Genomic DNA, 57,671 nt, shown 5'->3' on the forward strand with positions numbered 1-57,671 from the left:
CGGAAACCACAGAACATCCATGATAGCCACGCTCGCGCGAGATGATCTTCTTCTTTTGCGCTTTCCCGCGAAGATTGTTGTAATACCAGACGATCTTCGCTTGCGTCTCGTTTGCGTCCGAACCGGACAGCCCGTAGAAGACCTTGGACATCTTGCCTGGCGCCATTCGCACCAGTCGATCCGAAAGTCGTGCGAGCTCCTCGGTCGTGTGTGCGGCGTAGGAATGGTAATAGGCGAGCTTGTAGGCCTGCCGGGCGATCGCTTCGGCGACTTCGGTGCGGCCGTAGCCGACATTCACGCAATAGAGGCCGGCAAAGCCGTCCAGATATTCCCGGCCGGATGCGTCGCGGATACGAACGCCTTTTCCAGTCTCTACGATGGTAGGATCAGTCTCCCCGGCGGCGTAATTCTTAAGGTAAGTGAACGGATGCAGAACGGTCCTGCGGTCCATCTCAGCAATTTCAACAATGTTGGTCATTTCTCAATTCCTCATGCAGCGAGGTCATCGTCGGGCTGAACGTTCCTGCCACCTCCGTCTTGCCCATCAAGCGTAGGAGTATTGCGACGACGAATTCCGGCATAGGTGTTGCCGTGACGAGGAAATCCTGCTTTTATAGCTTTCCAAACGATGAAATCCTGCGGATGTTCAGAAATGCAGCTCGATCGCCTAGATGCTCGTCTTCTCAGCATTGTGCAGAATCATAACAGGCACAGCAGCGAGGAGCTCGGTGCGATGGTCGGTCTTTCGGCCACAGCGGTGCAGCGCCGCCTCAAGCGGCTGCGTGAGGCCGGAGTGATAGAGGCGGAGGTTGCGGTTGTGAAACCCAAATCTGTCGGCCGGCCGATCGCGATGCTGGTATTGGTCACGCTTGAGCGCGAGAGAGCCGACATCGTCGACCGGTTCAAGCAATCGATCCGGCAGACGCCGGAAGTGATGAACGGCTACTACGTAACGGGAGATGCGGATTTCGTCCTGATTGTCACTGCTGAGAGCATGGAGGACTACGAGGTCTTCACCCGCAAGTTCTTCTATGAAAATCCCGACATCAAGGGCTTCAAGACAATGGTGGTCATGGACCGCGTCAAGACAGGCTTTTCAGTTCCGATCGACTTTGATCACTTTTCCTGAGGTTTCCGCCTAGGGATCCGACGTCCAAGTCCGTTCGGAGGCCGGAACGACCACCGACGACGGACGGAAAGCCGACCAGCTGCTCCAGTATTTCCTTGGCATTCATCGCAGGTTCTCCATCATGTCCAGGGCACAGCGCTACCGGCGACCACTGCCCGCATTCCAGCTCCGTTCGGAGCAGCGGTCGCGCAGTCATCGTTCGGGGATCCCTTGCCCGGGTCCGGGGGCCGCCAAATCGGCCCGCGCATTCCCGCTACCCAGTTTTCAACCCGCACCCGCTGAATAGTGCCAAGAGCAGGCCATCGGGCTGATAAGCCAATGTCGCCAGCTCCCTGATCCGATATTCAACCCAATCTCACCTTGTCGCCAAACCCTAAAGATGCCAATTAATCCCCGATGAATAACCGCTTCAGGTAGAGGTTAATGCTCACGTCCGACGATCTTGCCTTCTTTTCGGTCCTCACAGCCTGCAAATCCCTTGCCGAAAGCGCGAGAAAGCTTAACGTTACCCCTCCGGCGGTGACCCAGCGTCTGCGCGCGCTTGAAGAGAAAGTCGGGGTAAGGCTGATCGACCGCTCGGGGCGCCACCTGCGTCTTACCGAAGAGGGTTCACTGGTCGCTTCCCACAGTGTCATCGTCAGCGATGCCATCGAATCGCTTACCGAAGCCCTGGCTGATCGCAAGGGTGCGGTCCGCGGGCACCTCAGGGTCGCAGCACCTCACGGTTTTGGTAGGATCTACGTGGCCCCGGTGGTGGAGGCTTTTGCTCGAGAGCATCGTGATGCCACCGCCACCTTGCAACTGTCCGACCATCCCACGGCATTGATCGTTGACAGCTATGAGGTGGTTGTTCACATCGGGGCGTCCGCGCATCTGGATCAAGTCGTGACGACGCTGGCACGGAACAACCGGATTCTCTGCGCAAGTCCCGAATACCTAACTTCGGCTGCGCCCGTTACTACGCCCGCCGATCTGGCGCGACATCGCTGCCTTGTCGTTCGCGAGAATGAGGAGGACGTAACGCTCTGGCGGTTTAAGGGATCACGGCAGGAAAGTGCGACCGTGCGCGTCAACCCCGTCATGTCGAGTAATGATGGCGCCGTTATTCGGGATTGGGCGCTGGCGGGTCAGGGTATCATGATGCGCTCCGAATGGGCCGTTGCAAAAGACCTCGCCGACGGACGGCTCAGGCAAGTACTTCCCAACTGGAAGCTGCCGTCGGCCGATATCGTCGCCATCCTCGGATCGCGGCACGGACGAAGTGCGCGCACGGCCGCTTTCCTGACAATGCTGCGTCAGTCGCTGAAACCACCGCCCTGGAGAGCCGATCCTGCGGAGAAGCCTGGTCAATAACCGACGATCGACTTCGTTTCGAGATACTCTTCGAGCCCGTATACGCCATACTCGCGGCCGTTGCCCGACCGCTTGTAGCCACCGAAGGCGGCCGCTCCGTCCCAAGCCGGATAGTTGATATGAACCTGACCGGCACGAATGCGACTGGCGACCCGGCGTGCGCGCTCCGGGTCTGAAGACTGAACATGGGCGCCCAATCCATAGACGGTGTCGTTAGCAATCGCGATTGCCTCTTCCTCGTCCCTGTAGGGCATGATGGAAAGGACGGGACCGAAGATTTCTTCGCGAGCAATCCGCATGTGGGGCGTCACTTCGGAAAAGATCGTGGGTTGCGTGAAAAAGCCGCTGTCAAGGCCCCCCGGCCGACCGAGCCCGCCGCACAGCAGCTTGGCGCCGTCATCGATGCCGGCCTGGATCATGACCTGTACCCGCTCGAACTGAGCACGGTTGGCGATAGGGCCCATGTCCGTTGCCGGATCGAGCGGCGCCCCGACGCGGATGGCACGCGCAGTGGCGCCAGCCAATTCCTCGACTTCACCGAGCCGATGTGCGGGCACAAGCATGCGCGTCGGGGCGCTGCACGACTGGCCGACATTGCGCATTCCGGCGAGCACGCCCTTCGCTACCGCTTCGCCGAAGTCGGCATCGTCGAGAAAAATGTTCGGTGATTTGCCGCCCAGTTCCTGCACCACCCGCTTCACCGTCGGTGCGGCCGCCTGCGCGACAAGCACCCCAGCGCGGGTGGAACCGGTAATCGAAATCATGTCGACTTCTGGATGGCTGGCAAGCGCTGCGCCTACGCTCTCGCCAGTGCCGTTGACCAGATTGAATACGCCCGGCAGAACGCCGGCGTCATGCATCAGTTGGGCAAAGAGCAGAGCGCTATAAGGTGACAGCTCACTGGGCTTGAGGACAATGGTGCAGCCTGCTGCGATGGCGGGAGCGACCTTCGCCGTGATCTGGTAAAGTGGCCAGTTCCAAGGTGTGATCAGCGCACAAACCCCGATCGGTTCCTTGGCGGTTGCGGTGCCCCCATCAACCTTTGTAAATTGGTACTTCTCGAGAACCTCCATCTGGACACGGATGTGCTCGGCAGCAAAAGGAACCTGGGATTCCTGCGCGAAGCTGATCGCCGCTCCCATTTCCACGACGAGCGCTTCCGCGAACGTATCCGCTCTTTCTTTCAGGAGAGAATGCATCCTGCCGAGCAGACCAAGCCTCTCTGAAACAGATGCTTGAGAGAAAACCGGGAATGCGTTGCGCGCAGCTGCAACCGCGAGGTCGACGTGGTTAGCACCGCCCGCAGCAATTTGCCCAACAACCTGCTCGGTGGCTGGATTAACGACAGGCAAACGGGTTACATCCCCAGCTTCCTGCCACTTCCCACCAATGTAGAACTGGCTCTCGCGTCCCGTCAGCATCATTTCACCTCGCTTCACGACATTGCGGCCATTGGACCTGCCCTGCATAAGGATGCCCGCAAAGACCGGAAGATGACATTTAGGAAGTCTGAATGTTTGCTTAAGACAGGTGTTAACCACAAAGTCGCTCACACCGACTGAACAGCATGGTAGCGGGCTCGAATATGTCGTTGCTGTTGCCGGCGCCGTCACCCTCCCTACCTGGAATGCCGTGACCCGTACCTCTATGGGCTCTCAGCGCGAGGCGCGCTTGAGCGATTCCGGCAATCAAAGATGAGTAGTTTCGCTTGTTTCATTGAAGATCAGGGATTGAAGACATCTGTGCTTTGCCGTTGAGATCCCTCAACGAGACAATAATCTATGAAACGAATGTTTGCGTTTGCAGTCATGCGCGCTGATTGGCCTGGCTGCTGCCCCGTCGCAAGCGGCCTCTACCGCGTAACACCTAGCCTTCTGGAAGGTAACCATCGCGCCGCAATTTATCCAGAGTTCCGTCCGCACTAGCAGGTTGCGAAACAGCTGAAAGCGCTTCCGCTCAAGTGACTGTCGCCGGCGACATAGGCCGATCTTATCATGCGGCCATCGTACGGACGTTCAGTCGGCGTTCAGCGACCTCGGCGATATCGGCATCGACTAATATTTCGTTACGTCGTGCTGAAATCGCCGATCGTCAAATCGCGTCTGCCGCTGACCAGCCTCTTTCCCTTTTGAGCCGGCAAAGGCCAGCAAAGGCGGAGAGGCTCCTCCTAAGCGGCCATTCCGAGAGCTGCTGGAAATGACCAACTCGCCCCCGGGTCAAGCCATGAGGGCCCTGACATCCCCGTCCTCAATTGTCTGGTCGAGCGTCTTCCGTGTGCGATCGACAATCGCATCGATATCGCTGTCGGTGCAGCAAAGCGGCGGCGCGTAGCCCAGCACGCCATTTCCAAAGGCGCGAATGATAAGGCCGTTGTCCCAAGCCCGGTCGAAAATCCGGCGAGAAGGATCGGCCACGGCGGGAAGCGGCGTCTTTTTCGTTTTATCGGTGACGAGTTCGATCGCCGCCAGCATGCCTCGGCCTCTGACGTCGCCGACGAGCGGATGGTCGGCAAGACCCTGCAGCCCCTCCATAAGGCGAGCGCCTGCCCGCCGACCATTTTCCAGGAGCCCGCCCTCATAGAGCCGCAAAGCCTCGAGCCCCACCGCGGCGCTCACCGGATGGGCGGAGTAGGTATAGCCATGGCCCACGGCGGAACCGCCGGCACCGTCGGCAATGGTGTTATAGACGTGGTCCGTCATGAAGACCGCGCCCATCGGCGCATAGCCGGAGGTCAGGCCCTTGGCGACGGTGAGAAAATCGGGAACCACATCGTCTTCGCTACAGGCGAAAAGCGGGCCGGTGCGGCCAAATCCGGTGATCACCTCGTCGGCGATGAACAGGATGTCGAGTTCGCGGCAGAGATCGCGCATCGCCTTCATCCAGCCCCTCGGCGGCACCAACACCCCACCGGAACCTTGGATCGGTTCGGCATAGAAAGCCGCCACCCGTTCGGCGCCGATTTCCTCCACCTTCCGTCGCAGGGCCTGCCGTGAGGCATTGATGATCGCTTGTGGATCGGTACCCACAGGATTGCGATAGACATAATGCGAGGGGATCTTGTGCTGCCACTCGAACGGTATGCCGAAGCCGGCATGGAAGGCGGGAAGAGCTGTGAGCCCGGCGCCCACGGTCGAGGAGCCGTGATAGCCCTGTTCGAGCGAGATAAACTGGTCTTTCTGCGGGGTTCCCTTGGCGTGATAATAAAAACGGATAAAGCGAACCGTGCTGTCGATCGCATCCGATCCGCCAAGGGTGAAATAAACATGGTTGAGATTGCCCGGCGCCCGCTCGGCAAGCGCCGCGGCAAGGCGGATCGCCGGCTCCGAACCGAGACCGAAATAGGCAGTGGCGTAAGGCAGTTCCCGCATCTGCCGCGCGGCAGCCTCAACGATGCTTTCATGTCCGTACCCCGCATTCACGCACCAGAGACCGGCAAAGCCGTCGATAAGCTGGCGGCCGGTCATGTCGGTCACGGTCGCGCCGGACGCAGAGGACAGAACGCGCACGCCAAGCTTTTCGTGGGTGCGATAGGCGGCGACCGGATGAACGAGATGGGCGCGGTCGAGTTCGATAAGGGAGTTGCTGTGCATCGTTGTCTCCGTTCAGCCGAAAGCCTGATTGGCAAGGGCAAAGGTTGTGACATGGGGAGATGGATTGGTCTCGCCGCCGCGCCGCATCGCCGTCGCTCCACCGACATGGACGAGTCCAAACTCGGCCAGCCACTGCGACAAGCCTAGGTCCTTGGGTGTGTCGATGCGAAGAAATCTGTCGCTTCGAGCCGCTATTTGGAACAGGATGAGCTTGCGGGCATCCTCCGCATTCTCCGCCACCACGGGACCGATGACCTCACCGCGACCAAAGGACCGCGTTACTGAAAAACCTACGACATGCCCATCGCGCCGGATCACCGCAAACCGTCCGATATCCTTCATATAGAAAATCAGCTTACTGCGATCAGCGCCGAAGGCGACATTGTCCAGGGCGGCTATTTCCGGGAGATCACTGGGTTGCATCCACTCGACATCCATCGGCGCCTCAACGGCCGCGCAGATGCCCTGACATTGCAGGATGTCGCCAACTTGGCGGAAGCCCACCTTTTCATAGAGCGGCAGGCCTTCCTGGGTCGCGATCAGTCTGCACGGCACATCGCGAGCACCATTAAGGCCCGCTTCCATCAAGCGGCGGCCGAGCCCACGTCCGCGCATGGCTTCGGCGACGATGACCATATTTATGGTGGCGCAGCCTCCAAAGCGTGTCGTGAGTGTAGTACCCACGACCTTTTCGTTATCCAGCACGACCACGCCTGTGCTCATTGCAAGTGCCGTTTCCCAATCCGCCAGCCTGTGTGGCCATCCGGCCTGTCGTGAAAGCGCCAGCGCGCCTTCAAGATGTTCAGTGCCAAACGGAACCATGTGGAGTTGGGTCATATGCATTGTCTGGATCCCTGCTTCTCTAAAGGGAAGAATAACGTCAGCTGAAAAGAAGATCGTCCCGACAAATGGAGACGGGCGACATCTTTGACCGTGTTGGAGTGCGGTCACCGCATCTTATGCTGACAGCAAATCCACGAATGGCTCGGTGCCTCAGCGGTTCGCGGGCGCAACTCTCTGCCAAATACCGACGAAATTCGGAAGAATCTGCTTCGCAGAGTGGCAATTGCGGCCAGTTGCTCTGCATAGCCTTCGTAGAATTGCTCATACGAAAGCGCCTCGGGCATAACCAAGGACCAACTCGATGATCCGACACCGATCGAAATCCACGAGCTTAGGTTACTGGAGTGTAGTCCCAATGTTCATGTATTCCGGCGTTGGCCTCTAGCGGAGCAAGGCGATGAAGTTCGAATCCTACTGGCACGACACCGCATCGAAATTCGCGGGCGCCTGCGTTGACCCCGTCGATGGCCGCTATGATGTTGTCGTTATCGGCGGGGGCTTCACGGGACTCGCCGCGGCGCGGCAGCTCGCAAAGTCGGGTGCGCGCGTTGCCGTGCTGGAGGCGAACCACGTCGGCTGGGGTGCATCTGGCCGCAACGGTGGACATCTCAACAACGGGCTTGCCCACAGCTTCATCGCCGCCAAGGCAGAGCTTGGAAAAGAACGCGCAGTGGCGCTTTATCGCGCGCTCGACGACTCGATCGATACGATCGAAAAAATCGTTGCTGAAGAAAAGATCGACTGCGACTTCCGTCGAGCGGGGAAACTGAAGCTGGCGTCAAAGCCGCAGCATTTCGACGCCATCGCCCGCAATTTCGAAGCGGTTCATCGGGAGGTCGATCCGGATACCGCGCTGCTGAGGGCGGATGAACTCAAGACCGAGGTCGGCTCTCCCTTCCACGGCGCAATGCTGTCCAAGAAGAGCGCCATGATGCATATGGGCCGGTATGTCGTTGGACTGGCCGATGCTGCGGTCAGGCATGGCGCCACGATATTCGAAAGGGCTTCGGTAACACGCCACACAGTTTCAAGCGCTAAGCACCGGCTGGAGACCTCTCGAGGCGAGGTGACCGCCGACCATGTCCTGGTCGCGACCGGTGCCTACACGTCCGGAGCCTCCTTCAACTATTTCCGGCGCCGCATCATTGCCGTCGGCAGTTTCCTGATAGCGACCCGGCCTTTGACCGCAGCTGAGGTGGCGGCCACCATGCCGGGCAACCGCACCTGCACCACCTCCATGAATATCGGCAACTATTTCCGCCTGTCGCCTGACAACCGGCTGATCTTCGGCGGCCGCGCCCGCTTCGCCGCGACATCGGATCAACGTTCGGACGCCAAGAGTGGCGCCATCCTGCGCGCTAGCCTCGCCCAGATATTTCCGCAGCTCGCCAATGTCGAGATCGATTATTGCTGGGGCGGCCTGGTCGATATGACCAAGGACCGGTTTCCCCGGGCGGGCTATGTGGATGGCGTCTGGTATGCAATGGGCTATTCGGGCCATGGTGCGCAGCTCTCGACCCATCTGGGAATGATTATGGCAGACGCCATACTCGGCAAGGCGGATCGCAATCCGCTCAAGGGTCTCGAATGGCCCGCCGTTCCCGGCCATTTCGGCAAGCCCTGGTTTCTGCCACTGGTCGGGCTCTACTACAAGACCCTCGACAGATTTCAATAGGCGGCCCCTCCTCCTCCCCCTGCCGCCAACTAGGGCGCGGATCTCACGATCCGCGCCTCCTTTTTTAACCGATGGAATAGCTCAACGCCGAGTTTGCCGCGCTTGCTGCCGCAGCCGGAGCCAGTGGAATAGGTCCGCGGATGCCGACGAAAGAACTCACGCGGCCCCTCAGAGAAGACGCTCGAGCACTGCCCTCGCGATCGTCTCGGTCTTGTCTCTTCCGGGAATGATGCCGATCCCGGCCTTCGTCGTCGCTTCGATGGCGGACACCATGCGGGCGGCAGCCGGCGTCTCTCCGAGGTGCTCCAGCATCATCGCGCCCGACCAGATCGCGGCGATTGGATTGGCGATTCCAAGATGGGCGATGTCGGGCGCGGATCCGTGGACCGGTTCGAACATGGACGGCGCTGAGCGATCAGGATTGATGTTGGCGGACGCCGCAAAGCCCAGCCCACCCTGGATGGCGGCACCGAGATCGGTGAGGATATCGCCGAACAGGTTGGAAGCGACAACGACGTCGAGCGATTCCGGCGCCATGACCATGCGCGCCGCCATCGCGTCGATGTGATAGCTCGTCACCTCGACATCTGGATATTCGGCCGCCAGCCTTCGCGTGATCTCGTCCCAAAACACCATGGAATATTTCTGGGCGTTGGATTTGGTGACCGAGGCCAATTTACCGCGCCGCATGCGAGCCTGCTCGAAAGCGAAGCGCAGGATGCGTTCGACGCCTTTTCGGGTGAAAATGGAGGTCTCCACCGCCACCTCGTCAGCTGTCCCCTGATGGATTCGGCCGCCAGCGCCGGAATATTCGCCCTCTGTGTTTTCGCGGATGCAGAGAATGTCGAACGCACCGCTTTTCAGCGGACCCGAGACCCCTGGCAGCAGCCGGTGAGGGCGAATATTGGCATATTGTGTGAAAGCCTTGCGGATCGGCAGCAGCAGCCCGTGCAGCGAAACTGAGTCCGGCACTTCGGCCGGCCAACCCACGGCGCCGAGCAGGATCGCATCGAAGCGACTGAGTGTTTCGATCCCATCCGTCGGCATCATGGCGCCGGTCTGTTTGTAGAAGTCGCAGGACCAAGGAAAGGCCGTCCCTTCAAGCGAAAAGCCTGACGTCTTCGCCGTGGCCTGCAGCACGTCCCAGGCGGCCTCGGTGACCGGGTTGCCGATGCCGTCCCCCGGCAGTAGCGCGATGGAATAGGTCTTCATGTCTGATCCTGGAGGTTGATGAGCACACTCTTGCTCTTGCGGTTGGCATGATAGGCTTCGCGGCCGAGATCCTTGCCGATACCCGAACGCTTGTAGCCGCCCGTCGGCAGGATATGGTCGCGGGAGCGGCTGTAGCGATTGACCCAGACGGTGCCGGCCTGCAGCCGGCGCGTCATGCGGATGGAGCGGTTGAGATCGCGGGTGAAGAGACCCGCCGCCAGCCCGTATGAGGGGTGATCGGCCAGTGCGAGCGCCTCTTCCTCATCGGCGAAGCTCTGCACCGTCAGCACCGGCCCGAAGATTTCCTCTTTGACCGCAGGGGAGGCCTGGTCGACATTCGACAGCAGCGTCGGAGCATAGAAATAGCCTTCCCGCTCGAGGCGTTTGCCGCCGGCAAGGCATTCGGCGCCGGCGTCGCGCGCCGCACGCACGATCGCGTGGATGCGATCGATCTGACGCTCGGAAATGATTGGCGAGTAGTTGGAGCGCTCGTCCCAGGTTGGGCCGGGCTCGATCGTTGCCATTCGAGCGAGCAGGGCGGCGACCAGCGGCTCCATCGCAGCTTCCTCAACGAGGACCCGAGAGCCCGCGACGCACGCCTGTCCGGCGTTGGAGAGGATGCTGTTTGCGATCGCATCGGCGGCAAGCATCAGATCGGTGTCGGAAAAGACGATTTGCGGACTCTTGCCGCCGAGTTCCAGTGTCATCGGCTTGACGCCTGTCCTGGCAATATTCGCCATGATCGCGGAACCGGCCCCCGTCGAGCCGGTGAAGCTGATCTTGCCGATATCGGGATGGCCGGTCATCGCCTGGCCCGTGGTCTGCCCGTCGCCAAGCACGATGTTGATGAGACCTTCCGGAATGCCGGCGCGGACGGCAAGTTGAGCGAGATAGAGCGTCGAAAAGGGCGTCATCTCCGAGGGCTTCAAGACAATGGCATTTCCTGCAGCAAGTGCCGGACCCAGTTTCCAGCCCGCCATGGAGAGTGGGAAATTCCATGGCGTGATCGCCCCGACGACGCCATAGGGCTCGGTCATGATCATGCCGAGGCTTAAGTCGTCCGTCGGCACGAGGTCGCTGCCTTCCTTGTCGGCGAATTCGGCGAAGAAGCGTATCTGCTCGGCAGTGACCACGACGTCGCCCTGCATCAGCTGGGCGATCGGGCGCGTGGAGGAGACGGCTTCTAGGCGGGCAAGGGTTTCGCCTTCAGCCTCGATCAGGTCCGCCCAGCGATGCATTGCATTCGTGCGCTCGCGAGGGCGCCGGGTGGACCAGCCGCTTTCGCGAAGCGCCGTCTTCGCAACCGATACGGCCTGATCGACGAGGTCAGCGTCGGCCACGGGGCAATCGGCGTAGGCGATGGCATCGGACGGGCGATGCATGGGCAGCACGCCGTTGGCACCGATATAGCGACCGCCGATGAAATGACCTTTCGGCAACTCGATTGTGTCGGGATTGAAGCTCAGAGCCATGGCCGTGTCCTTGCTGATGATAGGGCCGAGACCACACGAGGCCTTATGCGACTATTTCTGTCCATAGGGCTCGTGTGTTACTCGTGGGACTGGTCGGTGGTGCGGTTACATCACCGCCACATAGATCTTCCTGACGGTTTCGATGGTGCGCCATGTGCCGGTGAAGCCCGGCTTCATAACAAAACTGTCGCCTGCCTTGTAGGTAACCGGTTCGCCGTCATCCGGTGTGAGCTCAACGACGCCTTGGAGGATATGGCAGAACTCGAAGGTCTCGCCCTTGATCGAGCGGGTGAGGCCTGGCGTTGCTTCCCAGACACCGGTATGGACGAGTCCATCGCGTGCCACATCCTGAGCCCAGGTCTTGAACGAGGGGTCGCCGGAGATTAGCCGCTCCGGAACCGGTTTGGATTCGCGCGGGGCCTCTGTGCTGTTCGGTTCGATGGTCTTGAGTAGGGACATGGTTTCTCCTTTGTGTCCTGCTGTGGTTCAGTAGCCGCGGTTCGGGTCGACCAGTCCGATCGGGTCGAGGCCGTCGCGATGACGCCGGATGTTTTCGATGACCGAGCGGGCTGCGGTTTCAGGCTGGGTCACGCTGGCGATGTGGGGCGTGAGCATGATCTTGGGGTGGCACCAGAACGGATGCTCAGGTGGCAAAGGCTCCGGTTCGGTGACGTCGATCACCGCGCCCGACAATTGATTCATATCGAGCGCACCAATAAGCGCCTCGTGATCGAGCTGCGCGCCGCGGCCGACATGGACGAGTGATGCGCCGGGCGGCAGTGCCGAGAAGAGCCGCGTATCGAGAATGCCGCGGGTCTCCTCCGTGAGCGGGAGGAGGCATACCAGAATGTCGGTCTCGCCGAGAAAGGACGCCAGCGACTCGGCGCCGTGATAGCAGCGCACGCCTTCGATCTGGCGCGCAGAGCGGCTCCAGCCCGAGAGCGGAAAGCCGAATGGCATCAGCCGTTCGATGACCGCTTGGCCGAGCATGCCGAGGCCGAGCACGCCGATCCGGCGGTCTGCGGCCTGTCGGGCGGGCAGGGCCTGCCATTTGCCTTCCGATTGCTGCGCCAGATAGGCCTTGAGATTGCGGTGAAGCGCCAGCACGGCAAGCGTCACATATTCCTGCATCATGCGCACGATGCCGTCCTCGACCATTCGGACGAGTTTGACTTGGGGCGGAAGGTTCGCGATCCGGAACTGATCGACGCCGGCGCCGATGGAGAAGACGATTTCCAGGTTTTTGAAGCGGTCGAGATCTCGCGGTGCGGTCCATGTCAGGACGTAACGGATATCATCGGGATCGGCGTGCTCCGCATCCATGACGAAGGGTAGATCGGGCAGATCGCGCGCGAAGGCTTCGGCGAAGATGCGCCCTCGCTCTCGATCGGAATTGAACCAGAACGCCATTGAGATGCCTCAGCTTCGGAGTGTTTCAGCGAGCCGCTCGATCATCGCCTGACACGCGGCCAGTTCGTCGACGCGGATGAATTCGTCGGCGCGATGGGCCCGAGCGATGTCGCCGGGCCCGCAGATGATCGCGTCGATGCCGGCAGCCTGGTAAAGCCCCGCTTCCGTGCCGTAGCTCACCGCCGCCAGTGTTTCGGCCCCGGTCAGTTCTTCCAGCAGCCTAGCAAGCGGCGCATCGGCGGCTAGCGACAACGCCGGGTAGCTGCTCTGAAGTTCCCACTTTGTCTGAAAGCCTTGCTGCTCCAGCGCGAGTGCGGCAAGCCTAACCGGCTCGAGGAGATCGACGGGTGCGTCGCCCGTTATCGCCCGAGCCTCGATTTCCGCCGTAAGGCAATCCGGAATGATGTTCACGGCTTGCCCACCAGACACAGTTCCGACCTGCAGCGAGGAATAGGGTGGCTCGAAGCTCGGGTCCAATCTGCTGCTCTGCAGAGCCTCTCCGGTACGAACGGCGGCGAGCAGGACGCAGGCGAAGGCATGGATCGCATTCAGGCCTTGATCGGGCCGCGACGAATGGCCGGAGCGTCCGCAGATCTCAACTCTCGCAGCGGCCTTGCCCTTGTGGGCACGGACAGCGCGCAAGCCACTGGGCTCGCCGATGATCGCGCCGATCGGCTTGGCGCAAAGGTCGGGCAACCGGCGGATCAGGTGAGGAACCCCCTGGCAACCGGCTTCCTCATCATAGGAGAATGCAAAATGGACTGGGCGTGCGAGCGGCATGTCGGCGATTGCGGGCAGTGCCGCCAATGCGGCAGCAAGGAAGCCCTTCATGTCGCTCGTGCCCCGGCCGAAGAGCAGATCGCCGTTCGCCCGCAGGCGGAAGGGATCGGACGTCCATGTCGGCTCCAGCGCTGGAACGACGTCCATATGTCCGGAGAGAATGTAGCCGGGCACATGATTGGGACCGACCGTTATGAAGAGATTGGCGCGATCGCCTTCCGGTCCCGGCAACACAGTCACCATGGCACTACAGCGCTCGGCATAGTCCCGGATCCATGCAACGATCCCGTCATTTGCCGTGCCGACAACGGAGGGAAACCCGACCAGCCGGTCGAGTATTTCCGTGGCGTTCATCGCAGGTCTCCTTGAAGTAACTTTCGAGGCGGCGCTCTGATCTCCACATTACGTCCTGGGTGGAACTTTTTCTGCCGAACGCTCTATCTCAAGCAGCAAATTCTATTGAATCCGCCCGCCTCAAAGCAGAAAGTTTCGTGCACATGCCCCGGAACGAGGGACCTGTTGTGTTTCGGGAGCGTGCTACCTGCATCATGCCGGTGAGATCCAGCTCTTGCAGGCGCCATGCGCATCCAACGAGTACGACAAGCAGGTCATTCCGAGCCGACCTTGTATATCTCGGCAAGATCCGCCAGGTTCCAATTGCCACCGCTCAGCACCGCGCAGACCTTTTCATCCGACCGGACTTTTATGGAGCCCGCGAGCAGGGCCCCGATGCCGATCGAAGCCGCCGGCTCCGCAACCAGCTTGGCATCCTTTGCAAGTGCGCGCATGCCCGCGATGATGTGCTCGTCTCCGACGAGAATGATTTCATCGACGTATTTTTCAATTATTGGATACGGGTTCTGACCTGGAACACTAATTCTCAGGCCGTCCGCGATCGTATTTTTCAGTGGCAACGAGGTGCGCTGCCCGTTGATCCGGCTCTGATGGTATTTCGGCGTCAAAGCAGGCTCAGCACCGATGACTCGAACCGACGGTTTGGTTTCTTTGATGGCGGTCGCAATTCCCGAGATCAGGCCTCCACCGCCCAAGGGAACAATGACCGTCTCGACGTCATTCAAATCCTCCAGAATTTCACAGCCGATTGTGCCCTGACCGGCCATGACCAGCGGGTCTTCAAAGCCGTGGACGGTCGCGTAGTTGTTCTCTTCGGCGATTTCATAGGCCCGCTTCCATCTCGCGGCGGTGTCGCCATCAAAGACAATGACCTCAGCGCCCAATGCTTCGGTATTGGCAATCTTGATCTTGGGCGTAGTGGCCGGAACAATTATGACGACCTTCACACCGAGCATTCGAGCCGCATATGAGAGCCCTTGGGCATGATTGCCTGAGGAACTGGCAATGACGCCGTTTGCGATGACTTCTCGCGGCAGCGAAAGCATCTTGTTGAGAGCGCCGCGAATTTTGAATGCGCCGGTAATCTGCAGCGTTTCGGGTTTGAGATAGAGCTGACAACCCGCGGCCTTTTCGATCTTGTCAGCGCGCAGCAACGGCGTGTGTCTGATATGCGGTGCCAATCGTTCGCGGGCTTCACGAATGTCCTGAATGGTCGGATGGTCTAGCATGGTGCTCGCCTCAGTGTGTTAGAGCTCGGGTTTTCCTGACGGAAAGGAAAGGATCGCCCGGAAGATTGATTTGTCTTTCGGCGTCGGACTGCGAGTTAACGGCGTGCCCGCCCGTGCTGGAACCTTCCCTTCCAGCCGTTTTGCCAATAGCCGTCCGGGTCAGGACTCGAAGAATTCGAATAAAGCCCCCACACCTCTTTTTACGGCATTGCTGTAGATCTTCGACGCGGTTGTGTTGTCCTGGATCGCCATTCCAGTAGAGTCGAAAATCGTCACTTCTTGATCGTTTTCTCTTCCCGGCTTATTGCCGAGTAGTAGCTCACCGATTTCGCCGTGGATGCCATCCTTGGTCATGATTTGCCGGTCCAACGGATGCCATGTCTCCCCCTTCTCGCTGCATTGCGCGATCGAGTCGACGACGACTTTGGCATTTCTGAATATCTCTGGATCCAGTTCCTGTTTGCCCCGCTGATCAGTGCCGATCGCGACGATATGCGTGCCGGGCCTTACCCAATCGGCTTCCACCAGCGAGCCTTTGCCCCGCGTCGTCGTAATCAGGATATCGGCCTGCTCGACTGCATCCCTCTTGGAAGACGCAATGACGACGGGAATGCCGAACTCGCTCTCAATATCGGATTTGTAACGGGAAAGCGTATCCGCGCTGTTGTCCCACGCATGGATCTCTTCGATATTCATGACCTCGCGGATCGCGCGGATCTGCATTCTGGCCTGATTTCCGGTTCCGATGAACGTGATCCTTCGAGCGTCTTTCCTCGCGAGCACTTTTACGGAAACGGCGCCAGCCGCGCCCGTTCGCAAGCCCGTGATCAGGCTTCCGTCCATAACGCAAATTAGCGCCCCGCTTCTGGCGTCGAACAACAGAATGGTCCCCATCCCGCTCGGTAGGCCGAATGCAGTCGGATTGTCGGCAAACCCTCCCGACGACGTTTTCATTGAAATGAGTTGATTGGCTTTGTAGTGGCTGAGCTTGAAGTCGATTTCGCTACCGGGCGACGGGAGATGCATTCCGATATAATCGGGTTGCTCGACCTGACCGCTGTTGAAGGCCTTATAGGCCTCCTCCACGGCGCCGATCACATCCTTCATACTGATCAACTCGCGGACTTCTTCTTTCTTGAGAAGCAGAGTTTTCACGAACTTTCTCCCATCATTGGTACGAAGGCAAAAACGTTATACTGGCCCGCAAACTTAAGCCCGGCCATCGATATGGACGCTCTTCATCTGCGGGTATTGATCAATGCCTGCCTGAGCGCCTTCGCGCCCAGACCAGATTGCTTGTGCCGGCGAAGGGGCCACTTCGGTCGAGATCGCGCCAGTGTTGAAGCCGATCGTGCCGAATTTGGGCGCCTCGGCCGCGCGACAGGAGCGTTTCACGTTCTCGGTGTAGAGATAGGCTGCGAGGCCAAACAGGGTTCCGTTGACAATCGCGACCGCCTCCAAAACGCACTGACACAAACTGCCGAGCTCCTACCGATACATGCAGAGTGCTTTAAGATTGAAAGGAGATGCCCTTCGGCGGGCTCCTCCTGATAGCGCACGGACATGCCACGACCGAGTATCGGCTTCTCCTGCCGAACGAGTCACCGAATTACGCTGCAGCAACAGCATGAAATTCCAAAAGGCTAGGTGCGTTCAGCATTTCTTGACGCGCTGCAGAGCTGATTTATGCTGCAGTTTATGTGCGGCCACCGGGCAGTCTGTCGAACGTTGCTTTATCTAAGTTGAGCAAAGTTGCGTTGTCATCACCCGACGCTGAAGCAAATCGTGGCACACGGATTTCGTCCAGCCCAGCGCCGCAAATTTCAGGGGAAGATTTCGACTCCCGAGAGCAAATCAGTGAAAGATGCCGAGGCTGATGTGCAATCATGAGCTGATTGACGCTGGGCAGTAGCGTTGCCAAGGGCGTTCCACTGTCGACCAGGCGAAGGAGCTCAAATTCAATGCCGAAGTCAGTTCGACTTAAATCATTCGAGTTGGTGGCTCGGGAGATCAATGAGGTTGATGTCGGCTCGCTCCATGCCTTATCCGTGGCGGTCGGATGGCCACACCGTCCCAAGGACTGGGATTGGCTTCGCCAGTTCGGCCGGGGTATTGCGGTAGTAGACAGCATCGGGCGGGTTTTCGGGAGCGCCATGTGGTTCCCCTACGGCCAAGACGTTGCGATGATCGGCCTGGTGATTACCACCCCGCGCTCGCAAGCTCAGGGTAATGCGCGTTGGCTCATGGAGCAGGTGTTCGAAGAATGTCGCGGCAGAAATCTGTATCTCAATTCAACTCGTGCGGCCCACAATCTGTATGTCTCATTGGGTTTTGCAAACGAGGCGACGGTATGGATGCACCAGGGGACAGTTGCTTCCTCTCTGCCGAACTTGCCCGCTCCGAACGGTGATTTGATTGAAGCGGGGATCGATGCACTGGGGCAGATCATCGAACTTGATACCCAGGCGTTCGGTTGGAAGCGCGAGGAGCTGATCTCGGCACTAGTCCCGATTTCCAGCATCCAAACCCTCCGCCGCGATGGCAGGATCGTTGGCTATTCGATGTGCAGGGAGTTCGGCCGCGGCCATGTGATCGGCCCTGTGGTAGCAAGCAATGACGATGACGCGCTTCAGCTTATCGCGGTCCATCTACGGAATCTGAAAGGCCAGTTCGCGCGCGTCGACACGCGGGAAACAGGACCGTTGGTGAAGTTTCTACGCGCGAGCGACTTTCAAGTGGCCGAACGAGTTACGACTATGTCGCGGGGCCAACTCCTTTTGAACCGTAAGGCCGGCGAACCTTGGGTTTATGGCTTGGCTGGTCACGCACTCGGGTGAACCGCAGCCCATCCCCTGATGAGGGCATTGGTAGCTTATTCGGCTCATACACGCAGGAAGCCTGTGCAGAGGAGCCACGGAACGCCAGCTCTTGGATCGCTCTCGCTTCGACTGCCGACGCTCGAAATCGTCGGTATTCCCCGCTAGTCCCGTCTCGTCAGTTGCCGTTAGAGGCAGACCCCAATGGTTCCAACACGATGCGGTCAATTCCGACCTCGCGAACGGCTGCATTCGCTCGAGCAACTCAACTCAGGACAGGCGCAAATGCGAGACGCGGCGCCAGCGAAAGGTTGTGCGGGATTTGCGGCGACCGAAGAGACTTCTGCTGAAAGATAAAGCATTCCGGCACATTCTGCCAAACGACTGCAACTATGCTTCGTCCATGCCGTACAGTTCACAGGAGCCAAGGACATGGACCGCTTCAGGCCTAAATACGTAACATTCGACTGCCATGGTACGTTGATCAACTTTCAGATGGCGGAAGCCGCTCGGGATCTGTTCGGTCATCTTCTGGATGGGCCGCGCATGAACGAATTCATCAAGAACTTCCAGGCGTACCGAATCGATGAGGTTATGCAGGACTGGAAGCCCTACGCCGACGTTGTCCACAACGCCTTGGAGCGCACGTGCCGCCGCAACAAGGTGCAATTCCGGCCCGAGGACGCCGAAGCCATCTACAACCGCGTACCGACATGGGGACCGCATCCGGATGTGCCCGAAGGCCTGGCTAAGCTCGCCAAGGAAATCCCCCTTGTCATTCTGACAAATTCCATGGTGGCCCAGATCCAGTCGAACGTGGCAAAGCTCGGCGCGCCGTTTCATGCTGTCTACACTGCCGAGGAGGCAGGAGCCTACAAGCCGCACCTCAAGGCGTTTGAATATATGTTTGACATGCTCGGATGCGGACCGGAGGACATAACGCACGTGTCGTCGTCTTTCCGTCACGACCTCATGTCCGCCTATGATCTGGGCATAAAGAGCAAGGTGTGGGTCAATCGTGGCCATGAGCCGGCCAACCCCTATTATGAATACACCGAGATTCGCGATATTTCCCAGCTGCCCGGCGTTTTTGGACTCTGATTGAGTTAAGAGCGGTTCAGGGATGGCAAGCCCGCGCGAACCATTGAGCTATGCTGGAGTGCCTGCTCTGAGCTGGTCAGACTGGATCAGAGCACCCGACTTCGTAGCCCGAAAAACACCAGTGAACGGACGAGGATCATCAAATTGGGCGACCTTGGTGGACTTGCTGCCGATCAGGAGCTAGGCCGGCACAACACCTCTGCTGGTACGAGCTCCTGTCATCGGACGTGTGTAGCGGCGTCGACAGAAGCCTACTTTCGCGCCGCATCGGCGATTCTCTCTACGCCCCCGGACGAGCCGGAACCCGATATTTCGGCGACACTGCTCAAGCGACACTACGGACTGGAAGGATCGATCGCGGTCTTATCGTCTGAGGTCGAACGCACTTCTGAGGTCTCCCTGCAGGACGGCAGCAAACTGATCCTGAAGACGTCAACACGAAGAGAGGCGATCGACAGCTTCCGTTTCCAAAGCGCCGCCTTGGCGGCACTACAGAACAGCGCCGGATTTGCTGCACCCACACTTATCCCCACCAGTGACGGCGCATTGATGTTTGAGGAAGAGGGTATTAGTGGTTACCTGCAGACTCGAATTGAGGGCTTGTCTCTGCACAAGGAAACGCCCACACCTGACCTGCTCTCCCGTACTGGCAGCGCTCTCGGCCGGCTGGACCTAACGCTCGGGCAAGTCAACCTACCCGCAGCCGACCGCCCCGTTCTATGGCATGTCGGGTGCTGGCCACGGTTGATGGAACTTGAGGAATACTTACCATCCGGAAGCGTAGCCGCAAGCGTTCGCAGGGCAATGGCGGAATACATTCAAGTCATCGAGCCGCAGATCCCGAACTTGGAGTGGCAGGTTACTCATAACGATCCTAGTCCATTCAACACAATCGTTACCAGCGATGGTTTGGGCTTCATCGATTTCGGCGATGGCTGCTGGAGCCCAAAGATCCAGGATTTAGCGATCGCGGCAAGTCACGTCGTGACGGATCCGACTCTTCCTTTAGGCGGAGCCGAGCATCTCATTGCCGGCTATGCCGCGGTCCTTCCACTTTCCGCCTTGGAAGCAAGACTGCTGGTCGGACTCATGCGCGCACGTCAAAGCGCGCTGATACTGATAAATTACTGGCGCTCCCACCTCTTTCCGGCCGACGCGCAATACATCAAAAAGAATGTTGCTCGTGCCGAGCGCGGGCTAACCATCCTGGCGCCTCTTTCTGCTGCATCAGGCGAGGCGGCAGTCCTTGCGGCAATGTCACGGCCTTCGCCGTAACTCTCAGAGAGGTAGCAAACATGTCCACAGACCTTATGCCCAATCGCTACAGACCAGGTGAGTTTGACCTGCCAGCGCGCGAGGCCAAGCTGATTGCCCGTCGTGATGCAGTTCTGGGAGCATCTTATCGACTTCAATATCGACGGCCCGTGCATTTCGTTCGCGGCGAAGGCATGTGGCTTTATGATCCGGACGGGCGAGCCTATCTGGATTTCTATAACAACGTTCCCTCCCTCGGCCACTGCCACCCAGAGGTGAACGCGGCGATGGCCGACCAGGCTGCGCGAATTAGCGCCAACACGCGCTATCTCGAGCCAAGACTTGTCGACTATGCCGAGCGGTTGGTTGATACATTTCCAGAGGAGCTCAGCCGAGTAGTATTTACTTGCACCGGCAGTGAATCCAACGATCTGGCCCTGCGCATCGCACGCCTCGCGAGCGGCGGCGAAGGCGTGATTGTCTCCTCGTATGCTTATCACGGCACGAGTGCGGCTGCGGCTGCCGTTTCGCCGAATTTGGGCGACGCGGTAAAGCTTAGCCCGTTCGTGCGCATGGTTTCTCTGCCCGGTCCGGCAGGTATACCAGAATCGCAAGCCGCCGACTTTTTCGAGGCACAGGTTCGTTCAGCGATACGGGATCTGAACCGTCGGGGCATTGACGTTGCCGCCCTGCTCATCGACAGCATCTTTTCAAGCGACGGCGTGTGGGTGGATCCCCCCGGCTTCATTGCCGGCGGAGTTGCGGCGGTGCAGGATGCAGGCGGTCTCGTCATCGCCGACGAAGTTCAGCCGGGCTTCGGGCGAACTGGCACACATATGTGGGGCTTTGAGCGGCACGGGATCGTTCCCGATCTTGTAACTCTCGGCAAGCCGATGGGTAACGGGTTTCCGATTGGCGCCGTTGTTGGCCGCAAAGCTCCCATGGAGCGGTTTGGTGCCATCGCGCGGTATTCGAATACATTTGCCGGAAATACAGTGGGAATTGCAACGGCGGACGCCGTGTTGACAATCATACAACGCGACAGAATCCTTGAAAATGCGCTCGCGATGGGCCGGCGTCTCCGTGCAGGGCTGGAGGAAATGGCGAAGCAGCATCCGGCAATCCGTGCAACACGAAACGCCGGCCTCTTCATTGGCGTGGACATCGGGTCCGCAGAGACACCGAGCTCGGATCGGCGTGCGATGGCTTTGGACGTGGTGAATGCAATGCGGGACGACGGCGTGCTCATCAGTACCACCGGCGCGAATGAGGATGCGCTCAAGGTGCGCCCTCCACTGGTATGCCAGGCCGAGCATGTTGACCTCTTCCTGGCAACCATGGGCCGCGCACTCACCACGATCGGGGGGGAGGCCTCCAGCCAGGAACATGTGTAGGCGCAAGACCAACGCCGGCAAATAAGCAGCAACATGCCGCATGTAGACACATATACTGAGGTAGCGGTGACAGCTCGGCGATCACAACGGGAATAGGCTGGTCAGCGGCATGTGCGGCTTGACGATTGGCGACTTCAGCACCACGAAGCTGAAATACTTGTCGATGCCGATGTCCAGGTCTGTTAGCCGTTCCATGATGGTCTGGTACTCGCCGATCCCGGCGGTGACGAACTTCACAAGATAATCGTAGCCGCCGGAAACCAGATGGCACTCGATAACCTGTTCGACTTTCTCGATTGCAGCGAGGAAGCGGGCGAAATCGATCTGCCGGTGGTTCTTCAACGTGATCTCGGTGAAGACAGTCAGGGTCTGGCCGAGCTTGCCGACGTTCACCTGCGCCGAATAGCCGACGATAAAGCCTTCGGACTGCAGCTTCTTGACGCGCATCAGGCAGGGGCTGGGCGACAGATTGACCAGTTCGGCCAGCTCGACATTGGTAATGCGGCCGTTCTTCTGCAACTCGTAGAGAATCTTGATGTCGATCCGGTCAAGCTTCATGCAACGCCCCTGGCATTCACTTCCATATGCACAGCAGAAAATGCTGCATGGCCTGTCGTGAATATAGACGCATAAACACTGCCTGTCATCGTCCATGCCGGCTCCGCGGCCGGCATAAACTATGGCCGGCTCAGGAACGAACGAAATAAAATGCTACACTTGGTCGACCTCCGCCCTTATCACCCGGAACGCTTCAAAGGCACCGCCCGGGGCAAGTGGCGGATTTCTGAACAGGAGCAAAGTTTGGCGCGATTGCCCAAGTGGGCACCCGAAATGGTACCGCCTAATGCCTGATGATAAATTCTGACGGCAACTCGCCTGCGGGTGCTGGTTCGGTGTCGACCCGGGAAACGGCCGCGCCGAGCGGCCCGTCCCAGAATTGCTTCAACATGGTAGCGACCGCGCCAGCAGGCCCGGCGATCAAAGCGGTGACGGAACCGTCATTCTCGTTTCGAACCCAACCGGTCAAGCCGAGCCTTTGGGCCTGCTTGCGTGTCCAGACGCGGAAGCTGACGCCCTGTACTCTTCCCGATATGTGCACAAGTGTTGCCTTGCGACCATCCGTCATCGCCGTCTCCCATCAACACCGCCCTCGTGAATCTGGAACATTCGGAAGCGAATGCAAGCGTGTTTTCGTGTCGGGCGACAAGAATGGAAAAAGCAGTAGCAGCCCGTGCGTTTCGGATTCAGCCTTGTCGCGCCAGCTCTTTTTCGACTGCGGCAACGAGGCGCCGGTCGTCAGCGGTGACGTCCGGTGAAAACCGGGCGGCAACATTGCCGTCGCGGCCGATCAGAAACTTTTCGAAATTCCAGAGAACATCAATAGGATTGTCGGCTTCGACGCCATAACCCTTGAGCCGGTCGCGCATCGGCCCCTCGCCGATCGCTTCGGGTGCAAGGGCGGTCAGGCGGCGGTAGAGAGGATGGGTCCCCTCGCCCTTGACCGATATCTTCGCGAAGATCGGGAACTGCACGTCATAGGTGCTGGTGCAGAATTCGACGATTTCCGCTTCGGTTCCCGGCTCCTGCCCCATGAAATCGTTGGCCGGAAAGGCAAGAACGACTAGTCCTTCGTCGCGCTTTGCCTCGAAAAGCTTTTCAAGCTCCGCATACTGGACTGTCAGGCCGCATTTGGAGGCAACGTTGACGACAAGCATCACCTGTCCTCGAAAGTCCTCAAGTGTCGTCTGGCGTCCGTCAGCGGAATTGATGGGAATGTCCAGTAAGGATGATGTCACCTGTATTGCCCCCTCTCGTCGTGAACCAAAAAGCGGTTCACCGTCCGTTCAATCGTTTCCATGGAATATCTCATGGATAATGGCAACTCCACGCTGGCCATCCGTATTGCCGATCGCGGCCAGGGCTTCGAAGACCCGACGGGCGTCGCCATATCGCTTCAATTTCAGATAGGCATAGCCGCGCAGGGCCATCAGGTCCGTCCTTTCCGGCGTGATCTGTTTCAGCTGGTCGAGTGCAAGCAAGGTTTCCCGCGGGCGGCCCGCATCGAAGGCGGCGACGGCCTTGTCGGCCAGGATGGCTGTCTGCAGTTCAAGAACGCGTTGGCGGTTCTGCGGCGCCCTGACTGCCGCGACGGCAGCCTTGCTCGCCAATCCGGAACGCAGATAGGCCAGGCTCTGCCCATAAGCCGCGTCCTGGCGCGTTTTCGCCGACGCGCCGAGCAGGCCGACCTCGAAAGCAGCGGCTGCCTCCATCGGCCTGTTCAGCTCCATCAGGCACCAGCCGCGCGCCAACGCTGCATCCGGAGAAAGCGTTTGCGGGTTGATCGTCGTCCTGCAGCCCCGCACGGTTACAGCGCTTCTGCGCTCGCGGGGTCGAACGGCGGTCTCCGGACGGACATGGCCCCGGGGCCCCTTGGAAACTGCATCTATTCGCGCGGCGGGGCGGGTCCCGAATTGGGTCGTTGCCGTTTCCTCCGCATGCGGCAGCCCTTTCCGGGAGGTTTCGGGTTCTCTTTCCTCTTCGCCAAGTTTGGCGATGCGCTCCGAGCGTCCCGCCCAGAGACGCTGGATCTCGGAAACGCCCTTCATGTCGTTTAGCTGCAGGTAAGTGATCGCCAGCCCGTAGGCGGAAGGCTCGTCATCCAGCTTCCAGCCAAGCGCGGTCTTGAACCATTGCACCGCCGTCTGCGGCTGGTTCAGGGCACGCGCGTACCAACCGAACTGTTGCGCCGTTGCCGCGTCGCGCGACGTGATCACCTCTGAGGCGATCCTCTTCAGGACTTCTGCCGAGATCGGAATCGGTGGATCAACTGCAAGCAGGTTTGTGGTCGCAGCCAGGTACACCGCTTTCGCCTCCTTCGAGGCGTCGCGCCAGCGATACATCACTGTTTCGGCTTCGAGAGGCATGTTGCGATCGATCAAGGTCAGCGCCAGCCCCTGTGAGGCGGAAGCGGAATCCTCCTTGTCGCGGGCGCGCCGGAACCATTTTTCGGCGGCCTCCATGTCACCGCGCCGCAGATGATACCAGCCGAGCAACAGGGCGTCGGAGGCAAGGCCGCCAGTTTCGGCAAGCCGCTCGACGCGCGAAACATACTGGGGCGGCACGACACTCTTGCCGTCGGCATTGGCCTCGGCAACGAACCGGCGCGCAAGCTCGTCTCGGATGCTGTCGAATTCCGGCTTGCCATCCGGCGTCGTCTTCTCCTTGGTCAGGAGCTCCTCGACCGTTTTCAAGGGCAGTAGATCCGCTGCCTTCTGGATGGTGGCCAGACGTTCGGCGGGATTCTGGCAATTGCTCAGGATGTAGGTATAGGCGTCCGTTGCCCGCTGCGACTTGCCGGTTCGGAAAAGTGCCTCGGCAACGCGCCAGAGAACATCGACCTCGCTGCATGTCAGCAGACTGGTCGTCTCGGCGCCGATGCGCACGACCGTCTCGTATTGCTTGAGATCGGATGCATTGATCAATCGCAGCCGCGCCTCGGCCACACTCAACCGTTCGAGCAGATCCGCAGCTGGTTGCCAGGCGGGATCCGCAGCTTGCCTTTCCGCGATCGCTTTGCGGACTTCGGCGTAGCGTGCCTGCGAATAGAGCTGCCACATCGTCTCTAGCTGCTTGTCTTCGTTTGGCGGAACGGCCAGAGGGTCTTTGGGCGGAGTCCAATCGGGATAGAGCGCCTTCAGGCGCGAGATTTCCGCCTGCAGCCGTGCGGTATCCCCCTGGCTTGCGAAGTAGCGTAGGGCGCTTTCGTCAACCTCGGATGCAGTCGCCGCCGTAACCACGGTATCAAGCGGAGGCTGGGAAGGCCGCTTGATTTCCCGAAATATCGGCGGCTTTTCCTCGGCGGCCTGTAGGGATCGCTGTAGTTGCGGCTGGCCCAACGGCAGAGCGGAGCCGTTTTCACCCACAGGCGAAAGGGATTGAACCATATTCCTCACATAATCGGGTTTCTTCATGCCGACGATGCCGACGGCCGCGATGATCGCTGACAATGCGATAATGGACGGCTTCATAAGCACTCCGGATGCTTTGCAGCAACGAAAGACAACCCCAATAAGTGGAGCGTCGAAGGATAATACAGCGTTGGCGTGAACTGCTTTACATCCGCCGGCAACGCTGTCTTGTCCACCACACAGGCCAGAATATGGTTAACAATTCGATAACCGCGGTCCGTAAGATTGCTTCTGGTTGCACCAGAATTCAAATCTACAATTGCTATCGCGCCGTTGGCGCCGGACGTGGCTTGTCGAAATCTTGAAAGAAGTTGCCGGTCCGTGACGCCGCCTCGAACGAGATAGAGCGGTATGCGCAGCGCATTATACCCATATTCAGCCGGAAATCCGGAGGCGGGCTTCGGGTTGGGTTCTAGGGAAATCCAGTCGGCGGGCAGTTGTTTCGGGCCGAAACGAAGCTGATCGACAAATGCGATCCCATCGTTGCGCAATTTTCCCCAAGCCGGCGACGGCGCCAGTTGGTCAAGAACAGGAAAGGCCTCGAAAATCCAGTAGGACGGGTTGATGATCGGGCCGTCCTTGCGGTCGCCGGCCGAAAAGCCCATGGCGCCAGGCAGCAACAGCGTCCGGCCGCCTTCCTCGACAACGGTCTTTGCAAGAATGGCGCGGGCGATGGCTGCTGCGGCCGCCGTATAGTCCCTGCGGCCCCATTGCTGGCCGGCAATGCCCAGCGCGTAGGCGATCAGGATATCGCCATCGGTCGCATTGTTGATATCGGTGACATGCGGCCTGGCGCCTGGGCTCCATTTCCAGGCGGCAAGGCCGTCATTGCGCAGCACAAGCTCGGTGCGCGTAAAAGTCCAGATCAACTCGAAATCCGCCGGACTACCGGCCAGGACCGACAGCAGCAGGCCATAGCCCTGCCCCTCGCTGTGGCTGATATTGCCGTTCCCGTCGTCAATGATGCGGCCACCGGGATCGAGAAATTTTGCCTTGTAGGCTTGCCAGGCTTCGGTGCTGATCATCGGCTGTTGTGCCTCGGCCGCAGGCGCCTGCAGGCAGAGAGTAAAAATGCCTGCGAGGAGCGCTGCAAGCAGTTTTCCCATTATTCCCGTCGCCCGAGATTGTTGAGCAGCATGGCGGTTGCAAGTCCCAGCATAACGCCCAGTCCTGCCAGCAGCACGGCATAGGTCAGAATGTTGGTCGAGAGCCAGTTGGCGGCGATCAGCCGGTAGTTTGAAAGGGAGGCTGGCTGGGTCTCGACGAAATCGAAGTCATTGATAGGTACGGTATCGATCGTTTTGGTGCCACGCGCGTAGGTGGTGATATGACCGGCCAGCTGTCCCCAGCTGTCCTGCGTGCTTACGGCCTGCACGCCATCGCGCAGGTCCTTGCCTGTCGGTGCCGTCACCAGGGACCACGTGCCGCTGCCGTCGGGGCTTGCGCCTTGGGCGACCAGCAGCGTCGTTTCACGCGAGGGCGCAAAGCTCTTCTCGGATACCGACGCGAAACGCAACGACGAAAAGGAAATGTCGAAATTCTCCTTCACCCAATCCTCGAACCCGGCAATCCAGCCGGCGAAAGTGCCGCCGCGCAGTTTTTCCCGCCACGCGTCAAGCGCTACTTCGGTGTTGACGCCGCCCTGCCCGTCCGTGCCCGATCCCCATGTGGTACGGCTTGTTTGGTCGATATTCATCTGCGTCAGAACCGTTTCCGGCATTTGCGAAAGGGCACCGATGAAGATTGCGCTTCGGTTGCCGATCAATGCCGCAGACGCCACGGTCTCCACCGGGATCGGGTGGCCGGCGCCAACCGCCAGCCGCCCGAGAAATGTCGCCGTCGCCGATAGCGTATCGGCATCGATGCGATCAAGGTAGAGGCGCGTGGCATCCTGGCTTCTACCATAGGGAAAACCGGTGCCGGCGGATGCGGCGAGATTGGGCAGTTGGGCGATGCGCGCAAAGTCGGGCATGTGGAATTCGGAGCTGTCAAACAGCGCAAACCGCGGCGTTTCAGAACCGGTCGCGCCGGGTGCGCAGAGCTTGTCATCCTCGGACTCGAGCATGGCTTCGATTGCGATCGTATTCACGCCCGGACGAAAATGCCGCATCGTCACGTTGATCGGAAGATGCCTGAGGATGCCACCGCCGGACGATGCAATCGGCACGGTCGATGCAATATTTCCATTGACGTATACGTCGATGTGGCTGCCGGGCACAACGGCTGGGGAGTAGGCGGCGTCGAGAAGGATGACCGCTTCGCCATAGGCGTTGGCGTAGAAATCCGCCGGAACGCCGACCGTGAAATCCGTCCGAAACCGCCGGCCAGAAAATTCTTCGGTCTTGAAGCCGAGCTGGGAGAACTGCAGCCGCGTATCGGAGAAAAGGAAAGGCGCGTCGGGAGAGCGCCACCTCTGTGTGGTTATGGCGTCGCGGCGGACTGCGGGACCGTTGACCTCGGTGGGTGCAACGATACTCTCGATGGCCGCGCCGATCGCCTGCCATGTCGGCCCGCTGACGACAAGCACCGGCGAGCCGGTCCCCGGATCTTCGACGAAACCGGCGAGGGGGCCTGCACTGGCGGCGGCGGGCAAGGCGGCAAGGAGGGGCTGAAGCTCGGCGGGCGTGCCAACGAGCACCGCCAACTCGCCCGCCTTTGCTTCAGCCGTGCTGCGCGTGTCGAAGGAGAAGGACTGGTTCGGCATGCCGGCGAGAACAGCCAGCCCCTGGGCAAGCCGCATCAAGGGTATCGTCGTGCTGGGCTGATCCAATGCGGGCACGACGAAATTGAACCGGGTGAGGCCATCGTCGTCAACGCCAATCGCCCGGATATCGTCAAGGCTCCGGAACCCGCGCGCCTCGCTGCCCGAAAAGTTGAGAAAAGTCTTTTCGGAATCTACGTTCGACCAGAGCTGATAGGTCGATTGGATCGTACAGTCCGTACGGTGACGCTGGTCTGCGTGGATGCGGATCAGGTTCGAGCCGGGCTTGAGCAGATCCTTCGGCACGGTAAAGCTCAAGTCGGAAACGGTATCGGCGGACCGAACGGCTTCGTCGGCGATCTTCGTGCCGTTGATCTCGACTGAAAGACGCGACACTTCCGGCGCGACGAAAATCGAGTTCTGATAACCGAGATTGAACTTTGCCCCGGTCCCCGCCTGCTGTGGCGTCAGATACACAGACCAGACCAGGCCCGCGGTTTCCCCATTGAGATGCAGATTGCCGTTTGGCAGAAGGTAGCGCTTGAACGCTTCGGCTTCGGGCGGTAGGGCGACCGGTGTCTCGACCACAGGCCGGGAAGCCGGCTCGTCCCCTGTCCAACCGTCGATCGGTGCGTCCGACGCCGGCCGCTCCGGCGTCATGTCGAAGGGCGCCTGAGCGCGAACCGGCAGATTGTGCGATACAAGCAGGATCAATGCCAGCAGAGCGGTCCTCGTCATCGTTTCGCCTCCGCAGCCAAACGGGCCTTGTCTCTCGCCCCTGGACTGCTGAAGAAATAGATGATTCCGCGGCTGGTCTGATAAAGGGCAAGCCCGAGGAACCAGATGGTTCCACGCAGCAAACCCGGATTTCCGCGGCGCGACATCTGAAACTGCGTCCACTGCTGCGAATTCGCGAAAATGAGATCGGCGATCAGGCTGTGGTCGCGTGCTGCCTCCGGCAGGTAAAGGCAGCCGACGGTGACGATATCGCCGGCGACCTGTGTGTTACGGACCGCCACCGGCAATATTTCCTCATGACCGCTGCTGTATGGCGTGAAGCGGATCAGGCCGCGCTTGTCCAACGGCAAGGTCCCCAGGTTCTTCGCATAAACATTGACGCGAGCGCCATTGACGGAAACGTTATCGATTGTGGCCGGGTACCATTGCTCGTCAAGCCCGAATTCGCATCGGCGCGCGACCTTGACCCTTCGGGTTGCCGTCAATTCGCCCCGCTCGGAGACAACCCCGAGCCCGCAGCCGGCAAGGAGAAGGTTGAGGAGGTTCCAGCCACCGACGACCAGGGTGACGTCGGCCTTGTAAGGTTCCGTGTAGACCCGGTAGGCAGTCACCAGGACGGCGAGCAACAACACGGCGAAGATAACAAAGAATGGTCGGCTGATTTCCGACAGCCGGCTGACGAGGACGGATTCGTCCTTGGCGGTCACCTTGAAACTCGGCTTCCGGGGGTTGACGATGGCCGAGACGACGGCCGGCAACAGGTGGATCGTCTGCACATATTCGTAGAGCTCGGAAATCCAGGGCCAGCGAAACGATCCGTAGAGATAGTTCTGCATCATCAGGTTTACGAGCATATAGGCAAGGGTATAGCCGAGGAACTCGCCGCCCGATGCCATGAAGATCTCCAGGTCGAAGAACAGGTAGAAAAGCGGCGCAAAAAGGAAGATCGTGCGCGGAAAGGGGAAAAGCCAAAAGAGGGTCGATGACATGTAGCAGAGCCGCTGCGGGATCGACAGGCCGCGCTTCAGCAGCGGGAAGCGGAACCGCAGGATTTGCATCATGCCCTGCGCCCAGCGGCTGCGCTGGCCGATGAAGCTGGCAAATGTCGCCGGCTGCAGACCGGCAATCAGCGGCCGGTCGACATAGACGCTGTTCCAGCCGCTGGCGTGCAGCGCGATCGCCGTTTCGCAGTCTTCCGTGATGCTGAGGCCGCTGAAGCCGCCGGTCTGGTCAAGCGCCTGCCGCCGCAGCACGGCGGCGGAACCACAGAAAAAGGAAGCGTTCCATTTGTCCAGGCCGCGCTGGATGATGCCGTAGAACATCTCGTTCTCGCTCGGCATCCTTTCGAAAGTCCGCAGATTGCGTTCGACGGGGTCAGGATTGAGAAAGAAATGGGGTGTCTGAACGAGGAACAGCTTGGGATCGTCCTCGAAATAGCCTACCGTCTCGAGCAGGAAATCCCGGGTCGGGGCGTGGTCAGCATCGAAGACCGCAATCAACTCGCCGGTGGAATGCCGCATGCCGTTGTTGAGATTGCCGGCCTTGGCATGCTCGTTGCGATCACGGGTCAGATAGCGGACGTCGAGATCGTTGCAGAGTATCTGCAGTTCCTGATGCCGGGCCTTGGCCATCTGGTCTTCGAGAAGGTTCGGCGACGTCCGCTTTTGCAGCGTGCCACCGTCATCGAGAAGCCAGACAGTTAGCTTCTCGGCCGGATAGTCCATGGCTTTCGCAGCCGCCAGCGTGTTGGCGAGAAGCTCGGCATCCTCATTATAGCTGGGGACGAAGACATCGACGCTCGGATATTTCCCTTCCGATGCGGCGCGCGACGGCCGCGGCGGCAGCGGCATCGAAACGACGAAAAGGCTGAGGCCCAGCATCATGACGCTGTACATTTCGGCTAGGTAGAGCAGAAAGCCAGGAATGAAATTTTCGAGCTGGTTGAACGGCGGCAGTGTGCTGGTCGTGCGCCAGTAAACATAGCGCATGACAATGGCTGTGCCGAAGGCAAGCGCGGTAAGCCGCCACGTCCCTTCCGCCCGCAATATCTTGATAACCGCCATGAAGGTGACGACGGCAATGCTGGCGATCAGTTGCGTTTGCAGGTTGATCGGCAGGGTAACCAGTGCAATCACGCCGAGGGACGTGATGATCCAGGAAAGGATAATGGCTACCTTGCGCATGGTGGATGCCCTTGAGGAGACCGCCCGGTGACAAGCCGTTCATGGCGGAGGCCCTTAAAACGCCATGGTCAACTCACTGAGATCAGCAATTGACCATGTCGAGGTTACTTGCACTGCGTGGTACCTTCAGACTGTGTCATACAGTCCGGCGAAGGAACAACGACGCCCCCTATATCCGTGCCCGTTGGTAAAGGAACCGTTTCACTCGAAGACGCTTGTCTCGCGGTCTCGACCTTCTCCACGCCAACGGCTTGCGATTGCCGGACGAAGGGGCGAGGCTTCGTCACTTCCACAGCAACGATGGCAGCGTCGCGCAGCTCCTCCCTTTTCGGATAGATCGGGTTTCCGGTCCGGCCCAAGGTCGGATCAACGCTCGGCGGTTCGCCATAGGGGTTCCATCCCGCTGCATTGAACGCGCCCCGAATGGTGTAGCCGTACATTGTACCGAGCAGCTTCTCTTCGCTCGCGCCATCTTCGCAAAGACGAAGGCGGACCTGGATCGTGCCGCGGTTCTGGAAGACCGTCCTTGCTTCGTCGGGCGAGCGGATCTGCTGCCAGGCATACAGACAGGCATCATTGCCATGACCGCGGCCGTAGGCATAGCTGAAAGGCCCGTAATTGTTCTGCAGGTAGAGCGGCGACTGGGCTAGGGCAACGCCTGGAAGCTCTCGGCGCATTTCCTTGGCAATGTCGCTCGCCCTGACAGAGGAATAGCCAAGCGCCTTCTGACCATCCATCTGCAGGCCGACCGGTCCGAACATCTGTACGCGAAGGACGTTTTGCCCCGGCGTCGATGCAGAGGTAAACAGAAGGATGTCCTGCTGCGTGCTGTTGCTGAAACGGCGCTCGACGATGCTGACGACCGCCGGACCGCCGGGCGGCGGCAGTGCAAAGGCTGTCTCCTCAGGGACCGTCACTGCCGTATCGGACAGCCGCACGCCGTCGCGCGCGCCGCAACCGGCAAGACTGAGCGTCAGAATGATGCCGGCAAGCGCATACCGTGACGTTGGGATTTCTGCAGAAGACAATGAGCCCCCGTCTGTTTCCTGGCAGGAGGATCGCGGCGCATTTTCGAATCAAGCCGGGCCGAATCACAAGCCTATTGATAAATCATGCGCTTGCCTTCGTGAATCCCAATTCACCACGACGCACAGTTGAAGATGTGAAGACGCTCGCCTGTGCCGCCCGTATCGACAGCGCAACAGTCTATCTAGTCAAGGAAGACGCGAACGCTCGCGGCGCGGCCCGCCGCATCGATAACCGTCAGCGTCGAGTAACCGGCTCCATCGGGAACCCATTGATTGATGCGACGCCGGGATGTTTCCGGCAGCGGCTTGCCGTTTGCCAGCCAGCGGAAAGGTGCCCTTCCGCCCTGCAGCTTGAGGACCAATGGCATGGGGGTACCTGCTGTATCGACCCCGAGTTCGACGCGGGCTCCTTCCGGGGGATAGACGATCTGCGGCGCCGGCTCACGGACGACCGCAGAGACGAGCCCATTGGAGTTCAGCGAGAACCGCCGCTGGCTGATCGGCAACTCGGACTGGGCGAGCCGTGTCGCGCCTGCAGGCGCGCGCGGTAGCGGTGTTGTCGCGACGCCGGATTTGGCGAACCCTTCGAACAGGATGGGTGCTGCCGAACCGTAGCCGGTCAGGCCGGGAACAGCCCCATTGTCCGGCCGGCCGACCCAGACTCCAAGCACGTGGCGGCCGTCGAATCCGACAGACCAGGCATCGCGGTAGCCGTAGCTCGTGCCGGTCTTATAGGCGATGCCACGCTGGACGGCTCCAGCAGGTGGCAGCACGCCTGACAAGACATCGGTGATCTGCCAGGTCGCGACCGGATCGAGGAGCAGCTCGCCTTCGATCTGTCCCGGCTGGTCCTGAATGCCGTCGCCAAGCCGTATCGGCTGGCCCCGGTTTGAAAGCGCCGCGTAGAGCTGCACAAGGTCCTTCAGGGTGACACCCAGCCCGCCGAGCCCGATCGCAAGGCCAGGAGCCTCGTTGGGAGGCAGAACCGGCCTGACTTCCGCTCGGCGAAAACGCATCATCATCCGGCTTGGACCGACAGCGTCCAGCAGCCGGACAGCCGGCACGTTCAGCGACAGCTGGAGGGCCTGGCGGATGCTGACGTCACCCTGATAGGTCATGTCGAAATTGCGCGGGCGGTAGCCGAAGAAATCCGCGGGACGGTCCTCAATGATCGTTTCTTGCGAGACAAGCCCCTCCTCGAAGGCGAGGCCATAGATAAAGGGTTTTAGCGTCGACCCGGGCGAGCGGGAAACACGCGTCATGTCGATCCAGCCGGAGCGGCTGGCGTCGAAATAATCGGCAGACCCGACCTCGCCGACGATCTCGCCGGTGCGCGCGTCGGCCATGACCATGGCGATCGAAACTTTGGGTCCGAGTTTTGCCGCAGCGTCCCTCGCGACTGTCTCAAGCGCTTTCTGAATGGGCCGTCTGAGCGTCGTCTGGTGCCGCGCGCCGTTCGGCTGTTTGCGCAAGGCGGCTTCCGCTACGTGGGCGGCATGGGTCGGAAGCTGCAGGCGGCGTTCCGGCACGGCGACCGCAGCGGCGCGCTCCGCCTCCCCTTCGCCGATCACGGCTGCCACAGCCATGCGCATCAAAACACGTTGGCGAGCCGCTTCGGCGGCCTTCAGATGGCGGTCAGGCCGGCGCTTTTCCGGCAGTTGGGGCAGCGCTACAAGCAGGGCAGCTTCCGACACGGTCAGGCGCCGCGGCTCCTTGCCGAAATAGGCAAGGCTTGCGGCGCGGATGCCCTCGAGATTGCCGCCATAGGGCGCATGCGTGAGGTAGAGATCGAGGATCTCCGTCTTGCTCAGGCGCCGCTCGATCTGAATGGCGCGGGCGAGTTGTCGAAGTTTTGCGTTAAACGACCGCCCCTCGCGCGGCTCGATCAGGCGCGCCACCTGCATCGACAGCGTTGAAGCGCCCGAAACGATCCGTCCATGCGTCGCAAACTGCCAGGAGGCACGCATCAGTGCCCAGGGATCGACACCCTTGTGTTGCCAAAAGCGTTGATCCTCATAGGCAACAAGCATGCGGACGAACTGCGGATCGACATCCTTTGCCGTCGTCTTCAGCCGCCAGCGACCCTCATGCGTCGCGAAAGCGCGCAACAGCTGGCCATCGGCGTCGAGTACCTCGGCAGAGACGGTGCGCGCCTTCTCGAGCGGCGGTGGATAGGCACGGTCGGCTGCCTCCAGGCCAGCCAGCGCCGCCACGCCCAGAAGGGCGAGGCAGCAGAATGCAATGGAGGACGTGCGCCAGAGCGACATTATTCGACCGCCTGAACCTCCAAGCGCCCCATCGCCGTGCGCGCGGAAAACTGCGGCCGGTACATGTCCTCGATGCTGGCCGCCGGGTGGTCATAGATCCCCGGCGTGACGGCCCTTACGACATAGGCGACGGTGATCGCCCGGTCGTCGCCGCTCGACCGGTCGAAAGCCGCAACGAATCGGTCGCTGCGGAACTCTGTATGCGCGGCCTCGATCTCGCCGATCCATTCGAAGTTTGACAGCTTGGCGCTGTCGACGAGGCTCGGGTTGTCGATCTCGAAGCCCGCCGGCAGCAGGTCGGTGATCAGCACCCGCGACGGCCAGGCATTGCTCTCCGTGGCGTTGATGACGACCACATAGCGTTCGTTTTGTTTGGCCTGAGTGATGTTGGCTTCTTCGCCGTCCAGCGTGTAGTAGGTCCGCTGGATGGTGAAGCCATTGCCGCCGGCGGGCAGCGGAAAGGCGGGAGCCGCGACCGTGGTGACGACAGCGGTGACCGGATCGCTCGACCTGTTGCCGATCGTGATCGGCTGGTCGAGGATCGCATCGCCGGTGAGACGTGCCGCGTAACCGCCGCTACGCGTCGTTCCATTGATGTCAAGCTTCAGATCCTGGTCGCCGCCCTGAATGGCGCGGGCGGCAAGCAGAGTCCACATCTGCTCCTGCGTGCTCGTATAGGAGGTGCGCTCCCATTCGCGCGCAACGATCTTGGAGAGTTGCGGAATGATCGCCGGCACCGGGCGGCTCTCGGCCGCCAGCGTCAGCACCGCGGCATCGTCGCGGAGCGGCGAACCGTAGTCGGAGCGATCGAGGATGCTGGTCTTCGTGTCCGCGGCCATCTGCAGCGCCTCTGCGAAAACGCTCTGGGAGCGTTGCGCATCGCCGTAAAGCGCGAGCGCTGCCGCCAGATGCCCCTTCGACAGCGGCGTCGGAAATTCATCAAGCTTGGTGTTGGCATAATAGCGCAAGTCGCTGATCGCGGCCTTGCGATTGCGCGCCAGCACATAGAGTGCATAGGCGATCTCGTTGCCCTGGCTCTTCACGTCAATTTCGTAGCTCAGGGCATTCTGCAGGTTGTCGAGCGCCTGCACCATGGCCTGATCGGACACCTGGTATTTCTGCTCGCGCGCCCGGGTCAGGAAGTCGGTGACATAGGCGTCCAGCCAGAGATCACCCGACCCCGGACCCCACAGGCCGAAGCTGCCGGTCGAGGACTGGTAGGACAGGACGCGGTAGATCGCTTCCTGCACCCGTTTCTGGACGTCCGTATCATCGGGCAGGCCGGACTGCTTCGAAAGCTCGCTCAGATAGAGCAATGGCAGCGCCCGGCTGGTCGTCTGCTCTGCACAGCCGTAGGGATAACGATCGAGTGAGGTCAGCAGCGCTGGGATATCGAAGGCGGCCGAGCGCGTCACGCTGATGCTGACGGCTGACCCCTGCAGCATGCTTTCCGCCAACAGCTCGCCATCCACCTTCAGGCTGGCATTGGGCTCGATGGTGACCGGATGACGTGTCGTCACCGGCAGCGCAGCTGGGCGAACCGGAACGAAGACGGATTGCTGCAGCGACAACCCATCGGCGCTCGTCAGTTCGATCGAGATAGCGCCGCTGCCAGGATGAACGCCCGAGAGCGGCAGCGTCAGATCGAATTTGCCGCCCGGTTTGACGTTGAAGGTCTGCTCGGCTTGGGCCGAGTCGATAACGACAGAGGAGTTGCTGGTGACCTTGAGATTGAGGTCGCCGGCGGGACCGTCGGTATTGGCGATGTCCAGGCGCAGCTCTGCCTTGTCGCCGGGCGCCAGGAATTTTGGCAGGCTCGCCGTCACCACGACCGGATCGCGAATCACGACATCGGCACTGGCGTGGCCGACACCCCTCTTCGACCATGCAACCGCCATGACGCGGGCCGTGCCGTTGAATTGCGGGATGTCGAAACTGACGATCGCCTTGCCGCTGGCGTCGAGCTCGACGGGGCCGGAGAAAAAGGCCACAAGCTCCTGGGTCGGCGGGTTTCCCTGAAGCGGCAGCTGACCGCCGTCGCCCCCCGTGCGCAAGCGGCCGGTGGCACCGAGCGATCCATCGATCAGGCGCCCATAGAGATCGCGGATTTCGAGGCCGAGCTGCCGCTGGCCGAAATACCATCCTTCCGGATCGGGTACTTCGTATCGGGTCAGGTTGAGGATGCCGACATCAACGGCAGCAACGGTGACGTAGGCTCCTTCGCCCGCGCCTGCCCCGACAACTTCCACCGGGATGTTGAGGGTCTGGCGTGGCAATGTCTTTTCGGGCACGTCCAGCTTGACCGAGAGCTTGCGGTCGGCGGGATCGACGGTGAGCCATTTAATGCCGATGGCCCGCATCGGCATGCGGCTCTCCTGCGCGTCGCCGGGACGGTAGAGCGTCGCCGTCAGATAGACGCCGGCGCCGAACTCTTCAGTGATCGGAATATCAATCTCGCCACCTTCTGCGGAGATGGTCGCCGTCTTTGTGGCGATCAGCTTTTCCGAACCGATCGTGACCAACGCCTCGCCTGCAAACCGCGGCGAGATCCTGAGCTTGGCTGTGTCACCGACCGCGTAGTCCTGCCTGTCGAGCGCGATCTCCAGGCCGTCCGGCGTTTCCGTCGAAGTCGTCGCGACATACCAGCCTGAATCGAATTCGACGCTCGATGCCGGGCCGTCCATATCGGCGGTCTCGACTTCGAGTCGGTAGCGCCCCCAGCCGGCTGAAAGCGAAATCTCTCCCCCGTCCCTGGTGACATCGAGTTTGCCGGTCGAAACCTGTTTGGTCGAAATGACCGGCTCGTATTTCCAGGCGGAGCCGTCCCGGTACCACTGATAATCCTGCTCGACACGCAGCAGCTTCCAGATGAGGCCGGTTTTTGCCTGCTTTTCGCCATGCGCGTCGATCGCGATGACATGGAATTTGCCGACAGCGTTTTCCGCGAGGTCGCCGGTGAATTGCGGCTTGATGCCGATCATGTCGCCTTGCGGCCGAACGGGCAGGACCAGCGACCGCTCGACGGCACGGCCACCGGCCTCCTGAACGCGCACGGTGATGGTGGCGTTGAGCAGTTGAGTGGTCGACGGCGTCTCGGTCAGGTCGACATCGAAGGTCGCCTTGCCATCCTCGTCGAGCGGCACCAGTCCCTCGAGCGGCGTGCGGCTGTCCTCCGTTGCTTCCTCGTCGGCGAGGCCGAACGAATAGCCCTTGAACTCGGCGCTTTCGCGGGTCGGCTTCAGGCCGACTTCACCCTCGAGCTCGAGCCCTGCCGCCGGCGCGCCATAGAGGAAGCGGCCATCGACGGTCACCGGCGTCGGCTTGCCGACCTCGATCTGCTCGACGGCGCTCGCCAGATCGAATTCGACCCGATCCGGCACGAAATCATCCACCTGGAACTGCTTCTCGCTGATCGCTGTCCCCTTCGGGTCGGTAAAGACCTGCACGGTCCAGGTTCCGCGCATGGAATTCGGCTGCAGGGCGAGATCGAGCGTATAACCACCGGCCTGTCCGCCATCGCTGACGACGCGACGATCCTCCACCCCGTCAGGGCGCATGAAGATGAAGGTCAGCGGCAGTTTCTCGATCGCAACCGAGGCGCTGTCGCGCGCCAGGGCCGAGACATGCACGATCTCGCCCGCGCGGTAGATACCGCGTTCGGTCCATGTCAGGATGTCGATGGCGCCCGGGGCCGCGCGACCGGTGACGCCGCGGTCAGAGAGGTCGAAGCCGGCTCGGGTCAAGTCGAGGAAGACGAAATCATCCTTGCCGCCTTTTGCCGTGATGACCGCCGGGGTCATGGCGGCAGTGCCGCGCAGGAGACCGGCGTCGAAGGTGGCGCGACCATCGGCGTCGGTGGTCACCGTCCCGAGAATTTCGTTGTTCTTGGCGAGCAGCGTCAGTTCGACCCCGGGGATCTGCTTTGCCGACGCCAGGGACCTGGCAAAGACGCTCAGGCCATCGGTGCCGGAATAGGTGGACAGGCCGATATCGGAAACGACGAACCACTGCGTCGCCTGGCTGTCCCACTCGTTCGTCGCTCCGGTGGCAGTGACCGCGGTCAGCACGTAGACGCCGGGCTTGCGCTGCGGCAACGCCTCATCCACCGGGAAGCTCGTCACCACTTCCTTGTTTAGGTCGGTCGAAATATCGATCGAGCCCTGCCAGACCATTTCGCCGTTCTCGTCGCGGATGCGCTGAGCGCTGTATCCGTCGAGCTGGGTCAGGAACTGCGAGGATGTCAGCAGCGAGGCGATATTGCGGTCGCCGATGCGGTAGAGCTTGAGATTTGCGCTCGTCGTGTTGACCGAGACGATCGGAATGCCGCGCCGGGCGGTGCCGGGCAGCACAAAGCTGTCGCCGGTGAAGCGCACCATCGCTGCCCGGTCCGGAATGTAGACGTCGAGATTGACCTGGGTATCGAGCGGTTCGTCCGCGATCGAAGACGGCAGGCCCTGCCGGAAGGCCAGCTTGTAGCGCTGGCCATGGCTCAGGCCCTCGACGCAGATTTCGCTGCCCTTTGCCTCCAGCGCTTTAGGCGCTGCGCCATCGAGCGTGACAAAGGGCGTGTAATCCGTCTTTACCAGCGGCTCGGAGAACTGGGCGCAGACCCGTGGTACCGCGCTGTCGGAATCGATCGTATGGTCCGTGACGCGGAAACCCTGGCGGGTTTTCAGCTCGGCATAGGCGGCGCGAACCGTTTTTGTCTCGACGAGCGCGAGGCTCGCCTTGTAGGCACCAAGCGCTGCTCGGAAATTCTCCGAACTTTCGAGCGCCTTTGCCAGAACGGCGAGAGCGTCGGCGCGCGACTGGCTCGTGCGTGTCAACTGATAGCCGTTTATGGCCGCAAACGCGGCCTGGGTTGCGAAATCGGTATTGCCAAAGACGCGGTTGGCGGCGCGAGCAGCCTCTATCCACAGGGCACCATCATCGGGAAGGATCGCCAGGGCACCCTGGAAAGCTTTGAGGGCCGGGGCGATGTTGCCGGCCGCAAGTTCGCGATGGGCAGCCTCAATCAGGCCGTTGAGCCCTTGCCCTTCCTGATCCGCTTCCAGCGCGAGATTGTCCTTGGCTGCGCGGGCGCCGGCGAGCAACTGCTCGCTGAGAAATGGCAGTGCCGGCGGCGCACCGATGTCCGGCTCATTGGAGGAGGCTTCGACGATCTTGCCCGCAATCGCGCCATTGAATGTGTTCAGCTTGTTGTAGTCGGATTTGAGGAAACACCATTTCACCTTGGGATTGTAGGTGAAGGCGCGGCAGGCGGCGTCGGCGATGCAGACCTTTTCACATTGGCCGAGGGTGACGTTCTGCTCGGTGCGCAGGTCAAAGCCGAAATAGTCGCCGTTTTCCGTCGTCACCACATGCCGGCCCGTTTCCGCCGCATGGGTCGTGGGTGAAAATGCAAGGGCAGCGAAAATGATGGCTGAAAAGCGGATAAACGCGCGCATAGACATAAGTCCTCCCCAACGCTGCCGTTTTAAGCGGTTGTACTCTTCAGACTTGTCTGTCGTTTGTCAACCGAAACGGGCAGCGACCGATCTGTGGTCACTGCCCTGGTTAACGGTTGAACATCACAGTTTAATCGCAGGACACGTCATAAATATCCGCAACTCCCGATGTTCTTCAAGGAACGGCATTGGCTGTTGATGTCGGCTCGTCAGGACTGGGAAGCCTTGAGTGTCGGGCGATGATCTCCGGCGATGGTCTCGCCGAATGGACCGGTGTTGGCGCTGGGGGAATAGCTTTTCACGGGATGGTTGAGCGGCAGGTTCGGAAGCACCAGCTCTCCGAACTTGTAAGCTTCTTCCAGATGCGGATAGCCGGAAAGGATGAAGGTGTCGATGCCGAGCTGGCGATACTCGTCGATGCGCGCCTTCACCTGGTCGGGATCGCCGACGAGCGCCGTTCCCGCACCGCCGCGCACCAGCCCGACACCGGCCCACAAGTTCGGACTGATTTCCAGCTTGTCCTTGCGGCCGCCATGCAGCTTGCTCATCCGGCTCTGGCCAACTGAATCCATGCGCTGGAAGACCTTTTGAGCCGCCGCGATCGTGTCCTCGTCGACATATTTGATGAGCTCATCGGCCGCTGTCCAGGCTTCCTTTGCCGTCTCGCGGACAATCACGTGAAGCCGGATGCCGAAGGTGACCTCCCGGCCTTCGGCGTCCGCCAGCGCCCTCACCTCTGCGATCTTCTTCTCGACATCCTCCGGCGGCTCGCCCCAGGTGAGGTATTTGTCGATCGTGCGCGCCGCAACCTGCTGGCCGACGCCGGAAGAGCCGCCGAAATAGAGCGGCGGATGCGGATCCTGGAACGGCCGGAACAGAAGCTTCGCATCCTCGATGTCGAAATGCTTGCTCTTGACGGTCACGTCCTCGCCGCGCAGCACGGCTTTAAAGATGTCGAGGAATTCCTCGGTGACCTCATAGCGTTCCTCATGGGAATAGTGGATGCCGTCACCTTTGTTTTCTATCGGGTCGCCGCCGGTGACGACGTTGATGAGCAGACGTCCGCTCGATATCCGGTCAAGCGTCGCCGTCATGCGGGCGGCAAGTGTCGGGCTCAGCAGACCGGGGCGGACGGCGACGAGGAAGCGCAGCTTCTCCGTCAGCGGCGCCAGCGCCGAGGCTACGATCCAGCTGTCCTCGCAGCTTCGGCCGGTCGGGATCAGCACTCCGTAGTAGCCGAGATTGTCAGCGGCCTGGGCGATCTGTTTCAGATAGTTGATATCGACGTTGCGGCCGCCGACGGAGGTACCGAGATAACGGCTTTCTCCATGCGTCGGCAAAAACCAGAGAACGTTGATTTTTTCAGGAATGGCGCTCATGTGCAATTTTTCTCCAGTTCGTACGGCGGTGGCATTTCGGCTGCCAGTGTTTCCGGATACGACCTCGAGTACAAAATAATAATATCTATATATTTTATCGGTTACGGAAAATCCGTCCTCCGGCACGCCGTTCCTGAGGCGTTAAATTCAAGGGTGCAACCGAGGAAATCGGAGGGCCGGATCTCGACCGCGAACCAATGGCCGCGGCATCAGATCACCAGCAGAAGAGATCGAAAATCGGTCAGCCAGCCTGCAACTGCGGCCGCAATTGCGCGTTGACCAGTGTTGCGGCAGCGTACGCCTGTGTCACGATCTCCGGAACGAGATCGATATCCGGAAGCGACCCGAGACCGAGGGGGCCGATGGCGAAGAGACCGGCGGGCCTGCCCCTGGGTGTCAACAGTTCGCCCGCAGGATTGACCGCAAGACCAAGTCCGAGTTCATCCGTGGTTGCAAGACCGGCGGAAATCAGGTCGGCGATTACGGGGTCGTTCAAATCGGGAGACAGACAGCGACAGTCGATAACTTTGTCCGCGGGGAACTGCTCTTCGGCAGACTGACCGGCCCAGCGGACGACAAGTCCGCCGGGGATGTGCCTCAGCGTGGTCCCACGCTTCAATTGCGTCATGCCTCCGGCCAGTTCCCGTTCCAACCGTGCATGCACGTCCGCCGGGAGCCGGTTACGATGGCTGTCGTAGATGGCCCTGAGATGACGATTGAATTGCCGCTTCTCACTCGGCGGCAACGAGGCCCACAAGGTGCGGGCACGCTTGCGCAGGCCGTTCATCGCCGCCTGCCAGCTCCAGCCGTTTTCTTCGGCTTCCGCGCACGCATTGCGGACGAACCGGACGATATGGCGAAGCTGCGATGGCATCGGCTGAGACGGGAAGACAGCATCCGCGGGCATGCGAGTGTGTGGCTGCGGCAGGAACCCGCGGCGTGACAGGATCGTGATGCGGCCGGTAAATCCGCCGTCGCGCAGTTGCAACACCTGATCCACAGCCCGCAGGCCATTACCCATCACGACAACATGCTGAGCATTGCCGGACGATCCCGGCAGAGCGCCTCCACCATCGTGCTCGTTCGCCTCCGGTGGAGGAGCCTTCAACCCATAGCCGGTTGCCAGAACGACAGCGTCGCAAACGGCCTCGCTGCCGTTAGCCAGTCTCAGTGTGAACAGGCCATTGTCGTTGCGCTGGATTCTCGCAATGCCCTCATTGGACATCTGGACGCTCACATCCGTGCGCTGGGCCAGAGCTTCGGAAAATCGCTGATACACATAATCACTGAAGGTGGCCTTCGGCACGAAGATCTGGCCAAAGCCCGGGATCGCAGCGGAAACCGCTTCGCGAAAATGCGCGTTGGCCTGAAGCCAGCGGGTGAAATCCTTGGGTTCACCCGTCGAAACGGAGAGATCGCGGGCGCGGCTGTTCAGGATTTCGGTGGAGCGGGCCGTCGCCAGAGCTTGGCCGCCGCTGATGATCGGCTGCGGATCGAACATGCGCAAGAGGAACGGCTGGCTGACCGACTTCAGAAGAGCGATCGCCATCATCAGACCGGAAAAGCCGCGGCCCACGATGGCGATCTGCAGGGGCTGGCCGCCATAAGCGTTGGGCGACAAGAAACCGTGAACCGTCATATCATCCCCTCCCCGCGTCATGCGGCTGGATTGTTGAACCTTGGCACCGTCAGTCAACGGCAGTTCACAAATATACGGCATAGTCTATCTATTTAATCATTTTAACCACAAGCAGCACAGGTAGCAAGTCGTTTTCACGCACTGTAATTTTTCGATATATTTGTGTTACTTGGAGGGGATTTGGCCGTGCGCCCCTGGCGCGTGGTTTGGTAGTGTTGTCCGAACGTCAACCGTCGATCCGCTCGGAGCGCAGCCTTTCTAGCCGACGAATAAAGGCTTTAATATCGCTGCCGGTCCGGCGCAATTCTCGCTTGCGGATCAGTACGGACATGACACGTGCTGCAGTCGAAAAGGTCATTTCATCAAGGGGGCTGTCGCTGTTCCAGGGTTTGGTCAACCGCTCGGTAATGGCACTCACCATATTGTTTGGCAGAATATCGGTGCAATCACGCATGTGATCGAACACAACCGCGATCGGAACCGGAACGCCCTGATGGTACACCTTCGGAGCTTCTTCGCTTTCGACCCAATCGTCGTAAGCGTCCAGTGCATCGCGGAACAGCTGGTGGAGCGTGATCGGCGCATGTCCTTCATGAAGTTGCGGTAACAGGTTCTTCATCTGCACATCCTCACATCGTTGCAAACTACGGTGGTGGATGCCGACGCAAATCGGCCCAACGGCAACGCATGAACGAAATGGATTGTTCCGGACAGTTGCGAAAAAACGCGCCTTTCTGCAGGCACCTCGAATTCCATCCGCAGGAATTCGCGTTTTTCAGCTCGTCTACCGCGCCAGCGACCGCGCGCCGGAATCCTCGCCGACGCTGCATTTGAACTTTTACATTCGTTCCGGTGCCTTCAGGCACTGTTTTCGCGCGTCCGCCTCTCCGCCATGCGGGGATTCCTACATCCACGAGGCCGGTGTCTTCGGCAGCCTGCTGTCGGGATCGACCACATCAAGGCGCGGTGCGCCATTTGTGTTCCACCGCCAGAGCGCCACGCAGGTTCCGCCCGGTGACATGAAGGAAGGGTAGACCACACCGTCGAAATCCTGCTTGATCAGCCGTTCGCGCAGCCGATGGGTCTCGGGCACCTCACCCTTGTCGAGATCCATGCGCCATTCGCACCGATGAATATCTGCTGCCGTGTCGAGCTTTGTGAGCGTCGCCTCATCGGTAAGGTCGGCCAGTCTGGCGCCTTTGAGCTCTAACTGCGCGATCAATGCCGGATGCTGGACAAAGCCCTGATTGTATTCCGCCCACGCCGTCGAAAGTTCGCGCGCCGCATAGATCGTCGGCGCGCCCATGGGGTTCCAGCGTCCGCCGAACCGGGCCGCGCCCTCGCCCGACAATGGCGCAAAGGCCCATTGCGGCACGAAGGCGCGCCAGAGGGTCAGCTTACCCGCGTCTTTATCAGGCATAGACGCCGGAACGCACCGCCTCGAGATAGGCCAGCACCTTGTCCGACTTGCCCTCGCTCACCAGATCAAAGGCCGTCTTGCCCGCCCAGCCGGGGATCGGCTGATGCTTGAACCAGATTGTCGCGCGGTTCTCGTCGCCGGCCATTTCGCTTGCCATGGCAAGGATGCGCACGACATGGCTCAAGGCGTGGTCCACCTTGCGCGCGCCGGATTTCGCCGTCAGCGTGTTGCGGGCAACGCCGATCAGCCGGGCAAGCTCGGACAGCGTGACGCCGAGCTGTTTCGCGACCCTATCCGCCGACAGGAACGGTGATTGCCCGTCCCCGAACCGGGTTGCCGTCGTATCCAAGCTCAAGGCCGTCATGGCACATTTCCTAGCACATTTTGATTAAGACAGCATCAAAATATGCTCAAACTGCGCGCCTTTCAAGTGATGCCGCTCGTCGAGATCCCAGAAACGGGGCTGGCCGCGCTCCAAGCGTAGGTTTGCACAGGCCTCCATTCATTTGATGGGGCGCCAAGTGTGAGAGGTCCAAGCGCCGAACGCGGAGGTGAAGACGAGCCACTCACGGCCCTTGAAGGCTGCCGGCTAATGAGCCCGATGATTTCGCAGGGCGCGCTCTAACGCCAAACCCAACATCAGTACAGCGAAGGTCCATCCGAGCATATAGTTCATGGACATCAAATGGGTCGGATACGTCGAAAAAAACGCTGTCCGAAACAGGGCGACGAAGTGCATGATCGGGTTGTAAGCCAGAATTTCCCTGGCCTGCGGCGGCATGTATTCGGGAATGAAAAAGACCCCGCTGAAAAATATCTGAATGCGTGAAAAAATCCCAAAACAGAATTTCCATAGTGGAAACAGGTAAGTCAGGAACGAATTTATAAGTCCTATGCCAAAGGAAAACAACGTGAGCATTGCCAGGAACTGCACGATCGGAAAAGGATTATACGGTACTGCGAAGCGCGAAAGATCCAATACGCCAATCATTGCGAAGAAAGCGACAAAAGCAACGGTAAACGACAGAAACTCTACGAAACTCCGCGCGATTGAGTAATCGAGCGCCTCAACGAACGGGATACTTGTGACTGCCTTGGACGCCTCGAGCGCCGATGCGGCTTTGACACTGATGGCCCGAAAGAAAAGAATGGGAAAAATGCCCGTGGCTATAAACAGCAGCAGACTATCACCGATAATCAGGTGTCGACCGAGATATGTGAAGATGATCCAGTGCCCTACGATAAAAAAAAGGGCCTCCAGCAGGTCAAACAACTGCGTGAAAGCGTGCTTGCTGTTGCGCAATCTGACTTCGCGAATCGTAAGCGCACTTACGATTCTCATCTGCCTCGACAAGCCGAGCGCCAATGCATTCATGGAAGGATCATCTCCGCCAGCTCAATTCGATCAAGTATGGTCGCGGACACTATAATAGACGAGCGTCGAGACCACCCAGATGCCGAACGCTGACAAGAAAACCAGCAGCGTATCAACAAAGGTGCGTGGATAGGATGCGATCTGGGGCAACCCCGGCTGAACATAGGTGGCGAGATAGGTCTGGTTGTTGTTGGCCCGCATACGGGCATTTTCATAGTTTGTGAGAGACGATTCGTAGAGTTTTGCCGCGATTTCGAGATCCGTCTGCAATTGATCGTATCTGGCGACACGTTGCGCGTCGTCCAAGGTGCCCGGCTTCGAGGCATCGGCATCGGTGATCTGCGATTGCAGGAGATCGATCTGTTCTTGCGCTGCGGAAATCTGGTTCTTCAGCACAGTGAGACGCGGAGAGGTCGGATCCATATAGCTCGAAAGCGCGGAATACTGCGCCTTCAGCGTCGACAATTCGCCCCGCAACTGGTTGTTCAGTAGCATCTTGCCTTCGGCTTCCTTACGAACGTCGATACTCTTTTGGCCGGATCTCAGATCGGTTTCGCGCTGGCGAACTTCCTTCAGCCGTGCCTCGGCGCGGTCCAGTTCGTTCTTGGCGAAAGCCATCTGGCTCTGGCGCGCTTTTTCGGAAATGTCGTTGACAAGCTTTTCGCAGAGCGCCCGCAGGGCCGAGGAAATTCTCAGCGCGTCTTGCGGGGAAAACGCCGTGACCTCAATCGTATTGATGCCGGTCATGATATCGTAGCTCGTCGAGACCCGCTTGCGCCAATAATCCACCAGACGCTCGAGGGATACGTCTCCCGAGAGACGCGAGAACCGGTCGGTGCCCTCCCTCGTATAGATTTCGCGCAGGCCGACGCTCGTTTCCAGTGCCTCTACAGCATCACGGCTGAGCGCGTAGTCGGCGACAATGTAGCTGTTCGACATCGCCAAGGCAGTGTCTGCGGCAACCGTTGAGGAAGACGAAGTCGATAAAACGGCTCCATCCGTCGGCCGGACGGAGAAACGGAACTCGGACATATACTGGGGCGAGGCCACGAACACGAAATAAAGGAGACCGATAATCGTGGGCAGAGCGACCATCAGCAAAAACGAAATCCACGTTCCGGACAAGCCGCCCTTCGCTTTGGCAACCATGTCCGTCACCCGTCCCGACCGATACGTGACAGTCGTCTTGCGGCGGGACGGGTTGGGAAGGATAGCGGGTGCCGATGCCGGCTGCTGGCGGACCGGCCGAACTTCATCGAGCCGCAACACCAATGCGCCTGTGTCATCTGGGCGGGCCTTTGATTTCTCCAGCTTCGCCGGCCGGTTCGTATCCTTCAAGGTTGTCTCCTGAACTTGGCGCGATCATCGACGCGAGGGAAGCCTCATAACACAGTTCCGCCACTGGGAAAAGCGCAGCGAACCCGAGCCAGCAGCGTTAGGCGCTTTAACTTGAACAAGTTGGCAGTTTTGGGATGGACCGTCTCCTAAGCGCTAGTTGCCCAAATCTGTCAGCGTGTTAGAAACAGATGCGGCCTGAGCGATCGGCGCAGCGGTCGAGCTGACAAGCGAGGCGAATTTGCGAACCTCGGCAAGGGACGAGTTCGCTATATAGATGAGGTCACGATTACGCATGCTGAAACCCTTCAGCAGGAAGAAGCCGCTCGGATCCGTCAGGTCGACCTGATAAATCACGTTTGCCGTCGGTCCATAGACGGAGAAATTCTTGCCCGGTACCAATTGCCGCAGCAATTCCGCCGATTCCGCCCGATAGATGAAGACGCCCTTTGCGTTCGCCCGCTCGTCATTCAAACCGCCGACCTTCGCCAGCGCCTGGTTGAGATAGAGTTGGGATTCATCGAACTGGATCGACGCATTGGCAATTGACGCGCCAAAAACCGTAAAGCTCCTAGGCTGGCGGATGAGCGCAACAACGTCATCGGGCTGAACATAAATGTTTTCATTCGGATCAGAGATCAGGCGCTCCATCGGAATGGTTTCGGTTCGGCGTCCCCGTGTAATCTGAACTGAGAGTTGATGCGACTCGATGCGCGGCCCACCAGCCATGGCGATGACATCGAGCAGCTTTTCACCGCGAGGAGAGAGCGGAATTCGCCCGCTGCTTGCGACTTCGCCCGTCACCGTTACCGTGTTGGATACGTTCTTGACGACGCTGACGAGAACCTGCGGCTGGACCGCCATACGAACCAGCGCCTGCTCGATCGACTCCTTGACCTGTTCCGGCGTCCGGTTTGCAGCCTTGATGATGCCTGCATAAGGAACTGAGATCGTCCCGGCTTCCGAAACCGGCTGTTCAGGTATCTGCGTTCCGCCGCCGCGACCAGCACTTGAGAACAGCCCGTCTGGCGATGCTTCCCAGATGGAAATAATCACCGTATCGCCGACGCCGATCAACGCCGAGCTGCGCTTCTTTACGTTTCCAAGCGACGTTGCAAGCTGCCTGTCAAAGCCCTGAGCTAGAAGGGAAATGACATCTGGCGTCACCTTAATGAGCGTATAGGGCGCATACTGTTCCTTGGCTTCCGCCTGAATCTTGTTTGCGCTTGGGCCCGAACTCGGCATGGTGCAGGACGACAGGGCGACACAAGCGGCAGCAACAAAAAGTTTGGCGGATTTATCCAAGAACTGCATGAGAACCCTGTACGCCGGGCTTTCTCGCAAGCCCTTATTCATAAATCAAATTCCGGTGCCGCATTGGATATAGCAACACCAACGAGTAGACAATGACATCAAAGCCGCACCTCACGAAAACAACAGTTTTGAGTTAAAGGCGGCGTATCGGCGCCATCAATAGCGGTTTCCGTGCAACACCTCCTCGGAACACCGCCAGACCTTGTCCTTGAAGCGAACCGCGCGAGGCAGAGGAAACGCATTGAACAACGCCTCTCCGGTGTAGCTCATCGGCTGCCAGTGATTGTCGATGAACGCCATTGCCTTTTCCCAATCCGTTTCCAGGTGAAGCGGGTGAAGATAACTCAAGACCGAATCCCGATCGGCGCCGCCGTAGAAATCGATCATGCGATGATCGATCAACCGCGATCCGTCGATGGGCAAGAACCCGGACGCTCCATGGTTGGTTGAGAACCATGCGCAGGGGATGTTGTACGTCTCAGCAATGACCAAACCGTGAAGACTGGTGGAAAGAATGCGTCGGCAGGAGACAATCTCCCGGATCTTTTCACGCATGCCGGCGATATCGGCACCGGTATAGGTATTGATTATCTTGATGTTCTGGGAGAGCTCCGGCGGAATCCTGTAGCGCTGAAGGTTCTTGCGCACCGATGCGCGTGCTGTAGCCTCGTCCAGCTCGGAAATGTGCACGATCACGCCGAGCTCGAATTCCTTCTTGAGATCGCTGAATGGGAAGACGCGCGGCAAAAACCAGACCGGATCGCCGAAAACGTCGGGGACATCGACGCCGAGCTTCCTCAATCCGGCAGCCGTCTGCTTCCCCCGCACGGCATGAACAACCAATTCGGTATTGCCCGGAACGCGATAGTCGCCGACGGCACCCGTCGGTCCTCGCTTCAAATCGAAGCCAGTGCCCCAGACGTGGACCTTCGCCCCATGCTGGGCATGACCGATGGTCCCGACCGCCGTCATTCTCTCGTTGTCGTGATTGAAGGCAGCCGGTTCTATCTTCAAACCGGAAATGGCCGACACCATGACTGCGCTCAAGGCGTCGCCCAGGTTCGCATCAGGATGCTGCGCTGTGGTCCAGACCCAGGAGAGACGAATACGCTCGTCTTTCGTTGCATTGTCCTTCGAAATAACGCCCGCTGCAGGCGACGCGACGTTGCGGCGAAACAGCCGTCTTGCAGCTTCCAGACCCACCGATACCACCATTTCTATCGTGCTCGCCGCAAAATGCGCGAGAGCAGGCCCTTCTTGGCAAATGTAGCCAGCCCCGTTTCTCTTTTTGTCGGAACGGAACGGATCAACGGATGATCGAAGGCACTGCCCGTCACGCCTTTGTCCAACATCGCCAAAGGGAGGGGGAACGATTCAATGAGCGGATCTTCAGAGAGATATTTCGGCTGCCAGACATCGTCGATGGTGCGGATCAGAGCATCCCAATTGGTTTCTTCGGCCCGCGGCTGGTACCAGACATCGAGATGATCCTGCCCCAGGCCGCGGTAGAGATCGACGAATCGCAGATCCAGCCCCTCCTCGCTCGTCAGATCGATGCGCCCCAGCCCCGATGTTTTCGACCTGGGCGAGAAGTAGAGGCAGGGAATGCCATAGGACTCGGCAAACACCATTCCATGCAGGCTTGTAGAGACAATTCGCTTGCAGGCCAAAATTTCATCGAGCCGCTCTCTCAGGGCTGCGATTGAAACCGGTGTTACCGTATTGATCAACTTGACCGCTCGACGATCCTCGACCGCAATATCGTGGCGCCTTGAATCGGCTTTTGGATGCGCATCGTATTCGCGGTCCGCCAGTTCCGATAAATGAAGAATGACGCCTAGTTCATAGGTCTTCTTCTTCGGCGCCGCGTGGAAGCGGGGCAGCAGCCACAGGGGGTCGCCATAGACAGCCGGACCGGTCGCGTCCGGCGCCAGGATTCGCCGGCTAAACGGCCCGCGTGTGGCATAGGTGTGGATCTTGGTATCGGCCGGCCTGGCGTAGGCCACTTTTGGCTGTTCCGTTTGATTCGGGTTCGCGTTCGGCGATGTTCCCGTTCCCCAAAACGATACATTGCCACCCGAAAACATATGACCAATCGTGCCGACCGCCGCAAGTCGCACCGTCTCCGACTTGGACGCGGTATGCTCGACCGGCAACCCGGACATCATCGACACGATGACGGGGGACAAGGCGTCACCCAGATTGAGATAATTCTGACCACTGTTGGTCGTGACCCAGGAAAGGGGGATCGATTTTCTGGAGCGAACGATTTCAAGAAGTTCTTGCGACAATTTTCACCATTTTCGGCTTTTCCGGATGGAACTGGGACGTTGATATTCCCGCAGAATGCACGGCCGTTTCAGTTGCGGCGGCGTATACCATATCGATTTAATGTGCGAAAGTGGCGCTTATGAGAGGAAGAAAACGAGTGGTGGTGAGTCACGTCATCCGTTTCCAACCGTTTGCAAAATGGCTGTTTCTAGACTTGTAGGCATCGATGTATCGTCTTTCAATGAGGTCCCTTTCCATCGAAACACCTCGAGTGCTTTTTGACATTTCACGTCTCGTCCGCAGTTACGACCAACCCTTTGCCACCGGCGTGGACCGAATCGACCTGGCGATCGGACTGGACTTGATGGAGCGATTTGGATCTCGCTGTTATTTCGTACATGCCGGCCCTCACGGCATCTGCATCCTGCCGCAGGACCTTGGCAATGCAGTTCTCCAACGCCTGCAGCATATGTGGAACGGCAATTCATCGTCATTGGAAACTGTGGAGCGGCTGACCAAGCTGCGACTCAAGTATGAGCCACATGTGCGCAGCCGCTTCCTTCGCGAAGATGATAAAATCGTGTCGACCCAGACCACCTATGTCGTGGCTTCGCATTCGGGCGTGGGAAAGGTAAGCGGGGGGATGAGTCGCCTCGATCCGCTTCGGAAGATGCAGCGGCTTATTTACATTCACGATCTGATCCCGCTCGAGTATCCGGAGTATCAACGGCCGGCCACGAAGCAGCAGTTTACAAGCTTTCTGAAAGAGTTGACCGATGCGCCTGTGATTGCCGTCAGCAATTCGAACGACACCGATCGGCGCGTCAAGAAGTATGCGGCAGAGAATGCCTGGCAGCTGGCTGCGACCGACGTGATCGTTCCGACGCTGGATTTCAAAAAGACACCGGCCACGCCTTTGACGCCACGCGTCAGCGCATTCCTGCAGGGCAGCAGTCCCTATTTTGTCATTCTCGGCACGATCGAACCTCGAAAAAACCATCTTCTGTTGCTGCAGATTTGGCGTGAACTGTCTCAGTTAAGAAACCCACCGCGCCTCTGCATTATTGGAAAGCGAGGCTGGGAAAATGAGAACGTGGTGGACATGTTGGAACGTTGCCCGGCTATAACGGAGACGGTCTTCGAATTCGCGGAACTTTCCGATTTTGAAGTTCAGAGAATGCTGCAAGGCGCAACCGCACTTCTATTCCCGTCCTTTGCCGAGGGGCTCGGAATTCCCATGTTGGAGGCGGCGGCGCTCGGCGTTCCATGCATCGCGTCCGACATTCCGGTGTTCCGGGAAATCGCGCCTCCGCGCACCACCTTTTTGAATCCTCTGGACGGAACCGGCTGGCTGGCCGAGATCGTTTCGCGTACGGGCGATATGTACACTCAGCAAATGAAAGACCAACCTTGACCATCAGTTTCACCAATGTTCACAAGACGCTGCGCCGGAAAACGCTGCGCACCAAGATACTCGAGGGCGCGGACGCGGAATTTGCCGGTGACCGACTGATCGGTATTCTGGCACCGCCTGGCAGCGGCAAGACGACGCTCGCTCGCCTGATGACGGGTAAATTGCGGGCCGACAGCGGCCGGGTACGGCGCTCGTCGATGGTTTCTTTCCCCGTGGCCTCTGGCGGGATTTTCAACGGTGCCCTGACAGGTAGAGAAAATCTGGCCTTCCTTTGTCGAGTGTTCGGTTTCGATCCCATTCCCATCATCCGCTTTGTCGTGGATTTCACCGAGATCGGAAAAAACATCGACAAGCCGTTCAACAGCTTGAATCGCGACGAGCGCACAAAACTCCAGTTCACATCCTGCTACGCCATTCCGTTCGAAACCTATATCGTCGACGAAAGCGTGATCGGCGGACGCGGTTCGTTTCGGGCCCGATGCGAGGAGCTTGTCCTCGAGAGAATGCAGTCCGCCGGCTTCCTGATCCTGTCGTCATCTCCCGCCGTGATCAGAAAATACTGTAGCGACGTTTTCGTCATCAACAGGTTCAAGATATTGGAAATGGCCTCGGTCGATGAGGCGGCATCATTGCTCGGCGCCGACCGCCTGCGCGATGGCAGCGGCGAACTCGATCAAGTCGGCGAGCTGGAAGAAAGCCAAACCTTGGAATAGCAGGCTAGCCTTCCGATCAGCGTGAAGAGATTGCTTTATTCAAACTCCTTGGGGCGTGTAGCGGCAGAATGAAGTACGGCGGTCGTTGCGCTTTGAAAAACGCCATCTCAATGATGAAGCGAATTCTGCCCCGTGATGCCCATAAGATTCGGTAACCGAATCACCGTGAACCGCTTAAGGCCATCATCGCAACTGACGAAGCATTTACAAATGAGTTTGAACCAAGACATGTGGGCAACCATCGTTGACCAGGCGGATCACCTTCGCGATCGTCGGCAATGGCTGGAGGCCGCTGCATTGTACGGCAGCGCTTTAGAGCAGAACCAATCTTCCGGGCCCATGTGGACGCAATACGCTCATATGTTGAAAGAAGGCGGCCTGTTCGACGAAGCCGTCAGCGCCTATGAATCTGCCGTGCTTTGCGATGGTACGGCTTCCGATCCGCGGCTCCACCTTGCGCATCTTCTGAAGCGCCTTGGCCGAAGTGCGGAAGCGCTTCAAGCCTTTCAAGAGTTGCATGCACTGCCCAACGCGCCACACGTCGAACAAGAAATAGCTGGTCTTACCATTCAACTGATGCAACCCGACCAGAAGGCGCCGGCTTTCTTTGCCACTCCCGTAGACCGGCCTGGCTTTGAAGCATGCATATTTGGTTTTAAGCGTCTGCAGCGGGTTGAAGCGAAGCGTAGAGAGGAAATTGCTGAGCGAAACCGCAACAACAGGCCGCGCGCTACAGTTCGCAGTTCACCGTTCAGCGCGTTTCGCCGTCTTGTCCAGGGACGGGTCATACCAACGCGCCTCGATCCGAAGGCTAATCTTGTAATCCGCGATGGTCGCTACGTTGCGACAACTGTAAATCCGCAGTTTGCGGTGCTTGGCGATGGCCATTTCCTGCAGCCCGGGTGGTTTGAGGTGGAAGTCCTTCTTTCCGGAGATCCTTCCATCACCTTCAATCCCGTTCTCTATATTGAGCATCGGCATGAATGGGCCGAGTTTTCGACCCTCTGGCTGAAACCGCTGGGTGGAGGGCGGTTTGGCGCGACCGGCTTCATCCAAAATCCCGTATTTCGCGTGCGGCTGGATCCGGCCAATCGCGAGGGCGCTTTCGACGTCAGGAGTTTCGAACTCCGACAGAGCAGCATGGCAAGAGCCCTTTGCCAAGCGTACCGCCAAAATCGGCGGGCGACGCAAAAGGCATTTCGGGTGATGATGAGGCATAGGAATGCACAGCGTCTCGCCCTGGATATTGCCGATGCCCTGCATTACTCCGGTCCTGATCGCTATCAGACCTGGATCGCTGTGCACGATACGCCGAGCAGCGAACGAATTGCCGTCGAAAGGGAAACTGTCCTTGGCTGGCCGAGCCAGCCTCTGATTTCGCTGATCGTCGATGCCGCAGACTGTTCCCCAGCGGAGCTGGAAACCACAATTTCGTCATTGCGTGATCAAAGCTACGACCGTTGGCAGTTGCATCTTGTGGTACCTTCCGCTGTTTGGAAAGAAAGGCAATTCTCGCCGATGAACCGCGGCGGAAACGATACGCGTGTGATCGCGCAGCGGCGGGATGACCAGGCTGCGGCTGAAGGATTGCTAAGCAATTGCAACGGTGACTTCGTCATCTTTGTCCCGGCGGGGGATATTCTGGCACCCTCGGCGCTCTATGATATAGCCCGATGTGCGATAACGGAACCGAAGGTCCGGCTCATCTACAGCGATGAGGATTCCATCGATGCGGGCGCGCGGCATTCACCGCTCTTCAAGCCGGATTGGGATCCCGACTATTTTTTCGCTTCGAATTATCTCGGCCGGTTTGTGGCTTTTGATGCGGCCCTCCTCGCAACATGCTGCCGGCCGCAGCTAAAACTTGGCGATTTCGATGCCCACGAAGTGATTTTACGCGCTGCTGAAGTTCTGCAACCGGCCGAGATCGCCCATATACCCCGCATCCTTTACCATCGACGTAGACCGCACTCTGGAAACGACCAAAATATTCTGCCTGACCCAATGACCCCTCGGCGACGCCAGGCGCTGAGCGCCAGTCTGAAGCGCCGCAGCAAAAACGCGACTGTCGTGGAGGAAAAGGGCGGGCTCGCCAGGGTGATCTGGCCCCTGCCGAGCCCGGCGCCGCTGGTGACGCTCATCATCCCAACTCGCGACTACCTGCCTCTTCTCAAGGAATGCATTGAGTCTCTTCTGAATAAGACGAGGTATCCCGCTTTCGAAATCATCGTTGTGGACAATGACAGCGTAGAGCCCGACACGCTACGCTACTTCGATGAGTTGAACGCGAAGGATAATATTCGTGTTCTCAGCGTGCCGGGTCCCTTTAATTTTTCGAGGTTGAACAATCTCGCAGTCCAGCAGGCCAAGGGGAGTGTCATTGGCCTCGTGAACAACGATATCGTTGCGACCGACAGCGGCTGGCTCGCGGAAATGGTGTCGCAAGCCACTCGGCCGGAAGTCGGGGCGGTGGGCGCTAAACTGCTGTACAGGACCGGACAGGTTCAGCATGCGGGAGTTGTCTGCGGAATTGGCATGGTCGCGGGACATCCCCATAAATTCCGCCCTGGCGACGATCCAGGTTACATGGGGCGGTTGGCGGTAACGCAATCCTTTTCGGCGGTTACGGCGGCATGCCTGGTCGTTGAAAAAGCAAAATACCAACAGGTCGGCGGACTTGATGCCGAAAATTTGCAGGTTGCATTCAACGACGTGGATTTCTGCTTGAAACTCACATCGTTAGGCTATCGCAACATCTATACGCCATATGCGTCACTGATTCACCTCGAAAGTGTAACGCGCGGCCTTGATACCTCGCCGGAAAAAGCCCGACGCTATGAAGTTGAGGCGCAGTTCATGCTGAGAAAATGGGGCAACCGAATTCACAGCGACCCTTTTTACAACGTCAATCTTACATCCGACCGGGAAGATTTTACGATTAAAGACATGGGATGATGAGCGGTACTGGTGTAGGCTAGCGGCAGCCGCCCGCTGCCACCGCATCGGACGTCAATCAACGCAGTACACGGCAACGCGCGGACCTGCAGGTTTTCAAGCCTCGGCTTTCGCTGTCCACTATGTGCGATGGTCGCGCATCGCATCGGCCGACTGGCGAACGACGTCCGAAATCTGCAGGAACTGCTTGGCGAGCGGGCTCGTCTTGCGCCAGATCATCCCAATTGTTCGCGAGGGTTGGACACTCTGAAAGTGCGCGACAGACACCGACGCCGAGCGTGTCTCCACCCCAAGGGCCATTTCGGGGAGCAAGGTGACCCCGATGCCGGCGCTGACCATTTGCACCAGCGTAGACAGAGAACTGCCGTCCAGCAACTCGCGCGGCAATGCCGAATGCATATTGCAGAACGACAAGGCCTGGTCGCGAAAACAATGCCCCTCTTCCAGCAGAAGAAGCCTCATTTCGCGGAGCGCCTCGCGATTGGGCACTGGCTTGCCCTCGTCCTCACCTGGCCGGACCAGCACGAAATTCTCGGAAAACAATGCGACCTCGGTCAACGAAGGTTCCGAGACCGGCAACGCAACAATTGCCGTATCGAGCCGGCCGTCCGCCAACTCCTGAACGAGCTTCGAGGTCAACGTCTCGCGCACGTGAATCTCAAGGCCTTCATGCATGCGCGTGAGGTTGCCGATGATTGCAGGCAACAAATAGGGCGCGATCGTCGGGATGACGCCGATCCGCAGCCGCCCGACCAGCCGGTGCTGCGAGGCGCGCGCCAAGTCTCCCAGTTCATCGACAGCGCGCAGGATGTCACGGACGCGCAGGGCAAACGCTTCTCCGAAATGGGTCAGGCGGACTTGTCGCGGGCCTCTTTCGAAGAGCTCGGTGCCGAGCGTTTCCTCCAGCTCCTTGATCTGCATCGACAAGGCGGGCTGGGAAATCGCGCAGGCGTCTGCCGCGCGCCCGAAATGCCCCTGTCGGGCCAACGCCTCGAAATAGCGCAACTGCTTGAGTGTCAAATTTGTCATAAGTCCACCTTATCGCGGCAATCAGAAAATCCAACTTAAATTAATGAACTGGCTTGGCTATAGTGTCGATGGTGAAGACGAATTGCAGCTGCCGCCAGGAACGGCCATGGAACGGCCACCAGCGGCGCGCAACTTGTTGACGTCCAGTCCAACCGGCGCCGAACCCCATTGAGCTCTTTGCTTCAGGACGACCACCGGATGGTCCGCTTCATGTGATCACAAGGGAGAAACAATATGGATTCAAAAGTCGAAACCGCGGGCAAGTGTCCGGTCGCACACACGCACACGGCCCATGGCGGTAGGTCGAACCGGGACTGGTGGCCGAACCAGTTGAATCTGAGGATTCTCCATCAGAACTCCTCTCTGTCCGATCCCATGGGCACCGGGTTTGACTATGCCGAGGAGTTCAAGAAACTCGATCTGGAAGCCCTGAAGAAAGATCTCCACGCGCTGATGACCGATTCGCAGGATTGGTGGCCGGCCGACTTCGGTCACTACGGTCCGCTTTTCATCCGCATGGCGTGGCACAGCGCCGGCACCTACCGCACCGGCGACGGCCGTGGCGGCGCAGGAGCCGGCCAGCAGCGCTTCGCGCCGCTCAACAGCTGGCCGGACAACGTCAACCTCGACAAGGCGCGCCGGCTGCTGTGGCCGATCAAGCAGAAATACGGCAACAAGATCTCCTGGGCCGACCTGATGATCCTCACCGGCAACGTTGCCCTGGAATCGATGGGCTTCAAGACGTTCGGCTTTGCCGGCGGCCGGCCGGATGTCTGGGAGCCCGAGGAAGACGTCTATTGGGGCGCCGAGGACACCTGGCTTGCCGACAAGCGTTACTCCGGCGAACGCGATCTGGAAACGCCCCTCGCGGCCGTGCAGATGG

Annotated in this window: 43 protein-coding genes and 2 pseudogenes (2 of these 45 cut by a window edge); 12 read left to right on the forward strand and 33 right to left on the reverse strand. The window is 59.5% G+C overall.

Annotated features, from left to right (window positions below; translation table 11 throughout):
• Nucleotides 1–478 carry the 5' end (the start) of an aspartate aminotransferase family protein gene (locus JNB71_RS21820; protein WP_220373876.1) on the reverse strand. The gene continues 920 nt to the left of window position 1, outside the view, so the window shows 478 of its 1,398 coding nt (coding positions 1–478); it begins with the start codon at nt 476–478; its stop codon lies off the left edge, out of view.
• A 174-nt stretch (nt 479–652) separates the two neighbouring features.
• Between JNB71_RS21820 and JNB71_RS21825 the strand changes: the two genes are divergently transcribed.
• Both JNB71_RS21825 and JNB71_RS21830 read left to right on the forward strand, forming a co-directional pair.
• Nucleotides 653–1,129: an Lrp/AsnC family transcriptional regulator gene (locus JNB71_RS21825; protein ID WP_092754262.1), complete on the forward strand. Its 477-nt coding sequence runs from the start codon at nt 653–655 to the stop codon at nt 1,127–1,129.
• Nucleotides 1,130–1,552: 423 nt separating this feature from the next.
• The gene (locus JNB71_RS21830; protein WP_220373877.1) at nt 1,553–2,482 is read left to right on the forward strand and encodes a LysR family transcriptional regulator; all 930 of its coding nucleotides are present in this window, start codon (nt 1,553–1,555) and stop codon (nt 2,480–2,482) included.
• Here JNB71_RS21830 and JNB71_RS21835 read toward each other — a convergent pair.
• On the reverse strand, nt 2,476–3,903 hold the full coding sequence (locus JNB71_RS21835; RefSeq protein WP_220373958.1) for an aldehyde dehydrogenase family protein: 1,428 nt from the start codon (nt 3,901–3,903) through the stop codon (nt 2,476–2,478). The two genes, JNB71_RS21830 and JNB71_RS21835, sit on opposite strands and share 7 nt — an antisense overlap.
• A 619-nt stretch (nt 3,904–4,522) precedes the next feature.
• Here JNB71_RS21835 and JNB71_RS24760 point away from each other — a divergent pair.
• A pseudogene (locus JNB71_RS24760) lies at nt 4,523–4,614 on the forward strand (Lrp/AsnC family transcriptional regulator); the annotation flags it as partial.
• A gap of 84 nt (nt 4,615–4,698) precedes the next feature.
• Here the strand turns inward: JNB71_RS24760 and JNB71_RS21840 are convergent.
• Nucleotides 4,699–6,072 carry an aspartate aminotransferase family protein gene (locus JNB71_RS21840; protein ID WP_220373878.1) on the reverse strand — a complete coding sequence of 458 codons (1,374 nt, stop codon included), beginning with the start codon at nt 6,070–6,072 and terminating at the stop codon, nt 4,699–4,701.
• Between the two features lie 12 nt (nt 6,073–6,084).
• On the reverse strand, nt 6,085–6,915 hold the full coding sequence (locus JNB71_RS21845) for a GNAT family N-acetyltransferase (RefSeq protein WP_220373879.1): 831 nt from the start codon (nt 6,913–6,915) through the stop codon (nt 6,085–6,087).
• 397 nt (nt 6,916–7,312) lie between these two features.
• On the opposite strand from JNB71_RS21845, the gene JNB71_RS21850 reads away from it, so the two are divergent.
• Nucleotides 7,313–8,590 carry an NAD(P)/FAD-dependent oxidoreductase gene (locus tag JNB71_RS21850; protein WP_220373880.1) on the forward strand — a complete coding sequence of 426 codons (1,278 nt, stop codon included), beginning with the start codon at nt 7,313–7,315 and terminating at the stop codon, nt 8,588–8,590.
• 168 nt (nt 8,591–8,758) lie between these two features.
• Here the strand turns inward: JNB71_RS21850 and JNB71_RS21855 are convergent, their stop codons facing one another.
• The 8 genes and pseudogenes from JNB71_RS21855 to JNB71_RS21890 form a co-directional block, all read right to left on the reverse strand.
• The gene (locus JNB71_RS21855; protein WP_220373881.1) at nt 8,759–9,802 is read right to left on the reverse strand and encodes a tartrate dehydrogenase; all 1,044 of its coding nucleotides are present in this window, start codon (nt 9,800–9,802) and stop codon (nt 8,759–8,761) included.
• Entirely contained in the window at nt 9,799–11,274 is a 1,476-nt protein-coding gene (locus JNB71_RS21860; protein WP_220373882.1) for an aldehyde dehydrogenase family protein, read from the reverse strand. The genes JNB71_RS21855 and JNB71_RS21860 overlap by 4 nt, the downstream gene beginning before the upstream one ends.
• Before the next feature lie 105 nt (nt 11,275–11,379).
• Complete coding sequence (locus JNB71_RS21865) at nt 11,380–11,733, reverse strand: cupin domain-containing protein (protein WP_220373883.1); 354 nt, start codon at nt 11,731–11,733, stop codon at nt 11,380–11,382.
• A gap of 27 nt (nt 11,734–11,760) precedes the next feature.
• Nucleotides 11,761–12,684 (reverse strand): 2-hydroxyacid dehydrogenase, encoded by a 924-nt coding sequence (locus JNB71_RS21870; RefSeq protein ID WP_220373884.1) that lies wholly within the window; start codon nt 12,682–12,684, stop codon nt 11,761–11,763.
• Nucleotides 12,685–12,693: 9 nt separating this feature from the next.
• Nucleotides 12,694–13,818, reverse strand: a complete 1,125-nt coding sequence (gene argE, locus JNB71_RS21875) for an acetylornithine deacetylase (RefSeq protein ID WP_220373885.1) — start codon at nt 13,816–13,818, stop codon at nt 12,694–12,696.
• A 254-nt stretch (nt 13,819–14,072) separates the two neighbouring features.
• Nucleotides 14,073–15,047 (reverse strand): threonine/serine dehydratase, encoded by a 975-nt coding sequence (locus tag JNB71_RS21880; RefSeq protein ID WP_220373886.1) that lies wholly within the window; start codon nt 15,045–15,047, stop codon nt 14,073–14,075.
• Nucleotides 15,048–15,206: 159 nt separating this feature from the next.
• A complete protein-coding gene (locus JNB71_RS21885; RefSeq protein WP_220373887.1) occupies nt 15,207–16,202 on the reverse strand; it encodes an ornithine cyclodeaminase family protein in 996 nt (331 codons plus the stop codon).
• 54 nt (nt 16,203–16,256) lie between these two features.
• Nucleotides 16,257–16,505 (reverse strand): annotated as a pseudogene (locus JNB71_RS21890) (aldehyde dehydrogenase family protein); the annotation flags it as partial.
• Between the two features lie 503 nt (nt 16,506–17,008).
• On the opposite strand from JNB71_RS21890, the gene JNB71_RS21895 reads away from it, so the two are divergent.
• The 4 genes from JNB71_RS21895 (at nt 17,009) to JNB71_RS21910 (ending at nt 21,612) form a co-directional block, all read left to right on the forward strand.
• Nucleotides 17,009–17,884: a GNAT family N-acetyltransferase gene (locus JNB71_RS21895; protein ID WP_220373889.1), complete on the forward strand. Its 876-nt coding sequence runs from the start codon at nt 17,009–17,011 to the stop codon at nt 17,882–17,884.
• 411 nt (nt 17,885–18,295) lie between these two features.
• Entirely contained in the window at nt 18,296–18,964 is a 669-nt protein-coding gene (locus tag JNB71_RS21900; RefSeq protein WP_220373890.1) for a haloacid dehalogenase type II, read from the forward strand.
• A gap of 144 nt (nt 18,965–19,108) precedes the next feature.
• A complete protein-coding gene (locus JNB71_RS21905) occupies nt 19,109–20,239 on the forward strand; it encodes a phosphotransferase enzyme family protein (RefSeq protein WP_220373891.1) in 1,131 nt (376 codons plus the stop codon).
• A gap of 20 nt (nt 20,240–20,259) precedes the next feature.
• Nucleotides 20,260–21,612: an aspartate aminotransferase family protein gene (locus JNB71_RS21910; protein ID WP_220373892.1), complete on the forward strand. Its 1,353-nt coding sequence runs from the start codon at nt 20,260–20,262 to the stop codon at nt 21,610–21,612.
• Nucleotides 21,613–21,693: 81 nt separating this feature from the next.
• Here the strand turns inward: JNB71_RS21910 and JNB71_RS21915 are convergent, their stop codons facing one another.
• From JNB71_RS21915 to JNB71_RS22010, 20 genes are all read right to left on the reverse strand, one after another.
• A complete protein-coding gene (locus JNB71_RS21915) occupies nt 21,694–22,170 on the reverse strand; it encodes an Lrp/AsnC family transcriptional regulator (RefSeq protein WP_220373893.1) in 477 nt (158 codons plus the stop codon).
• A gap of 283 nt (nt 22,171–22,453) precedes the next feature.
• Nucleotides 22,454–22,738 (reverse strand): acylphosphatase, encoded by a 285-nt coding sequence (locus tag JNB71_RS21920; RefSeq protein ID WP_220373894.1) that lies wholly within the window; start codon nt 22,736–22,738, stop codon nt 22,454–22,456.
• Between the two features lie 118 nt (nt 22,739–22,856).
• Nucleotides 22,857–23,408: a glutathione peroxidase gene (locus JNB71_RS21925; RefSeq protein WP_220373895.1), complete on the reverse strand. Its 552-nt coding sequence runs from the start codon at nt 23,406–23,408 to the stop codon at nt 22,857–22,859.
• A 48-nt stretch (nt 23,409–23,456) separates the two neighbouring features.
• Complete coding sequence (locus JNB71_RS21930; protein ID WP_220373896.1) at nt 23,457–25,640, reverse strand: tetratricopeptide repeat protein; 2,184 nt, start codon at nt 25,638–25,640, stop codon at nt 23,457–23,459.
• The gene (locus tag JNB71_RS21935) at nt 25,637–26,686 is read right to left on the reverse strand and encodes a glycosyl hydrolase family 8 (RefSeq protein WP_220373897.1); all 1,050 of its coding nucleotides are present in this window, start codon (nt 26,684–26,686) and stop codon (nt 25,637–25,639) included. Before JNB71_RS21935 ends, JNB71_RS21930 begins: the two co-directional genes overlap by 4 nt.
• A complete protein-coding gene (locus JNB71_RS21940; protein WP_220373898.1) occupies nt 26,686–29,019 on the reverse strand; it encodes a cellulose biosynthesis cyclic di-GMP-binding regulatory protein BcsB in 2,334 nt (777 codons plus the stop codon). Before JNB71_RS21940 ends, JNB71_RS21935 begins: the two co-directional genes overlap by 1 nt.
• Nucleotides 29,016–31,202 (reverse strand): UDP-forming cellulose synthase catalytic subunit, encoded by a 2,187-nt coding sequence (gene bcsA / locus JNB71_RS21945; protein ID WP_220373899.1) that lies wholly within the window; start codon nt 31,200–31,202, stop codon nt 29,016–29,018. Before bcsA ends, JNB71_RS21940 begins: the two co-directional genes overlap by 4 nt.
• Before the next feature lie 104 nt (nt 31,203–31,306).
• Nucleotides 31,307–32,230, reverse strand: coding sequence for a cellulose biosynthesis protein BcsN (bcsN, locus tag JNB71_RS21950; RefSeq protein ID WP_222857376.1), 924 nt, complete (start codon nt 32,228–32,230; stop codon nt 31,307–31,309).
• A gap of 182 nt (nt 32,231–32,412) precedes the next feature.
• Nucleotides 32,413–34,497 (reverse strand): penicillin-binding protein 1C, encoded by a 2,085-nt coding sequence (gene pbpC / locus JNB71_RS21955; RefSeq protein ID WP_220373900.1) that lies wholly within the window; start codon nt 34,495–34,497, stop codon nt 32,413–32,415.
• Nucleotides 34,497–39,944, reverse strand: a complete 5,448-nt coding sequence (locus JNB71_RS21960; protein WP_220373960.1) for an alpha-2-macroglobulin family protein — start codon at nt 39,942–39,944, stop codon at nt 34,497–34,499. Before JNB71_RS21960 ends, pbpC begins: the two co-directional genes overlap by 1 nt.
• 209 nt (nt 39,945–40,153) lie before the next feature.
• Nucleotides 40,154–41,323 carry an FMNH2-dependent alkanesulfonate monooxygenase gene (gene ssuD, locus JNB71_RS21965; RefSeq protein WP_220373901.1) on the reverse strand — a complete coding sequence of 390 codons (1,170 nt, stop codon included), beginning with the start codon at nt 41,321–41,323 and terminating at the stop codon, nt 40,154–40,156.
• A gap of 241 nt (nt 41,324–41,564) precedes the next feature.
• Nucleotides 41,565–42,962: an FAD/NAD(P)-binding protein gene (locus tag JNB71_RS21970; protein WP_220373902.1), complete on the reverse strand. Its 1,398-nt coding sequence runs from the start codon at nt 42,960–42,962 to the stop codon at nt 41,565–41,567.
• 226 nt (nt 42,963–43,188) lie between these two features.
• On the reverse strand, nt 43,189–43,581 hold the full coding sequence (locus tag JNB71_RS21975; protein ID WP_220373903.1) for a hypothetical protein: 393 nt from the start codon (nt 43,579–43,581) through the stop codon (nt 43,189–43,191).
• Between the two features lie 285 nt (nt 43,582–43,866).
• Entirely contained in the window at nt 43,867–44,409 is a 543-nt protein-coding gene (locus JNB71_RS21980) for an RES family NAD+ phosphorylase (RefSeq protein ID WP_431029575.1), read from the reverse strand.
• Nucleotides 44,375–44,746, reverse strand: a complete 372-nt coding sequence (locus JNB71_RS21985; protein WP_018329139.1) for an antitoxin Xre/MbcA/ParS toxin-binding domain-containing protein — start codon at nt 44,744–44,746, stop codon at nt 44,375–44,377. Before JNB71_RS21985 ends, JNB71_RS21980 begins: the two co-directional genes overlap by 35 nt.
• Before the next feature lie 225 nt (nt 44,747–44,971).
• On the reverse strand, nt 44,972–45,757 hold the full coding sequence (locus JNB71_RS21990) for an ABC transporter permease (protein ID WP_223215953.1): 786 nt from the start codon (nt 45,755–45,757) through the stop codon (nt 44,972–44,974).
• Nucleotides 45,758–45,787: 30 nt separating this feature from the next.
• Nucleotides 45,788–47,095: a hypothetical protein gene (locus JNB71_RS21995; RefSeq protein ID WP_220373905.1), complete on the reverse strand. Its 1,308-nt coding sequence runs from the start codon at nt 47,093–47,095 to the stop codon at nt 45,788–45,790.
• A gap of 153 nt (nt 47,096–47,248) precedes the next feature.
• The gene (locus JNB71_RS22000) at nt 47,249–48,448 is read right to left on the reverse strand and encodes a polysaccharide biosynthesis/export family protein (protein ID WP_220373906.1); all 1,200 of its coding nucleotides are present in this window, start codon (nt 48,446–48,448) and stop codon (nt 47,249–47,251) included.
• 114 nt (nt 48,449–48,562) lie between these two features.
• On the reverse strand, nt 48,563–49,621 hold the full coding sequence (locus JNB71_RS22005; protein ID WP_220373907.1) for a polysaccharide pyruvyl transferase family protein: 1,059 nt from the start codon (nt 49,619–49,621) through the stop codon (nt 48,563–48,565).
• A gap of 2 nt (nt 49,622–49,623) precedes the next feature.
• Entirely contained in the window at nt 49,624–50,697 is a 1,074-nt protein-coding gene (locus JNB71_RS22010) for a polysaccharide pyruvyl transferase family protein (RefSeq protein ID WP_220373908.1), read from the reverse strand.
• A 251-nt stretch (nt 50,698–50,948) separates the two neighbouring features.
• On the opposite strand from JNB71_RS22010, the gene JNB71_RS22015 reads away from it, so the two are divergent.
• From JNB71_RS22015 to JNB71_RS22025, 3 genes are all read left to right on the forward strand, one after another.
• Nucleotides 50,949–52,091, forward strand: a complete 1,143-nt coding sequence (locus tag JNB71_RS22015) for a glycosyltransferase family 4 protein (RefSeq protein ID WP_220373909.1) — start codon at nt 50,949–50,951, stop codon at nt 52,089–52,091.
• On the forward strand, nt 52,088–52,804 hold the full coding sequence (locus JNB71_RS22020; RefSeq protein ID WP_220373910.1) for a hypothetical protein: 717 nt from the start codon (nt 52,088–52,090) through the stop codon (nt 52,802–52,804). Before JNB71_RS22015 ends, JNB71_RS22020 begins: the two co-directional genes overlap by 4 nt.
• 210 nt (nt 52,805–53,014) lie before the next feature.
• Complete coding sequence (locus JNB71_RS22025; RefSeq protein WP_220373911.1) at nt 53,015–55,759, forward strand: glycosyltransferase family 2 protein; 2,745 nt, start codon at nt 53,015–53,017, stop codon at nt 55,757–55,759.
• Between the two features lie 120 nt (nt 55,760–55,879).
• On the opposite strand, the gene JNB71_RS22030 is transcribed toward JNB71_RS22025, so the two are convergent.
• On the reverse strand, nt 55,880–56,788 hold the full coding sequence (locus tag JNB71_RS22030; protein ID WP_220373912.1) for a hydrogen peroxide-inducible genes activator: 909 nt from the start codon (nt 56,786–56,788) through the stop codon (nt 55,880–55,882).
• Between the two features lie 234 nt (nt 56,789–57,022).
• Between JNB71_RS22030 and katG the strand changes: the two genes are divergently transcribed.
• On the forward strand, nt 57,023–57,671 hold the start of the coding sequence (gene katG / locus JNB71_RS22035) for a catalase/peroxidase HPI (protein ID WP_220373913.1). Its footprint extends 1,550 nt past the window's final position; only the first 649 of its 2,199 coding nucleotides appear in the window; the start codon lies at nt 57,023–57,025; its stop codon lies off the right edge, out of view.

The organism is Rhizobium herbae, from assembly GCF_019511375.1.
In the GTDB taxonomy this organism is placed as follows: domain Bacteria; phylum Pseudomonadota; class Alphaproteobacteria; order Rhizobiales; family Rhizobiaceae; genus Pararhizobium; species Pararhizobium herbae_A.

Coding starts and splice junctions, on each gene's coding strand:
- JNB71_RS21895 (WP_220373889.1), top strand. CDS start 17,009: ATGCCGAAGTCAGTTCGACTTAAATCATTCGAGTTGGTGGCTCGGGAG.
- JNB71_RS21975 (WP_220373903.1), bottom strand. CDS start 43,581: ATGAAGAACCTGTTACCGCAACTTCATGAAGGACATGCGCCGATCACG.
- JNB71_RS21915 (WP_220373893.1), bottom strand. CDS start 22,170: ATGAAGCTTGACCGGATCGACATCAAGATTCTCTACGAGTTGCAGAAG.
- JNB71_RS21830 (WP_220373877.1), top strand. CDS start 1,553: ATGCTCACGTCCGACGATCTTGCCTTCTTTTCGGTCCTCACAGCCTGC.
- JNB71_RS21930 (WP_220373896.1), bottom strand. CDS start 25,640: ATGAAGCCGTCCATTATCGCATTGTCAGCGATCATCGCGGCCGTCGGC.
- JNB71_RS21990 (WP_223215953.1), bottom strand. CDS start 45,757: ATGAATGCATTGGCGCTCGGCTTGTCGAGGCAGATGAGAATCGTAAGT.
- ssuD (WP_220373901.1), bottom strand. CDS start 41,323: ATGAGCGCCATTCCTGAAAAAATCAACGTTCTCTGGTTTTTGCCGACG.
- JNB71_RS21835 (WP_220373958.1), bottom strand. CDS start 3,903: ATGCTGACGGGACGCGAGAGCCAGTTCTACATTGGTGGGAAGTGGCAG.
- JNB71_RS21870 (WP_220373884.1), bottom strand. CDS start 12,684: ATGGCGTTCTGGTTCAATTCCGATCGAGAGCGAGGGCGCATCTTCGCC.
- JNB71_RS22025 (WP_220373911.1), top strand. CDS start 53,015: ATGAGTTTGAACCAAGACATGTGGGCAACCATCGTTGACCAGGCGGAT.
- JNB71_RS21825 (WP_092754262.1), top strand. CDS start 653: ATGCAGCTCGATCGCCTAGATGCTCGTCTTCTCAGCATTGTGCAGAAT.
- JNB71_RS21970 (WP_220373902.1), bottom strand. CDS start 42,962: ATGACGGTTCACGGTTTCTTGTCGCCCAACGCTTATGGCGGCCAGCCC.
- JNB71_RS21910 (WP_220373892.1), top strand. CDS start 20,260: ATGTCCACAGACCTTATGCCCAATCGCTACAGACCAGGTGAGTTTGAC.
- JNB71_RS21985 (WP_018329139.1), bottom strand. CDS start 44,746: ATGACGGCCTTGAGCTTGGATACGACGGCAACCCGGTTCGGGGACGGG.
- JNB71_RS22030 (WP_220373912.1), bottom strand. CDS start 56,788: ATGACAAATTTGACACTCAAGCAGTTGCGCTATTTCGAGGCGTTGGCC.
- JNB71_RS22005 (WP_220373907.1), bottom strand. CDS start 49,621: ATGGTGGTATCGGTGGGTCTGGAAGCTGCAAGACGGCTGTTTCGCCGC.
- argE (WP_220373885.1), bottom strand. CDS start 13,818: ATGAACGCCACGGAAATACTCGACCGGCTGGTCGGGTTTCCCTCCGTT.
- JNB71_RS21920 (WP_220373894.1), bottom strand. CDS start 22,738: ATGACGGATGGTCGCAAGGCAACACTTGTGCACATATCGGGAAGAGTA.
- JNB71_RS21850 (WP_220373880.1), top strand. CDS start 7,313: ATGAAGTTCGAATCCTACTGGCACGACACCGCATCGAAATTCGCGGGC.
- JNB71_RS21960 (WP_220373960.1), bottom strand. CDS start 39,944: ATGCGCGCGTTTATCCGCTTTTCAGCCATCATTTTCGCTGCCCTTGCA.
- JNB71_RS21900 (WP_220373890.1), top strand. CDS start 18,296: ATGGACCGCTTCAGGCCTAAATACGTAACATTCGACTGCCATGGTACG.
- JNB71_RS21940 (WP_220373898.1), bottom strand. CDS start 29,019: ATGACGAGGACCGCTCTGCTGGCATTGATCCTGCTTGTATCGCACAAT.
- JNB71_RS21880 (WP_220373886.1), bottom strand. CDS start 15,047: ATGCTAGACCATCCGACCATTCAGGACATTCGTGAAGCCCGCGAACGA.
- JNB71_RS21855 (WP_220373881.1), bottom strand. CDS start 9,802: ATGAAGACCTATTCCATCGCGCTACTGCCGGGGGACGGCATCGGCAAC.
- JNB71_RS22000 (WP_220373906.1), bottom strand. CDS start 48,448: ATGAATAAGGGCTTGCGAGAAAGCCCGGCGTACAGGGTTCTCATGCAG.
- JNB71_RS21860 (WP_220373882.1), bottom strand. CDS start 11,274: ATGGCTCTGAGCTTCAATCCCGACACAATCGAGTTGCCGAAAGGTCAT.
- pbpC (WP_220373900.1), bottom strand. CDS start 34,497: ATGTCGCTCTGGCGCACGTCCTCCATTGCATTCTGCTGCCTCGCCCTT.
- JNB71_RS21840 (WP_220373878.1), bottom strand. CDS start 6,072: ATGCACAGCAACTCCCTTATCGAACTCGACCGCGCCCATCTCGTTCAT.
- JNB71_RS21935 (WP_220373897.1), bottom strand. CDS start 26,686: ATGGGAAAACTGCTTGCAGCGCTCCTCGCAGGCATTTTTACTCTCTGC.
- JNB71_RS21865 (WP_220373883.1), bottom strand. CDS start 11,733: ATGTCCCTACTCAAGACCATCGAACCGAACAGCACAGAGGCCCCGCGC.
- bcsA (WP_220373899.1), bottom strand. CDS start 31,202: ATGCGCAAGGTAGCCATTATCCTTTCCTGGATCATCACGTCCCTCGGC.
- JNB71_RS21845 (WP_220373879.1), bottom strand. CDS start 6,915: ATGCATATGACCCAACTCCACATGGTTCCGTTTGGCACTGAACATCTT.